The 56,663-nt window shown below is 64.9% G+C and carries 53 protein-coding genes and 7 pseudogenes (1 of these 60 running past the window's edge); 22 read left to right on the top strand and 38 right to left on the bottom strand.

The window, feature by feature from the left end:
• The 5 genes from ALI144C_RS07040 to ALI144C_RS54160 form a co-directional block, all read left to right on the top strand.
• Nucleotides 1-1,666, top strand: the 3' portion of a protein-coding gene (locus tag ALI144C_RS07040; protein WP_083752801.1) for an ABC transporter ATP-binding protein. It extends 140 nt beyond the left edge of the window; 1,666 of the gene's 1,806 nt are visible here — the last part of the coding sequence; its start codon lies off the left edge, out of view; it ends in the stop codon at nt 1,664-1,666.
• Nucleotides 1,663-2,691, top strand: a complete 1,029-nt coding sequence (locus ALI144C_RS07035; protein ID WP_076986194.1) for an ABC transporter substrate-binding protein — start codon at nt 1,663-1,665, stop codon at nt 2,689-2,691. Before ALI144C_RS07040 ends, ALI144C_RS07035 begins: the two co-directional genes overlap by 4 nt.
• A 9-nt stretch (nt 2,692-2,700) precedes the next feature.
• Complete coding sequence (locus ALI144C_RS07030; protein WP_083752799.1) at nt 2,701-3,798, top strand: FecCD family ABC transporter permease; 1,098 nt, start codon at nt 2,701-2,703, stop codon at nt 3,796-3,798.
• Nucleotides 3,798-4,613, top strand: coding sequence for an ABC transporter ATP-binding protein (locus tag ALI144C_RS07025; protein WP_076986193.1), 816 nt, complete (start codon nt 3,798-3,800; stop codon nt 4,611-4,613). Before ALI144C_RS07030 ends, ALI144C_RS07025 begins: the two co-directional genes overlap by 1 nt.
• 188 nt (nt 4,614-4,801) lie before the next feature.
• Nucleotides 4,802-5,107, top strand: a complete 306-nt coding sequence (locus ALI144C_RS54160) for a YgjP-like metallopeptidase domain-containing protein (protein WP_076986192.1) — start codon at nt 4,802-4,804, stop codon at nt 5,105-5,107.
• A gap of 584 nt (nt 5,108-5,691) precedes the next feature.
• On the opposite strand, the gene ALI144C_RS07015 is transcribed toward ALI144C_RS54160, so the two are convergent.
• From ALI144C_RS07015 to ALI144C_RS54155, 3 genes are all read right to left on the bottom strand, one after another.
• Nucleotides 5,692-6,507, bottom strand: coding sequence for a hypothetical protein (locus tag ALI144C_RS07015; protein WP_143230471.1), 816 nt, complete (start codon nt 6,505-6,507; stop codon nt 5,692-5,694).
• A gap of 94 nt (nt 6,508-6,601) precedes the next feature.
• The gene (gene arsM, locus ALI144C_RS07010; RefSeq protein ID WP_076986190.1) at nt 6,602-7,366 is read right to left on the bottom strand and encodes an arsenite methyltransferase; all 765 of its coding nucleotides are present in this window, start codon (nt 7,364-7,366) and stop codon (nt 6,602-6,604) included.
• A 17-nt stretch (nt 7,367-7,383) separates the two neighbouring features.
• Complete coding sequence (locus ALI144C_RS54155) at nt 7,384-7,566, bottom strand: hypothetical protein (protein ID WP_143230470.1); 183 nt, start codon at nt 7,564-7,566, stop codon at nt 7,384-7,386.
• Between the two features lie 76 nt (nt 7,567-7,642).
• Here ALI144C_RS54155 and ALI144C_RS07005 point away from each other — a divergent pair, with 76 nt between their 5' ends.
• On the top strand, nt 7,643-7,996 hold the full coding sequence (locus tag ALI144C_RS07005; protein ID WP_076986189.1) for an ArsR/SmtB family transcription factor: 354 nt from the start codon (nt 7,643-7,645) through the stop codon (nt 7,994-7,996).
• Here ALI144C_RS07005 and ALI144C_RS56615 read toward each other — a convergent pair.
• The 5 genes and pseudogenes from ALI144C_RS56615 to sigJ form a co-directional block, all read right to left on the bottom strand.
• A complete protein-coding gene (locus ALI144C_RS56615) occupies nt 7,983-8,123 on the bottom strand; it encodes an FAD-dependent pyridine nucleotide-disulfide oxidoreductase (RefSeq protein WP_202818875.1) in 141 nt (46 codons plus the stop codon). The genes ALI144C_RS07005 and ALI144C_RS56615 overlap by 14 nt on opposite strands.
• Nucleotides 8,124-8,660: 537 nt before the next feature.
• Nucleotides 8,661-9,062 (bottom strand): annotated as a pseudogene (locus ALI144C_RS57300) (arsenic resistance protein); the annotation flags it as partial.
• Nucleotides 9,060-9,341: pseudogene (locus tag ALI144C_RS57295) on the bottom strand (transposase family protein); the annotation flags it as partial. The pseudogenes ALI144C_RS57300 and ALI144C_RS57295, both read right to left, overlap by 3 nt.
• Nucleotides 9,342-9,654: 313 nt before the next feature.
• On the bottom strand, nt 9,655-9,894 hold the full coding sequence (locus ALI144C_RS06985) for an NAD(P)-dependent oxidoreductase (protein WP_076986187.1): 240 nt from the start codon (nt 9,892-9,894) through the stop codon (nt 9,655-9,657).
• A 47-nt stretch (nt 9,895-9,941) separates the two neighbouring features.
• On the bottom strand, nt 9,942-10,868 hold the full coding sequence (gene sigJ, locus ALI144C_RS06980; protein ID WP_076986186.1) for an RNA polymerase sigma factor SigJ: 927 nt from the start codon (nt 10,866-10,868) through the stop codon (nt 9,942-9,944).
• Between the two features lie 149 nt (nt 10,869-11,017).
• Between sigJ and ALI144C_RS06975 the strand changes: the two genes are divergently transcribed.
• Both ALI144C_RS06975 and ALI144C_RS06970 read left to right on the top strand, forming a co-directional pair.
• Nucleotides 11,018-11,563: a YceI family protein gene (locus ALI144C_RS06975; RefSeq protein WP_076986185.1), complete on the top strand. Its 546-nt coding sequence runs from the start codon at nt 11,018-11,020 to the stop codon at nt 11,561-11,563.
• 18 nt (nt 11,564-11,581) lie between these two features.
• Nucleotides 11,582-12,418 (top strand): endonuclease/exonuclease/phosphatase family protein, encoded by an 837-nt coding sequence (locus ALI144C_RS06970; RefSeq protein WP_076986184.1) that lies wholly within the window; start codon nt 11,582-11,584, stop codon nt 12,416-12,418.
• 120 nt (nt 12,419-12,538) lie between these two features.
• Here the strand turns inward: ALI144C_RS06970 and ALI144C_RS06965 are convergent, their stop codons facing one another.
• From ALI144C_RS06965 to ALI144C_RS57285, 3 genes are all read right to left on the bottom strand, one after another.
• Nucleotides 12,539-12,886, bottom strand: a complete 348-nt coding sequence (locus ALI144C_RS06965; RefSeq protein ID WP_237774030.1) for a YybH family protein — start codon at nt 12,884-12,886, stop codon at nt 12,539-12,541.
• Nucleotides 12,816-13,442, bottom strand: a complete 627-nt coding sequence (locus tag ALI144C_RS57290; protein ID WP_237774032.1) for a hypothetical protein — start codon at nt 13,440-13,442, stop codon at nt 12,816-12,818. Before ALI144C_RS57290 ends, ALI144C_RS06965 begins: the two co-directional genes overlap by 71 nt.
• A gap of 138 nt (nt 13,443-13,580) precedes the next feature.
• Nucleotides 13,581-13,823, bottom strand: a complete 243-nt coding sequence (locus tag ALI144C_RS57285) for a hypothetical protein (protein ID WP_237774031.1) — start codon at nt 13,821-13,823, stop codon at nt 13,581-13,583.
• Between ALI144C_RS57285 and ALI144C_RS57280 the strand changes: the two genes are divergently transcribed.
• Nucleotides 13,722-14,099 (top strand): hypothetical protein, encoded by a 378-nt coding sequence (locus tag ALI144C_RS57280; RefSeq protein ID WP_237774029.1) that lies wholly within the window; start codon nt 13,722-13,724, stop codon nt 14,097-14,099. The genes ALI144C_RS57285 and ALI144C_RS57280 overlap by 102 nt on opposite strands.
• 621 nt (nt 14,100-14,720) lie before the next feature.
• Here ALI144C_RS57280 and ALI144C_RS06950 read toward each other — a convergent pair.
• Together ALI144C_RS06950 and ALI144C_RS06945 are read right to left on the bottom strand one after the other, a co-directional pair.
• Nucleotides 14,721-15,173 carry an SMI1/KNR4 family protein gene (locus ALI144C_RS06950; protein WP_076986182.1) on the bottom strand — a complete coding sequence of 151 codons (453 nt, stop codon included), beginning with the start codon at nt 15,171-15,173 and terminating at the stop codon, nt 14,721-14,723.
• Nucleotides 15,164-17,464 carry a deaminase domain-containing protein gene (locus ALI144C_RS06945; RefSeq protein ID WP_168211194.1) on the bottom strand — a complete coding sequence of 767 codons (2,301 nt, stop codon included), beginning with the start codon at nt 17,462-17,464 and terminating at the stop codon, nt 15,164-15,166. Before ALI144C_RS06945 ends, ALI144C_RS06950 begins: the two co-directional genes overlap by 10 nt.
• A gap of 64 nt (nt 17,465-17,528) precedes the next feature.
• Here ALI144C_RS06945 and ALI144C_RS55325 point away from each other — a divergent pair, with 64 nt between their 5' ends.
• The 3 genes from ALI144C_RS55325 (at nt 17,529) to ALI144C_RS06935 (ending at nt 19,945) form a co-directional block, all read left to right on the top strand.
• The gene (locus ALI144C_RS55325; RefSeq protein WP_168211193.1) at nt 17,529-17,840 is read left to right on the top strand and encodes a hypothetical protein; all 312 of its coding nucleotides are present in this window, start codon (nt 17,529-17,531) and stop codon (nt 17,838-17,840) included.
• Between the two features lie 452 nt (nt 17,841-18,292).
• On the top strand, nt 18,293-19,330 hold the full coding sequence (locus ALI144C_RS06940) for an integrase core domain-containing protein (RefSeq protein ID WP_237774021.1): 1,038 nt from the start codon (nt 18,293-18,295) through the stop codon (nt 19,328-19,330).
• 150 nt (nt 19,331-19,480) lie between these two features.
• Entirely contained in the window at nt 19,481-19,945 is a 465-nt protein-coding gene (locus tag ALI144C_RS06935; RefSeq protein ID WP_143230468.1) for a hypothetical protein, read from the top strand.
• Nucleotides 19,946-20,696: 751 nt separating this feature from the next.
• Here the strand turns inward: ALI144C_RS06935 and ALI144C_RS06930 are convergent.
• Entirely contained in the window at nt 20,697-21,902 is a 1,206-nt protein-coding gene (locus ALI144C_RS06930) for an MFS transporter (protein ID WP_076986178.1), read from the bottom strand.
• Nucleotides 21,903-21,994: 92 nt separating this feature from the next.
• Between ALI144C_RS06930 and ALI144C_RS06925 the strand changes: the two genes are divergently transcribed.
• Entirely contained in the window at nt 21,995-22,366 is a 372-nt protein-coding gene (locus tag ALI144C_RS06925; protein ID WP_076986177.1) for a MerR family transcriptional regulator, read from the top strand.
• A 1,003-nt stretch (nt 22,367-23,369) separates the two neighbouring features.
• On the opposite strand, the gene ALI144C_RS06920 is transcribed toward ALI144C_RS06925, so the two are convergent.
• The 6 genes and pseudogenes from ALI144C_RS06920 to ALI144C_RS06900 form a co-directional block, all read right to left on the bottom strand.
• Nucleotides 23,370-25,358, bottom strand: a complete 1,989-nt coding sequence (locus tag ALI144C_RS06920) for a hypothetical protein (RefSeq protein ID WP_237774020.1) — start codon at nt 25,356-25,358, stop codon at nt 23,370-23,372.
• A 147-nt stretch (nt 25,359-25,505) separates the two neighbouring features.
• Nucleotides 25,506-25,928, bottom strand: a pseudogene (locus ALI144C_RS58930) (TniQ family protein); the annotation flags it as partial.
• Complete coding sequence (locus ALI144C_RS06915; RefSeq protein WP_202818874.1) at nt 25,925-26,515, bottom strand: hypothetical protein; 591 nt, start codon at nt 26,513-26,515, stop codon at nt 25,925-25,927. The gene ALI144C_RS06915 and the pseudogene ALI144C_RS58930, both read right to left, overlap by 4 nt.
• 28 nt (nt 26,516-26,543) lie before the next feature.
• Nucleotides 26,544-27,338, bottom strand: coding sequence for a tyrosine-protein phosphatase (locus ALI144C_RS06910; protein ID WP_168211192.1), 795 nt, complete (start codon nt 27,336-27,338; stop codon nt 26,544-26,546).
• Nucleotides 27,335-28,009, bottom strand: a complete 675-nt coding sequence (locus ALI144C_RS06905; protein ID WP_076986176.1) for a DapH/DapD/GlmU-related protein — start codon at nt 28,007-28,009, stop codon at nt 27,335-27,337. Before ALI144C_RS06905 ends, ALI144C_RS06910 begins: the two co-directional genes overlap by 4 nt.
• Nucleotides 28,006-28,791: an alpha/beta hydrolase gene (locus ALI144C_RS06900; RefSeq protein ID WP_076986175.1), complete on the bottom strand. Its 786-nt coding sequence runs from the start codon at nt 28,789-28,791 to the stop codon at nt 28,006-28,008. Before ALI144C_RS06900 ends, ALI144C_RS06905 begins: the two co-directional genes overlap by 4 nt.
• Before the next feature lie 179 nt (nt 28,792-28,970).
• On the opposite strand from ALI144C_RS06900, the gene ALI144C_RS06895 reads away from it, so the two are divergent.
• The 3 genes from ALI144C_RS06895 to ALI144C_RS54145 all read left to right on the top strand — a co-directional run bounded on the left by ALI144C_RS06895 (nt 28,971) and on the right by ALI144C_RS54145 (nt 31,200).
• Nucleotides 28,971-29,264 carry a DUF397 domain-containing protein gene (locus ALI144C_RS06895; RefSeq protein ID WP_076986174.1) on the top strand — a complete coding sequence of 98 codons (294 nt, stop codon included), beginning with the start codon at nt 28,971-28,973 and terminating at the stop codon, nt 29,262-29,264.
• A 202-nt stretch (nt 29,265-29,466) separates the two neighbouring features.
• Complete coding sequence (locus tag ALI144C_RS06890) at nt 29,467-30,273, top strand: SAM-dependent methyltransferase (RefSeq protein WP_076986173.1); 807 nt, start codon at nt 29,467-29,469, stop codon at nt 30,271-30,273.
• 330 nt (nt 30,274-30,603) lie between these two features.
• Complete coding sequence (locus ALI144C_RS54145) at nt 30,604-31,200, top strand: hypothetical protein (protein WP_143230467.1); 597 nt, start codon at nt 30,604-30,606, stop codon at nt 31,198-31,200.
• Here the strand turns inward: ALI144C_RS54145 and ALI144C_RS06885 are convergent.
• Nucleotides 31,160-31,357: a ferritin-like domain-containing protein gene (locus tag ALI144C_RS06885; RefSeq protein ID WP_076986172.1), complete on the bottom strand. Its 198-nt coding sequence runs from the start codon at nt 31,355-31,357 to the stop codon at nt 31,160-31,162. The genes ALI144C_RS54145 and ALI144C_RS06885 overlap by 41 nt on opposite strands.
• Nucleotides 31,358-31,739: 382 nt before the next feature.
• Between ALI144C_RS06885 and ALI144C_RS06880 the strand changes: the two genes are divergently transcribed.
• The gene (locus ALI144C_RS06880) at nt 31,740-32,714 is read left to right on the top strand and encodes a hypothetical protein (protein ID WP_076986171.1); all 975 of its coding nucleotides are present in this window, start codon (nt 31,740-31,742) and stop codon (nt 32,712-32,714) included.
• A 306-nt stretch (nt 32,715-33,020) separates the two neighbouring features.
• Here ALI144C_RS06880 and ALI144C_RS06875 read toward each other — a convergent pair whose 3' ends face one another.
• The 4 genes from ALI144C_RS06875 to ALI144C_RS57275 form a co-directional block, all read right to left on the bottom strand.
• A complete protein-coding gene (locus ALI144C_RS06875) occupies nt 33,021-33,209 on the bottom strand; it encodes a hypothetical protein (protein WP_076986170.1) in 189 nt (62 codons plus the stop codon).
• Between the two features lie 708 nt (nt 33,210-33,917).
• Nucleotides 33,918-34,115: a hypothetical protein gene (locus ALI144C_RS06870; protein WP_076986169.1), complete on the bottom strand. Its 198-nt coding sequence runs from the start codon at nt 34,113-34,115 to the stop codon at nt 33,918-33,920.
• 100 nt (nt 34,116-34,215) lie between these two features.
• Nucleotides 34,216-37,467 (bottom strand): Ig-like domain-containing protein, encoded by a 3,252-nt coding sequence (locus ALI144C_RS06865; protein WP_083752793.1) that lies wholly within the window; start codon nt 37,465-37,467, stop codon nt 34,216-34,218.
• Nucleotides 37,468-37,575: 108 nt separating this feature from the next.
• Nucleotides 37,576-38,160, bottom strand: coding sequence for a DUF1048 domain-containing protein (locus ALI144C_RS57275; protein ID WP_237774019.1), 585 nt, complete (start codon nt 38,158-38,160; stop codon nt 37,576-37,578).
• Between the two features lie 210 nt (nt 38,161-38,370).
• On the opposite strand from ALI144C_RS57275, the gene ALI144C_RS06855 reads away from it, so the two are divergent.
• Nucleotides 38,371-38,862 carry an NUDIX hydrolase gene (locus ALI144C_RS06855; RefSeq protein WP_076986291.1) on the top strand — a complete coding sequence of 164 codons (492 nt, stop codon included), beginning with the start codon at nt 38,371-38,373 and terminating at the stop codon, nt 38,860-38,862.
• A gap of 295 nt (nt 38,863-39,157) precedes the next feature.
• Here ALI144C_RS06855 and ALI144C_RS56610 read toward each other — a convergent pair whose 3' ends face one another.
• The 3 genes from ALI144C_RS56610 to ALI144C_RS58925 form a co-directional block, all read right to left on the bottom strand.
• On the bottom strand, nt 39,158-39,367 hold the full coding sequence (locus tag ALI144C_RS56610) for a hypothetical protein (protein WP_202818873.1): 210 nt from the start codon (nt 39,365-39,367) through the stop codon (nt 39,158-39,160).
• A 925-nt stretch (nt 39,368-40,292) separates the two neighbouring features.
• The gene (locus ALI144C_RS06845; RefSeq protein WP_143230466.1) at nt 40,293-44,126 is read right to left on the bottom strand and encodes a hypothetical protein; all 3,834 of its coding nucleotides are present in this window, start codon (nt 44,124-44,126) and stop codon (nt 40,293-40,295) included.
• 719 nt (nt 44,127-44,845) lie between these two features.
• Nucleotides 44,846-45,049, bottom strand: a complete 204-nt coding sequence (locus ALI144C_RS58925; RefSeq protein WP_076986166.1) for an Lsr2 dimerization domain-containing protein — start codon at nt 45,047-45,049, stop codon at nt 44,846-44,848.
• Nucleotides 45,050-45,296: 247 nt separating this feature from the next.
• Here ALI144C_RS58925 and ALI144C_RS06835 point away from each other — a divergent pair, with 247 nt between their 5' ends.
• A complete protein-coding gene (locus ALI144C_RS06835) occupies nt 45,297-46,859 on the top strand; it encodes an FAD-dependent oxidoreductase (protein WP_083752791.1) in 1,563 nt (520 codons plus the stop codon).
• 529 nt (nt 46,860-47,388) lie between these two features.
• On the opposite strand, the gene ALI144C_RS06830 is transcribed toward ALI144C_RS06835, so the two are convergent.
• Nucleotides 47,389-47,724 carry a nitroreductase family protein gene (locus ALI144C_RS06830; RefSeq protein ID WP_076986165.1) on the bottom strand — a complete coding sequence of 112 codons (336 nt, stop codon included), beginning with the start codon at nt 47,722-47,724 and terminating at the stop codon, nt 47,389-47,391.
• A 110-nt stretch (nt 47,725-47,834) separates the two neighbouring features.
• On the opposite strand from ALI144C_RS06830, the gene ALI144C_RS06825 reads away from it, so the two are divergent.
• Nucleotides 47,835-48,416 carry a hypothetical protein gene (locus ALI144C_RS06825; RefSeq protein WP_143230465.1) on the top strand — a complete coding sequence of 194 codons (582 nt, stop codon included), beginning with the start codon at nt 47,835-47,837 and terminating at the stop codon, nt 48,414-48,416.
• 102 nt (nt 48,417-48,518) lie between these two features.
• Here ALI144C_RS06825 and ligD read toward each other — a convergent pair.
• The 7 genes and pseudogenes from ligD to ALI144C_RS06795 all read right to left on the bottom strand — a co-directional run bounded on the left by ligD (nt 48,519) and on the right by ALI144C_RS06795 (nt 52,185).
• Nucleotides 48,519-49,411 (bottom strand): annotated as a pseudogene (gene ligD, locus ALI144C_RS06820) (non-homologous end-joining DNA ligase).
• Nucleotides 49,412-49,564: 153 nt separating this feature from the next.
• Nucleotides 49,565-49,669 (bottom strand): annotated as a pseudogene (locus ALI144C_RS57270) (non-homologous end-joining DNA ligase); the annotation flags it as partial.
• A 76-nt stretch (nt 49,670-49,745) separates the two neighbouring features.
• Nucleotides 49,746-49,865, bottom strand: a pseudogene (locus ALI144C_RS56605) (IS5/IS1182 family transposase); the annotation flags it as partial.
• A 115-nt stretch (nt 49,866-49,980) separates the two neighbouring features.
• Nucleotides 49,981-50,085, bottom strand: a pseudogene (locus tag ALI144C_RS58920) (HNH endonuclease); the annotation flags it as partial.
• A gap of 217 nt (nt 50,086-50,302) precedes the next feature.
• Nucleotides 50,303-50,860: a hypothetical protein gene (locus ALI144C_RS06805; RefSeq protein WP_076986163.1), complete on the bottom strand. Its 558-nt coding sequence runs from the start codon at nt 50,858-50,860 to the stop codon at nt 50,303-50,305.
• Between the two features lie 815 nt (nt 50,861-51,675).
• Nucleotides 51,676-51,924 (bottom strand): hypothetical protein, encoded by a 249-nt coding sequence (locus tag ALI144C_RS06800; protein WP_076986162.1) that lies wholly within the window; start codon nt 51,922-51,924, stop codon nt 51,676-51,678.
• Between the two features lie 12 nt (nt 51,925-51,936).
• Nucleotides 51,937-52,185, bottom strand: a complete 249-nt coding sequence (locus tag ALI144C_RS06795; protein ID WP_076986161.1) for a hypothetical protein — start codon at nt 52,183-52,185, stop codon at nt 51,937-51,939.
• Between the two features lie 552 nt (nt 52,186-52,737).
• Between ALI144C_RS06795 and ALI144C_RS06790 the strand changes: the two genes are divergently transcribed.
• Nucleotides 52,738-54,063 (top strand): YcaO-like family protein, encoded by a 1,326-nt coding sequence (locus ALI144C_RS06790; RefSeq protein ID WP_143230464.1) that lies wholly within the window; start codon nt 52,738-52,740, stop codon nt 54,061-54,063.
• A 67-nt stretch (nt 54,064-54,130) separates the two neighbouring features.
• Here ALI144C_RS06790 and ALI144C_RS55315 read toward each other — a convergent pair whose 3' ends face one another.
• Both ALI144C_RS55315 and ALI144C_RS06785 read right to left on the bottom strand, forming a co-directional pair.
• Nucleotides 54,131-54,289: a hypothetical protein gene (locus ALI144C_RS55315; RefSeq protein ID WP_168211191.1), complete on the bottom strand. Its 159-nt coding sequence runs from the start codon at nt 54,287-54,289 to the stop codon at nt 54,131-54,133.
• Between the two features lie 309 nt (nt 54,290-54,598).
• A complete protein-coding gene (locus tag ALI144C_RS06785; RefSeq protein WP_076986159.1) occupies nt 54,599-55,534 on the bottom strand; it encodes a hypothetical protein in 936 nt (311 codons plus the stop codon).
• 562 nt (nt 55,535-56,096) lie between these two features.
• Here ALI144C_RS06785 and ALI144C_RS06780 point away from each other — a divergent pair.
• Nucleotides 56,097-56,663, top strand: a 567-nt coding sequence (locus ALI144C_RS06780) for an ATP-dependent DNA ligase (RefSeq protein WP_441297538.1), incomplete at its 3' end; no start/stop codon positions are given.

Raw genomic sequence — 56,663 nt, 5'->3', positions numbered from 1 at the left:
GGCCGGTGTACTGCACCAACTGTTGCTGCTCGCCTCGTCCGGGATCGGCGTGTACGTGGTGGCACGGGCGGCCACGGGAGCCTCGCTGGACCAGCTCACCGGTTGGCTTGTCGTGCTCGGCTGCCTGATCCTGCCGTTGGTTGTCCTGAGCATCGCCGACAGCACCTACGCCCACGTCGCCGCCTTCCGCGCGCTGGCCGACACCCGGGCGAAGGTGTACGCCGCCTTCGACCGGCTCTCGCCCGGTTACCTGCTCGAACGGCGTTCGGGTGACCTCGGCTCCGCCGCCGTGTCCGATGTGGAGCAGATCGAGCTGTTCTTCGCCCACACACTCAGCCCGCTGGCCGTCGCGTCGACAGTCCCGGTGGCCACCACCGTCGTGCTGGGCTGGTTTCACTGGTCGCTGGCCTGCGTTCTGGTTCCGGTACTGGTGCTGCTCGCCTCCGTCCCGGCGTGGTTGCGGCGTCGGGCCGAGCTGCACGGGCACGAACTGCGTGACTCACTCGGCCGGATGAGCGCCGACAGCACCGACACGTTCCAGGGTCTGCGCGAACTGGTGAACTTCGGCGCCCACGCCCAGCGGCTCAGGTTGCTCCGCACACAGAGCGTCAGGCTGGGCAAAGCGAAGTCCGCGCACGGACGCCGAGCCGGCATCGAGTACGCCGCCACGGACACCATCGCCCTCCTGGGAATACTCGCGGTGCTCGTGCTGGGCGCGCGACTCGTCGTCGCGGGCGACCTCGACCGTTCCCTGTTCCCGGTCGCTGTCGTGCTCGCCTCGATGGCGATGCTGCCAGTGTTGAAGGTGACCGAGGTCGCACGCGAGTTGTCGATCGTCGCGGCATCAGCCGACCGCCTCAACACGCTGCTCGACGCGCCCGCCCCCGTCTCGGACCTGGTCGACCAGGCACCCTCCGGCCCTGTCGAAGCACACGTCCGCTTCGACGCCGTCACCTTCGCCTACCGCGGCAACCCGCGACCCGCCGTGCGGGAAGTCAGCTTCGAGATCCGTCCTGGTGAGACCGTCGCGCTGGTGGGGCGCTCCGGCGCGGGCAAGTCGACCTGCGCCAACCTGCTGTTGAGATTCTGGGACGTCACCGCCGGATCGGTGTCGGTGGGCGGGCACGACGTCCGGGACTTCCCACAGCAAGACCTCCGCAGCCTCATGACATTGGTACCGCAGGACACCTTTCTGTTCAACACCAGCCTGCGTGACAACATCCGCCTCGGCCGCGCCGACGCCACCGACGGCGAGATCGAAGCCGCCGCACGAGCCGCCCAGGCCCATGAGTTCATCACCACACTGCCGGACGGATACGACACCATCGCGGGCGAACTCGGCGCACGCATGTCCGGCGGGCAGCGGCAACGGATCGCGATCGCACGAGCCCTGCTCAAGGACGCCCCCATCCTCGTCATGGACGAAGCCGTGTCCAACCTCGACGCCGCCAGCGAGCAGGCGGTCACGCGGGCAATGGAGGAGGCCCGGCATGGTCGCACCACCCTGGTCATCGCCCACCGCCTCTCCACCGTTCGAACCGCTGACCGGATCGTCGTCATGTCCGACGGACGCGTCGCCGAAACCGGAACGCACGAAGAACTCCTCGCCCGCAACGGCGCCTACGTCGAACTACTCGCCTCGCAACTCGAAGGGTTCCGCTCATGAAGACGAGACCGAGAACCACTGTCGGCATTGCCGCGGCCATGGCGGTGGCCGTCCTCGCGGGTTGCGCGAGCGGGTCACCCGAGCCCGGTGCACCCGGGACGACAACGGGCACGGGCACAACGGCCTATCCGTTCACCATCAACAACTGCGGCACCGACGTGACCTACGGGGCGGCGCCGAAGCGGGTCGTCACGCTGAGCCAGACCGCCGCCGAGATCCTCATCCACCTGGGAGTGGGCGACCGGGTCGTCGGAACGGGATACGAGATCGACAAGGTGCCGGACGACATCGCCGAGCAGTACAAGAAGATGCCTGTCATATCCGCGCACGGACAGCCGGTGAAGCCCGAGAAGCTGCTGGAAGCACAGCCGGACTTCGTCTACAGCACCTTTGGGAGCTTTCTCACCGCGGCGCAGGCCGGCGACCGGGAGCAGCTGCACAAGCTGGGCGTGCCGACCTACGTGTCCGAGTTCGACTGCACCGAGCACCTCAGCGTGGCGGGCGCGAACTTCGAGATGCTGTACACGGAGTACCGCCAACTGGCCAAGATCTTCGATGTGCCCGCCGCTGGGGAGAAACTGGTGACCGAACAGCGGGCCATGGTGGACAAAGCGCTGGGCACCATCAGGAACCGGAACACCCCGCTGAAGGTCATGTGGTTCTACTCCACCTACGCGGGCGTCCCATGGGTAGCGGGTCCCGGCGGTCTGGCACAACACATGTCCGATCTGGTCGGGGTCCAGAACATCTTCGCCGACGCGTCGACCAGGTGGGCCGAGGTGAGCTGGGACGAGGCCGCCGCCCGCAACCCCGACGTCATCATCCTGGTCGACCTGACCAGGGGCGAACCCAACGACACCGCGCGGGAGAAGATCGCCCTGCTCAAGAAGGACCCCCTCACCAGCAAGCTCGACGCGGTCAAGGGCGACAGGTTCATCACCATCCCCGGCCGCTACACCGATCACAGCTGCTGCAGCGCGCACGCGGTTCCCGCGCTTGTCGAAGGCCTGAACAGGTTCCGGTGAAGAACCGCCATGTCCATGAATCCGAAGAGGACTGCCGGGCGCGTCGAGGATCCGATCAACGGTGTTGAGACGGTTCCAGCGCGCCTGCGGTACGCATCGACCGCGGCGCTCTTCGCGGTGGCCGCGGCCGGGCTGCTGGTGTCGGTCGTTGTGGCGTCGCTGTTCGGGAGCGCGAACATCGGCCCCCTTGATGTCCTCTCCACGATCCTGAGGCATGTCGGCCTCGGCGGGATCGCCCCCACCCCACCACTGCCGAAGCTGCTGGACGCGCTTGTCTGGGAGTCGCGCTTCCCGCGGGTGTTGCTGGCCGCCACGGTCGGCGCGGCCTTGGCGGTCTGCGGCGCGGTGCTGCAAGCGGTCACCAGGAATCCGCTGGCCGACCCTTATTTGCTGGGGGTGTCCTCCGGTGCCTCGACCGGCGCGGTGGCCGTTCTCCTGCTGGGCGTCGGCGGAGGTATCTCCCTCTCGACCGGAGCTTTCGCCGGTGGCCTGGTCTCCTTCGCCGTGCTGCTGGCCCTGCTCGGCGGAGGCCGCGTCGCCAGTCCTTCCCGCGTGGTGCTCACCGGCGTGCTCGTGTCCCAGTTCTTCGCCGCGCTGACCTCGGTCATCCTCATGATCAGCGGGACCGCGAACTCCACCCGCGGCTTCACCTACTGGCTCCTCGGCGCCCTCTCAGGCGCCCGATGGGAGGTGGTGACCGTCACCGCGGCGATCGTCCTGATCGGGGTGCTCGCCATCCAGTTCCTCGCGCCCGCTCTCGACGCTTTCACCTTTGGCTGGGACTCCGCCACCGCGTTGGGGATCAACGTCACCGCGGCCCGCATCTGGCTGATCGTGCTGACCTCGATCATCACAGCGGCCGCTGTAGCCAGTTCCGGCGCGATCGGCTTCATCGGTCTGCTCGTCCCCCACGCCGTCCGCATCCTGACCAGCCCGATGCACCGCTCCCTGCTTCCGCTGTCCGCAGTCATCGGCGCGGTCTTCCTCATCTGGGTGGACACGTTCGCGCGCGTAGCGTTCACGCCCCACGAGATACCCGCGGGCGTCATCACCGCGCTGCTCGGAGCGCCCGCCTTCGCGCTGGTTCTGAAGCGTTTGGAGTCCTAATGGGACACATCATCGCCGGCGGCGTCTCCTGGTCGGTCAAAGGCCACCGGTTGCTGGACAGCATCGACATGGTCGCACAGGCCGGGAAAACCGTCGGGCTGCTGGGCCCCAACGGCTCGGGTAAGTCCACCCTGCTGCGCCTGCTCGCCGGACTGCGCCGACCCGACGCCGGAACCGTCCGATACGACGACACCAGCCTGCGCGATCTCAGCCGCCGGATGCTGGCCCGACGGCTCGCCGTCGTCGAACAGGACGTGTCAGCCCACAACCACGTCAACGTCCGTCAGGTCGTGGAACTCGGCCGCACACCTTTCCGAGGTCGCTTCGACGCGCTGACCGGGCACGACCGGCGGGTGGTCGACGCGGCGCTGGAACGCGTCGACATCGCCGACAAGCAAGACCAGAGCTGGAACACCCTGTCCGGTGGGGAAAAGCAGCGGGCCCAGCTCGCCCGCGCACTGGCGCAGGAGCCGCGCGAGATCCTGCTCGACGAACCCACCAACCACCTCGACATCCGCCACCAGCTCGAACTCCTCGACCTGTTGAGGTCACTGGACATCACCTGTGTCATCGCCCTGCACGACCTCAACCTCGCTGTCCGCTACTGCGACCATGTCGTCATACTGGATCACGGAATGGTGGTCGCCGCGGGCATTCCGGAGGCCGTGCTGACCCCAGACCTGATCGAGTCGGTCTACGGCGTCAACGTTCTCGTCGACCGCGAACCCACCACGGACATTCTCCGAGTCACCTACCTGGCTGCCACTCCCCCGAGAAGACCTTCCAGAAAAGCGATACACCTCGATCCTCGGTAGGTGTCGACCGCTGCCCTGATGCTGGCGCTGTGCCTCACTGGCAAGGCATTCCCCAGCCAGGACTTCACCGCCCTCAGCGCACCAGGAGGGCACTGCCCGCCATCACTGGCTATGCGGCACGTTGCCGGTAGGCACGGTCGACCGCCGTCGATCGGGGCCATGCCACCGGGTCGAGCGGCGGAATCGGGGTGCTGATCGTATTGCTGGTGCCGGGTTTCACGTTCACGGCGCCGCTGGGGCATCTACGAGGGACCGCCGAAGCACACGACGACGCTGCACTGGGCGTGTTCGGCTTGCCGCTCCGGTTGATCGAGTATGTGCTCGTCCACGAACAGGCCCACGCCACCCAGCCCAGCGGAGCAGCTCATGGCCGCGCCTGGAAGCGGCAGATGTACCTCTGGATGCCGGACTGGCAACGGCCGGAGCGAACTCGCCGAGGTCGGCCGCCACGCCTGGCTTGGCGACTGGAACCCGAGGTCATCACTACCTCGTAGTCGACATCCACCCCCTTCAGAAATTGCTTAACACCGTCCACAACGCGGGATCCCACTTCGATGCCCAAGTTCCATTCGCGCAGAACCAGATCGGGCTGGGGCTGACCGGGCTTGCCGAACTCGAAGGCGACGTCGGCGTCGGCAAGCGTCTTCGCGAGCAGCAGTTCGCTTCGCTCGGCAAACGTCTCGTTAAACGAGGTTTGGCCGCGGAACTCCCGCCGTTTTCCTACCCACCTTTGTTGGCCGCACTTCCTGAATGCGACGAAGCAGCTCGTCCCACAGGTCACAGGCGGCAATCGCGCTGTCAACTCCGTGTTCAGCTTCGTCCACGAGCTCTCGCAGCGGATGCTTCGGGCCAGCGCCGACCCACGAACGCAACGTGGCCCACGACGGCGAGTCCAATGCTGACACTCGACAAACGCTAGTCCCAGCACGACACTTGGCCACACCACCGTCACCGAAAGGTTGACGTAACCAGATCAATGCGTCAGCTGGAGCGTTCCAGTGAAACAGACGGGGCCATCGAAAGGTCCGCAATCGCCTGCTGGCGACACACCACTCGAACGCGTACGCAACAGTCTGGTTCAGTGCGGCGGACGGTTTCGAAGATCGAACAGACGATGCGCCGCATCGATCAGCGTGAAGGTCTCCTTTGTCAACACCGCCAAGACGTGGATACCTGCGGTGAGCTTCGCTAGGACGACGCCATCTTCCTGCTCGATGATCTCGCGTTCATTCAGGCTGAGGCCCGCCCATGTATCGCCGTGGGCTGCACCGCTGCAGATTCGCCAGAGTCCGTGAACGTGATCGACGCCCGCTGGGCCGCCGACGAACCGGCCGGCCGCCTCCACGACGGCCTTGTTGGTGGGGCGTTTGAGAGCTGCAGCAGGATCGACTCCGGCTCGAAGTGCGATCTCCTTCAGGCGTTGCTCGCGCACGGTTTTCGGTCGTGGCATGGAAGTGCCGAACAACCTACTGGCGGTGTCAGAGTTCGCGATGTTGTCAGCTTGCAACTGCAACCGGCGAGTGACCCGTTCCGGCCGAGTGTTCGACTCCAGCAACCAGATCGCCCGCGCCGCGTTCTCCAAGCCGCCACGCAGCAGGCTGTAGTAGCTGTTCAGCAGGAACGTCATCTCGTCGGGCGCACACGTTTCGCACCCTGCCGTCAATCGCCGCAACGCATGGGCGTGATCAACAGCCACACTGATCGACGAGATGACGGCGTGCGACACCTGAAACGGATCGGTTTTCGCATCGTCACCCGCGAGTGGACTTCCGCCGTTGACCTTGCAGTCATCGGGACCGGAACGACGCAACCACGGGTCGACCATCGCCAATACCTCGCGCAGCGTGCGTAGATCCGCCTGCTCGTGGTCTTGCTCGCGACTGTCCACCCCCACCAGACAACTGTATGTCCCACCCCTGTCGAAAGCGCGGCATTTCCGTAGTGATCGGCCTGCCAACCCCCACCGGCAGGCCGATCCGTGATGAACATCAAGCTGGTTTGACCGCGCGGATGACGGCGGAGTGCATGTCCTGGGCGGCCTCGTTGATGTGGGTGATGTCGATGTTGGTGAATCCGGCGGCGCTCAGCTGTTCCCGGTACTCCGATGTGGACAGGGCGCCTGCGATGCAGCCGACCCATTCGCCGCGTTCGGCGCGTTCGGCAGTGGTGAGGTGGTCGTCGGCGACAACGTCGGAGAGGCCGATACGTCCGCCGGGTTTGAGGACGCGGTGGATGGACGCGAACACGGCGGGTTTGTCGACGGAGAGGTTGATCACGCAGTTGGAGATGACCACGTCGACGGTGTTGTCCGGCAGCGGGATGTTCTCGATGTGCCCGTGCAGGAACTCGACGTTGGTGGCGCCTGATTCGGTGGCGTTGCGGCGGGCGAGCTCGAGCATCTCTGGGGTCATGTCCAGGCCGTAGGCCTTGCCGGTGGGGCCGACGCGGCGGGCGGAGAGCAGGACGTCGATTCCGCCGCCGGAGCCGAGGTCGAGGACGGTTTCGCCGGTGCGGAGTTCGGCGACGGCGGTGGGGTTGCCGCAGCCGAGGCTGGCGGCGAGGGCGTCCGCGGGCAGTTCGCCGCGTTCGGTGTCGGTGTAGCCGAGGGCGCTGACGCGCTGGTCAGTGTTGGGTCCGCAACACGATGATCCGCCACGACAGGACGCGGGCTGGTCCTTCAGGACGGTCAGAGCAGCCTTGGCGTAGCGGTCTTGGACTTGGTCTCGTAGTGCGGTCTGGTCGTCGGTGGTCATGGAAGTGCTCCTTCACGTCAGCGTGTGGCTTCGTGGCGCCATGCCGCGGGCATGACTCGTGCGGCAATGGGATCAGCGAGCAGGCGGGTCTTGGCGATCCGGGCGTTGGTTCGGCAGCCGGAGGTGCAGACCACGCCGCAGGAGTCGCAGAACTCGACGGATACGGGCCTGGCCCGTCGACGGCGGAAGAGTTTCAGCATCGAAGTCCTTGTTTCGACGAGTGTCTATACAGTGGGTTAGCTTGCCCCCGGGTTAGATGGTTGTCAATATAGACACATGTCGAATCAAGGACAGGGCGGCGCAAGCTGCTGCGCGCCGCTGTCGGACGCGCCGCTGGACCAGGCACAGGCAGGCGACCTGGCGAAGCGGTTCAAGGCGTTGGGTGACCCGATTCGGCTGCGGCTGCTGTCGTTGATCACCTCGGCGGGACGGGAGACCTGTGTCTGCGATCTGACCTCCGCGTTCGACCTGGCCCAGCCAACCATCTCGCATCACCTGAAGGTGCTGCGCGAGGCTGGACTCGTGGACTGCGAGCGGCGCGGCACCTGGGTGTACTACTGGCCGCTGCCTGAGGCGTTGCGTGAGTTGGCGGCGGTGCTGACCACGTCGATCGGCGTCACGACGGGATGAGGTGGGTCGCGAGGTCAGTGACCGCAGCGCGGGCGGTCGGGCCGACGCCGATGAGGGTGGCGGACGCGGGGCCGGTCCAGTCGCCGTATCCGAGCAGGTGCATGCCGGGTATAGCGCGGGTTCCCACGGTGTGGATGATTCCGTCTGGGGCGCGGAGACGCAGAGGCGCGAGGTGACTCAGCGCAGGCCGGAAACCGGTGCACCAGATGATGACGTCGACCGACTGGTCACCATCGGTCCATACAGGACCGTTGTGGTCGAGATGGTCGAACATGGGTAGTGCTGTGAGGAGTCCGGCGTCACGGGCGGCGCGTACGGGTGGGACGGCGACGATGTCGCCGAGGCTGGCGACGCCGCCTTCGTTGCGGCGGCGAGTGGCGATGTCGAACAGGGCGCGTCCGTCGATGTGATCGGGCAGGTAGCGCGGCGGTCGGCGGGTGACCCAGGTCAGGTCGGCGACGGTGGTGAGGTCGGCGGCGATCTGGGCGCCGGAGTTTCCTCCCCGACAACGAGTACGCGTTGTCCATGAAACTCGCGGGGATCACGGTAGTGCACTGTGTGCAGTTGCCGGCCCGCGAAGTCCGTGCGGCCACGGATGGCCGGGATGAACGGACGCCACGACGCAGATAGAACCCGGCAGCCAGGCCCGCTTGTCCGGCACCGATCACGATGACCTGGGCCATGTGACCCATCGGCGGCGTAGCCAGAGGCTGACGTAGACGAGGCCGACGAGGACGGGAACCTCGATGAGTGGGCCGACCACTCCGGCCAAAGCTTGTCCTGAAGCGACGCCGAACACGCCGATGGCCACTGCGATGGCGAGCTCGAAGTTGTTGCCCGCCGCAGTGAAAGCGAGCGTGGTGGTCCGCTCATAAGACAGACCGGACGCTTTACCGAGGAGGTAACTTCCGCCCCACATGACCGCGAAATACACCAGCAGCGGCAACGCGATCCGGACGACGTCCAGCGGCCGAGACGTGATGGTTTCCCCTTGCAGTGCGAACAGGATCACGATGGTGAACAGCAGACCGTACAGCGCGACCGGGCCGACCTTCGGCAAGAACTGCTCCCGGAAGGTCTGACGCGAGCACTGGGCGACAGGGCATCGCATCCGACGTATCCGCAACCGCACCAGCACCCGGCGTCCGTCGACCGGCACATCTGCGGGAACCCGCTCGTGGAAGGCGTGAACCCGGCCGGTTGGCGTCCCACAGGAAGGACACTCCACCACATCGCCCCTGGTTGACGCCCTCACCACGATCACATCGCCAGCGTCCTCGACGCCGTCAATCGACAACGCGGAAAGCCCCGAGAACACCACACCCAACCAGCTTCGCCACCTCAGCCACAAACGATCATGGCAAGATCGCCATCCACCCCCGGACAGGAACCCACGCATCACCACCGAAAGTGCGCCAGAGCCGCCGTCCTGTGCGGCGAGGGTTCTGTTGGAGTGGGACCGGCTGGCAGGGCGGACCCGCCCCTGACCACAACAGCTGGTGCTCACACCTGATAGGTGTCTTCGAGCACCAGGCGACCGGTTATAGATGTCGCCCATGTTCTGTGTGCCCCGGCAGGAATCGAACCTGCGACACACGGTTTAGGAATCCCAGATTCCAGCGTCTATGTGACCTCTACCAGCATCAATAGTCTCGTCTTCAGTCCCAATGTTTCGGTTGCATCGCCTGGAACGTCTGGTCTGAGCGCATCATCCACCGAACCGCACGCAGGCCGATCGATGACGTGCTGCCAGTGGTCCACCTTCCTGAGGGGATGCCGGTTGGGTGGCATAACCAGTCCGCCACATAGATAGCCCAGCTGACCTTCTCCCCCGCGTCGAGCAGTTGGCTGACCACGTTGGCGCCGACGTTTCCGGTGCCACCGGTTACCAGAATCATGGGTTTGTTTCCTTTTTGTCCTTGGTCTCCAGGGCGATCTGCGCGCGTCAGCCCGCGGTCCAAAGCCGGAGTTTGTCCGGGTTGCGTACTCCCCAGATGTGCTTGATCCGGCCGGCTGTGACCTCGAACGCCAGTACCGCCGTGGTGACGCCGTCCACCTGGAGCACCAGGCCGGGCTGGCTGTTGACCGTGCGCTCCAGGATCGCCAGTGCGGGTGTGCTGCTGACGAGATCGATCAGGTAACGCGCGATCCGTTCGCCGCCTTCGACTGGATGGAGCGCGGCGCTGATGAGGCCGCCGCCGTCGCCGACCGCGAGGGCATCGGGGTCGAGGAGGCCGATGAGGACGTCGATGTTCTTGGCTTCCCAGGCCAGCCTGAAATCCCGGACGATGCCGCCGAGCTGCGCTGCCGGAGCCGTGTGAGCCTGCGACGCGCGGATGCGGCGCCGGGCCGAGGAGGCGAGCTGGCGGCACGCGGCGGGCGTACGGCCGACGATCTCGGATACTTCGGCGAAGGAGTAGCGAAAGACATCGTGCAGGATGAACGCGACGCGCTCGGCCGGGGTCATCGTATCGAGTACGACGAGGAAGGCCATGTTGATCGACTCGTCGAGGGTGACCCGGTCGGCCGGGTCGCCGTCCGGTCGCGCGGAGGCCCACTCCGCACGGTCGGGCACCGGCTCCGGGATCCATTCGCCCACGTAGCGCTCCCGCCGGGCCCGTGCCGACCCGAGCAGGTCGAGGCAGATTCGGCTGGCGACCGTCGTCAGCCAGCCGCCGGGGGACTCGATGGCCTCCTGCTCATGCCGGGACAGGGCGTACCAGCGAGCGTAGGTCTCTTGCACTACATCCTCGGCGTCGGCCAGTGAGCCGAGCAGGCGATAGGCAAGGTTGATCAGCTGCCGTCGCTCACCCATGATCGTGCTCAGGCTCGGATCGAGCCGGCCGTCGGCCGGCTCAGCTGGGGTGATCATGGTGTCCCGCTTTCCTCTGGTGCGTCTGCTCTCAGTGGTACGACGAGACGCCCCGCCGAAATGTCAGGCGACGTGCCGGCCTCACGTTTGGCGAGGGTGTCTCGTCGTACCACTGAACCAAACACCGTCCCGGCTAGGAGCGACCAAGCATGACCATCATGACCACGCTGAGCGAGCTGACCGGCGACTATGTTCTCGACACCGCCCGTACGCGGATCGGGTTCGTCGCCCGGCACACGATGGGCACCAGGGTGCGCGGCCGGTTCGACGTGTTCGAAGGCCGTGCGCACCTGGACGGCGGCGACCCGTCGAAGTCCGGCGCACGGCTCACGATCCAGGCGAAGAGCATCCAGACCCGCAACGAGCAGCGCGACGAGCAACTGAGCAGCAAGTTCCTGAGCGCCGGCGACCACCCGGCCATCACGTTCACCTCGATCGCGGTGGACCAGGTCGGCGAGACCACCTTCAAGGTCACCGGTGACCTGACCATTCGCGGCGTGACCAAGCCGGTGACCGTGAACTTCGAGCTGACCGGCGCCGAGAACGACCCGCAGGGCGACCTCCGCGTCACCTTCCAGGGCGGCGTCACGATCAGCCGTAGCGACTGGGGCGTGAACTGGAACGTCGCGACCAGCGCCGCGGTCGGCGGCAAGGTGCGGCTGGAGCTCGACATCGCCGTGATCCGGCAGGCCTGACCAGGCTGGAGGGAACGTATGCGGGTACGAATCGTCACGATCAACGTTCAGAACAGCGAGGGCGACCCCCGGCGCGTCGGCCTGCTCAACCAGGAGTTGCGCCGGCTGGCTCCTGACCTGGTCGCCTTACAGGAGGTCGTCGAGGGCGACGGGCGACGGCAGCTCGACGAGCTGCTGGAGGGCACCGGGCTGCACGGCACCCATCAGGCCGGCGAGCTGGCCTACGCGCCGCCGTTCGCCGATCGCTATGGCGGCAACGCGGTGGCCACCCGCTGGCCCCATCAGGTCATGGAGGTCCTCGATCTGCGCCTGGCGGCAGCCGACGATGTTCCTTGGTGCACGCTGGCAGTCAAGGTCGCGCTTCCGGACGTGGGCGAGATGTTGTTCATCTCCGCCACCGCGTCCTGGCGGCTGGACGCCGAAGCCGTTCGCGAGCAGCAGGCCCTCGCGCTTGCCGATCTCGACGCCAGGCACCGCACCGACCTGCCGACGATCATCGCGGGCGACTTCAACGCCGGCCCGGACGCGTCCAGCATCCGCTTTCTCACGGGCCGCCAGTCGATCTGCGGGCGCAGTGTTCACTACCATGACGCCTGGGAGGTCGCGGGCGATGGGCCGGGCCATACCTGGAGCGCCGACAACGGCCACGCCGCCGCCCTGCTCGACCAGGTCGTGCGCCAGCCAGGGCACCGCCGCCGACTCGACTACGTGTTCACCGGTTCCTGGCACGCCCATCCGAAGGCACGCTGCGAGATCCGTACTGCCGCCCTCGCCTTCGACCAGCCCACCGATGGGATCTGGCCGAGTGACCACTACGGCGTCGTCGTCGACGTCGAGATCGACCGGGACACGTGAGCTGGGGCGGTCCTGCGCCGGACTGGCGGCCCGCCCGCGCGACCGCGTTGCCCGGCCGAGACGGGTCAGGGCCGCCTTCGTCAGCGGCCCTGACCCGGTGCTGCTGAAGGGCTGGTCGGCTCACACCTCCGGCGGGAACCAGGCCCGCAGGGTTTCCATGTCGATCGGAAGCGAGATGTGTTCGTGCGTGATCAGCCACGCGCCGTTCGACCGCCGGCAACCAACGGTCGAGCGCACCCAGATCGAGGTTTCCAACCCGTTCGTGCGCTTCCCGGAATCCAGGTGAAGCATGTGCGCGAACGCGACGTCGCCACTCACCGCAACGTCAAGGTCGTGCGTCTGCAGGCTGATGGGTCCGTCATAGCCGTCGAACCACCGCACGAAGTTGCCACGGACCTCATCGGTTCCCGCGAACCGGAGAGGTGGGACGACATCGTAATAGACGATGCCGGGCGAATAGTGGGACATGAGCCGATCGATGTCCTTCGCCTTCGCGGCTTCGACTCGGCTCTCCAAGAATTCCCTGATGCCGGTATCGATCGACGTCATCGCGTTCTCCCTTTCGCCGTTCAAGAACCCTGACTGCGACCAGTTCGGCCGGCGATGGTCCCTGTGGTTTCAGTAGTCCGACGACGCAACCCACCGAATTGTCAGGCGTGAGCGTGTAGTCCTCGAGGCGGGTGGAGCCGATCAGTTCGGCCTCGTCGCCGGTGATCGCGCCGTCGGCGACAGCGCGGGCGAGGACGAAGTGGGCTTGTTGTGTGGTCCACTCCTGGGTGGGGTGGGCGGTGACGCCGGCGATATGTAGTCGTCGTGTGCTGTGTTCGAGGAAGACCAAGGCGTAGAGGCGTGTGCCGAGTGCGGTGTCGATGTGGAAGAAGTCCGCGGCGATGATGCCGTGAGCCTGGTTGGCCAGGAACTGTTTCCAGGTGGGGCCAGTTCGGCGTGGAGCGGGATCGATGCCGGCCGAGTTCAAGATCTCCCACACAGTCGATGCGGCGATCCGATGTCCGAGTCCGGCCACCGCACGCCATTCGAGCGTGATTCTCTGCCGCTGGATTCCGCGCGCACGGCGTTCGAGTGGTTGGTCACCGGGCCGAGCCCGGTCTCGATCGAAGGCTGGCGCTTCCCCCGCAACCTCACCACCGATATCGATGGAAGGCTAGGCAAACTCCGGTTTGTGCTCCGCGACCGCGACACGAAGTACTCGGCCAGCTTCGATGCCGTCTTCCAAGCCGAAGACATGGACATCCTGACCAGCGCACCCCAGGCGCCACGGATGAACGCGCACTGCGAACGGGTCATCAGAACCCTCCGCAGTGAAGTGTGTGACCACGTTCTGATCCTCAACGAGGCACACGCTCGAGAGGTTCTCGCCGAGTACCAGCGGCACTACAACCAGCACCGGGCCCCACCAAGCCCGAGAACAGCGACCACCCGAACGTCACCACCAGCCCAACCGTGCGGACGAAACCAACGCCCGCACGCTGATACGCACCCGCGTCCTCAGTGGACTCATCAACGAATACCGATACACCGCTTGACCTGCAGCGATGACTTTTCGAGCGGTACAGGTAAGGAGATGAATTTGTTGTTGCCTTGCCGCCAACCGAAAGCTCGCCACCTTTGGCTTCTTGCGAGGCGTAGTCGCATGATTTCCATGATAGGCGGGCACCGATGACCGAGGCCTCGACCAGCAGATCTTCCCCAGCCGCACTCGACGAACGCTTTCCCGTCATCCATCGAGCCATGCACTGGAGTGGATATCCCCAGCAGGCCTCCCTCGGTATCGGCGGCGACCTGGATGGTCAGGCCGGAGCGGTGCCGCTTGCCCGAGAAGTTGACCTCGTGACCAGCACGGTTCCAGCCGGGATATCGGTTCCGTCGACCAGGACGAGTTGGCCACGGATAGCTTCCTTGAGGTCCGGAAGCGCACGCACAGGGGCCTATCCGATCAATGGAAGAATACCTCGATAGGCCCGCGATACAGTCGACTGACTGATTCCAAACAGGTCCCCACGGCCGCCTGGTTTAGGTTCCGTCGGACGTACACCAAAGTGATCACGACAGCGCGATACAGACCCACGGTCGGAGGCCACGCTTGTTTCTCAGGATACTGAACGATCTGTCAGATCCGTGCGACGAACTCCTCGATCTGGTCAGCAGCAAGCCCTGTAGTAGACTGATAACGTAGCGACCACGCCTGCAATTTGTCTTCTGTGACAGGAAGACAATCCTACTCAACTGGGGTCGTTGCCCTATTTTGAGATGATCAGGTCGCCAGAATAACGCTTACCGTCGATCAGTTCATAATACGGGTATATTCTTCCCATAAGAACCTCGAAAAAGAATCCCATTTCTTGACCACCCGCCCTCCTCCTTCTTCATACATAAAAACCGGAGGGTCTATTTTCAGCGTGTCAGCCATCCAGTATATCTGATAACCTTGGTGAATCGCAAAGACAAGCGAGCTATCGTTAATCAACCGCTCGACCCTGAACTCATCAAAAAGTTCAAAAGCATCTCGCTTGGCACCCAATATGCCAGGATAAAAGATATCCGTCCCGACGAAGAACTTCCCAGCCCTCCTACCCATGTAGGTAAGGAAATCCACATATTCAGCAGGAAGAGGGGTTTCTTGATCTCGTTCGACATCCCGAATTTCGGACTCCAGGAGGCCAACGACGGTCTCGGTACCAAACTGGGACCGCAAAACACTCGCCAGCGCACCAACTTGGCCGTTCCCTATCCCCATGTCACATTCACCGTCACGTTAGGAAAAGTTTGCTTGAACTGATCAATAAGTTTTGAACAACTATCACACACCTCACGCTCAGAGTAAAGGTTGATAGTTCCTTTTGAATTAGGCGAGAGAGTTGCGGCGTAGGTCTCAAAGATTTTTACTTCCGAGTCGTGAGGGCGGGCTGACGTATTGAACTGACGAGGAGTTGCGGGCATCGAAACCGACCCCGGGTGTGAATATGTCCCACTAACCCCGATAAGTTGACCGGTCTGACCGTCGATATCGTGCTGAGCCACCGCAATGTTCCTCCTTGACGCAACACCTTGCCCATTATTCGCGTTCTCCCGGAAGTCTTCTGCCACCTCCTTGCCAGTCTGGCCGCAGTTGTGGACGAGGAGAGGCGTGGCTGCGGCAAGAACATGATACGAGTGGATGCCATCGACGGTGAGGTCATGGGCGAGAGTGTGGTTGGTGTACTTGCGGACCGCGGTGACCTGAACCCACGTACCCGACGAGGTCCGCAGCCACGAACCAGCCTTGACCTCAGCCGCCACCACCCATGCGTCAAGATCAGCCACCCAGAACGGATGCCAGTCGGTGGCTTCGATCGTCGCCGTGGCCGATCCTGCGGAGCCGTCCGTGTCGATGGTCAGTTCGGTACGGGTGAACTCGTTGTCATGCACCCATGTCGCCGTCACGGCGCGGGCTTCGGTGCGGCCGGTCTGTGGATCGGTCGCCAGCACGATATCACCGAGCGTGACCTGCTCGATCGGCGTCTCGCCGTAGGGCGAATATTGGTGTTCCGAGGCGTAGCGGTCGAGACCGAACGTCTCGTCGGGCTGGTCGAACTCGTTGTAGTTGTGGCGGATGGTCTCGGTGGGCAGGCCGCCTGCCGCGGGCATGTCCTCAGCGAGCACCAGGCCGGCGACGGCCGAGTACTGCGCTCGATACGTGTACGTGCCCGCCAGCTTGCCTTCGCTAGGCGGGATCACCGTCGAGGTGAACGTCGGCCGGTTCAGCTCGTCGTACTCGTCGACCTGCTGGGTGAAGGCGTTGCCGTTGACGTACCGCGTCGCCGAGGTGGGCAGTTCCGCGCGCTTCGTGTCGAAGACCCACTCGGCGAGCTTGGTCCGGGCGCCACCCTGGATTTCCTCGGACATCGCCTTCTTGCGGCCGAGGTCGTCGTATTCGTGGACGATGTTGCGACCGCGTGCGTCCGTCGTGGACACCAGTTGGTCCAGATCGTCGTACTCGAAGGTGGTCGCGCCGGTGTCCGGGTCGGACTTCCACGACGGTCTGCCCAACTTGTCGTACTTGTATTCCCACTTGTTGCCCTGCACGTCGGTGACTGTGCTCAGCTTGCCCTTGACGTCGTACGCGTATTTCGTGGCGTCGAACGCGGCGTTCGCGCCATAGGTGCCGTCGGCACTGCGTTCCTTGTAGTCACGGCGCTCGACGATCACTCCGAGGGCGTTTTTGATCACCGCGGTCGCGGTGTCACCCTGCGGCGGCGTGGTGAACGTGATGTCGCCGCTGTAGCGGGTCTTGGTCCGCCACTGTTCGACGTTCATCTTGCGGAAGATCGACTCCAGCGGCCTGCCCAGGTCGTCGAACTCGATCACGGTCTGGTTGGGTACCGCGTTGTCGAATGCCCCGAACAGCGTGGTGGACGGTGCCTCCGTGTTGTAGTACGCGGAGTTCGTCACGTGTGCGTTGCCGCGGCTGTCGTAGAACGCGTCCGTCAGAATTCGCCCGCCGTCTCGGGTCGGTGTCTGTGACTGACGCGGCCTGAGCATGCCATCCAGCAAGCTGTAGGACGTCGTGTAGGTTTCGTTTTCCTTCAACGACTTCGTAGTGACAATGGATGGCGCGTCTCGCCGGTACTCGTAGGAGTACTCGGTGGTCGCCGTCTGCCTGCCTTCCTTTGATCGGCCAGGCACCCAGACCTTCAGAAGCCTGCCGAGTGCGTCGTACTCCAGGTCCGCCCGTTCACCGTGGATCCCGAACTCGGTGAGCGCGGCACCCCGGGCGGTGTCCAGCACGCTCCTGGTAACCCAGCCTTTCCGGTTGGTCGTGGTCACTGTGTGCGGATTGCCGGTGTCGGGGGTGTATTTGATCGTGGTCGTGCCGCCGTCCACGTCGGTGGATTTCGTGGTCCGGCCGTAGAGGTCGACTTCGGTCGCCGCCACGGCCTGGTACTGGGCAGCACCGATCCACCGGAGCGTTTTGGTGACGACGCCTCGACTCGGCGCGTCACCGCTGTTGCTGTTGCTGTCGTAGATGGCCTGCACGTCGGTGACCATGTCGTTCTCGGTCCCTGGCCATGCGGCACACGGCTTGGCGATCGTGCGGACCGACGCCGCGTAGGTGAGCATCCACTTCGTCTCGTTGCGGGCGTACGTGGTCTGCGTGCACACCTCGTCCCCAGCGACTGCGGTATCGCCCTCGGACTCGACCTTCAGTGGCAGGCCGGTCTCGTTGAACGCGGTGGTCGTCCGGGTCCTGCGCCAGGTACCGTCCGGCTGGCGACTGCGTGTGGCGTTCGCCTTGGCCAGCACGATGGACGCGCGGTCCTTGCCATCGTTCGCGGTCTCGATCAGGTGCGGGTCGTTGATCGACGCCGACACCACCTGGCCACCGCTGTACAGCAAGTTCTCCCGGATGAATCCGGCAAGCTGATCGACATCCTCGACTCTGCCGCCGTCGCCATCAGTGACCCACACGTCCCTCGGCGGTGTGCCCGCGGGCATCGTGTCGCCGTCCATGCCTCGCAGGTACAGCTTCTCGGAAACCGACTGCGGCTGGCCGGGGTCACCTTTGATGGTGCGCACCCTGCCGTAGCCACGCCACTCCGACCACGTCCGGTACTGCGGCTCCGCTAGGTCGTTGTCGTCGTAGTGCCAGGCAGCACCTTCCAGGTACTGGTACTCCGTCTTGATCTGCGAAGGCCCACCGGTGCGTGCGTCTTCGGTCACGTACTTCACGACGTTGTACGTGCCGAGAATACGTCCGTGCAGGTCAACAAGTATCGGCGTGTGACCGGTCGGGGTCAGGCATGATCGCGACTCGTGCTGGTCCGCTTCGCCTACCTCGCCGTCGCCCACGCCTTCGCCGCGCTACGGCTGTTACGCATGACCGACGGCGAGAAGGACGTCGAGATCCTTGCGCTACGCCACCAACTCGCCGTCCTGCAACGACAACTCGGCGACCGACGCGTTCAACTGCGACCCGAGGACAGGGCGTTTCTCGCGACGCTGCTCGTGCCATTGGCTCGCACAGCGTTGCGCCGGTTTCGGCTACTGGTCAGCCCGGACACGGTGCTGCGGTGGCATCGCGACCTGGTAAAACACCGCCACGCCCGCACGAGCATGAACCGCAGGCCAGGGCGCCCACGAACTACCGCTTCGATCCGCCGCCTCGTCCTACGCCTGGCAAGCGAGAACCCCTCGTGGGGCTACCGGCGCATCCACGGCGAACTCGCCCTTCTCGGCATCTCGATCGCTCCCTCCACCGTATGGGAGAGCCTCAAGACGGCCGGCGTCGACCCAGCCCCGCACCTGGTGACCGTCACGTGGGCCGACTTCCTGCGTTCCCAGGCCAAAGCGGTCCTGGCAATGGACTTTATCGAAACCGTCACCCTGACCGGCGCGCGCCAGTACATCCTCGCCGCCATCCATCACGCCAGCCGACGCGTGCACCTACTCGGCACAACCGCGCACCCCACCCACGCCTGGGTGACGCAGGCCGCCCGCAACCTGCTGATGGATCTCGAAGACGCCGGGCACCTCGCACAAGTCAGGTTCCTCATCCGCGACCGCGACGCCAAGTATCCCGGCCTGATCGACGAGATCCTCAGCGGCGCTGGGGTCACCACGGTGCTGACCGGTGTCCGGATGCCCCGCATGAACGCGATCGCCGAACGCTGGGTGAAGACGCTACGCACTGAACTGCTGGACCGCATGCTGATCTGGAACGAGGCTCATCTCCGGCACGCACTGCGCGAGTACGAACGGCACTACAACCTGCACCGGACCCACCGATCGCTTGCCGCCGCTTCACCCCTGGGAGCCGTGCCTCAAGCTCTTGAACCGGACCAGATCGAGCACCTCGCGATACATCGACGGGACCGTCTCAGCGGGATCATTCGTGAGTACCGACATGTCGCATGACCTGCACGGACGTCGTTTTCGGCACGCACAACCTTGTTCACCGCGCTGATTCCGCACTACATGCATCGTGACGATCAGTTCCGATCTGTCGCCGCTGACCTGCTCCACGCATCGTTGTTCCACGTCAACCAGACTGGGGTGGAAAGGCGGATGGTCGTGTACGACCGGCTCGTCGACTTCGCCAAGAGCCCGTACCTCGACCTCAATCACGTGGTGGCCGCTGAGCTTGAGGTGTACCTCCTCCAGTTATTGGTCAACGATGAGCTGATAACGGCGGAGTATGCCGTCGACAAGGTGACCGGCCTGATGGTCGCGAAGGATCCGCGCGGGCCGGAGAACCTCGCGCTCTTCTTGCGGCTCTTGGTAAAGACGGAAGAACCCAGGTGGTTCCTGGGCCTCGCGGAGAGGTTGCTCGCCCGCGAGGTGCTGAGCGCCGAACAGGTGGCCGAGATCTGGTGCGCGTTGACGAACAAAGGGGTTGCGAGTTCGGAGTATCCGGAGACGCTCCTCGACGAGGCCCACCGCCTCCGCTGGCCGGCACGCGAGGAGCTGCTCGCGCACCGGCCGGATCTGCTGATGCGGTTGTCGAAGCTGGAGGACGACGAACTGCTCTAGCCATTCTCATCCACCCGACAAGGCACTATCGACGCGTGTCGCCGAACTGGCCGTGTCGGCCAGCTCTAGCCGCAGAACCGGGCAGCCCGTCGGCACCTTCCCGCGCCACGATCGGCACCTCGGCGCCTGTGCGTGCCGATATTGAGTCGAAAGTGATCATCTTCCGGTAGGTTGATCACGTTCCTCGTCGGTGAGGACTGTGAGGTCTTGGGGTCGTCCCCGCGCAGGCGGGGCTGCTCCAAACGCTGCACAGCCACGCACCCGGCAACAGCCTCCAACAGAAGTGAACCAAGGACATTCGTTTCCGTTGCTACACCGAGTTCTTCACAAAGCTTCAGCACAGCCTCCCGATCATCTGCCGCATCCGGTCCAGCCTCGGCGCAGAGAGTGAGTACCGCCTGCCACGGGTCGTAGGCGATCGCCAAGTCGGCCTCCGGCACGAACTCGTGACGCGGCGTGGCGCGCAGAACCCGTTCGACCTCGCCTCGTCGCGCGTGCCCGGCCTTCCGGATCCTCTCGACCATCTCTGCATGCAATCTGCCAGGCGACGTGGTGGTCTGCATCGCTTTCCTTCGTGTTCAACGGTCTTCGGGTTGGTCAGTCGTTGTCGATGGTCAACGCGCGTGTAGGGTCTCAGCGTCGATGACATGTGGATCTTTAGTGACCTGCGGCTTTGCTCGTTGTCTCACCGCAGGGTCCTGAAGGACAGTCTCAAAGTCGTGGCATTTCTTGGATCGCGGGCAGCGGTGGTTTAGCGGCTGCCGAGTTCTCCCTTGGTGAACCCGTGTTTGCGTGCCGTGAGCACAGTGGCGAGTGCAGGGACGAGCAGCGCGAGCGCGACCCAACTCAGCCAGGATGCGTCCAATCCGCTGAGGACAAGGCCTCCGATGACGCCACCACCGGCGATTCCGACGTTCCATCCGGTGGTGAGGAGTGCTTGGGCGACATCGCCGGCGTCGCCTGCTGCTTCGGCGACTGCGGTCTGCAGCAGGGTGGAGGTGCCGCCGAACGCGAGCCCCCAGAGCGCTGCGCTGGCGTAGACGAGCGTAGGCACGCCGGAGAAGATGCCGAGCAACAGCGTGCACGTCGCGAAGAGCACACACGCGAGGATCATGAGGAGGCGCAGGTGTCGATGGACGAGCGCTCCGGCGATCCAGATGCTCACCAGCGACACCAGGCCGAAGGTGAGCAGCACGGCGTCGACTTGACCTGCCATGCCCAGCGGCATGAGGAACGGGGCGATGTAGGTGTAGAGGATGCTGTGGGCGAGCACGAACGTGAGGGTCACGAGGAGCACGGGCGCTACGCCGGGAATGCGGAAGGTAAGGGTGAGCGGGAGCCGTGAGCCCTTGGGCTGTCCGGGGAAGTTCGGCACCGCCGCGATGACCCACACGATCAACGCCAGCGTGAGGACGATCAGGATCCCGAACGCGTATCGCCACTCGACGAGCTTGGCCAGAAGCGCCGCAGCAGGAACTCCGACGGACAGGGCAACGATTGCGCCCGCCATCGCGATCGCCAGTGCCTTGCCACGCTGACGTGGGGAAACCATCCGTACCGCGTACCCGGCCAACAGCGCCCAGAGCAACCCCCCGACGATGCCGCCGAGGAACCGGGCGGCTAGCGTCAGTGCGAAGCTCTCGGAGAGCGCGGTGACGGTGTTGGCGATCGCGAATCCTGCGATCGCCACCAGCAGCAGGTGTCGGCGCGGCCAGCCGATCGTCGCCTTGGTGAGCGGGATCGCGGCGAGAATCGCCCCGATCGCGAAGACGGTGACGCTCTGCCCGGCAGCACTCTCGCTCACACTCAGGTCCCGGCTCATCTCGGGAAGCACCCCGGCGGGCATCGTCTCGGTCAGGAGCGTAATGAATCCAGTGGTGGCCAAGGCCAGAAGACCTGCCAGCGGGAGCCGGGCGTTCGTTGTCGAGCGAGGTGGCAGAGTATCTGGTCGTGTCATAGCCTTATCATCGATGGGTGACATTAGTGTGAAGGTCAATTCGGTGTCCGCCGAGTCACAGAACGCCAGCCACAGAGGGCGAGGATAGGGATATGCGGATCGGTGAGCTGTCGACGCGCACGCAGACTCCGATGAGGTTGCTGCGCTACTACGAGGAGCAGGAACTGATCGAGTCAAATCGACTGCCCAACGGATACCGGGACTATGAGGAGTACGTCGTTGACCGGGTTCTCCAGGTACGAGGCCTGCTCGACGTAGGGCTGCCCACACGGATCATCAAGCAGATCCTGCCCTGCCTGAACACCCCCCGCACGATCCACATGCCCTACGTCACGCCAGACATGGTCGCAACGCTCGAACGCGAACGCGATCGTATGGCCGAAAAAATCGAATGCCTCACCAAGAACCACCAAGCCATCACCGACTACCTCGACGCCGTACGCCGCAATATCCGAGCCTCCTAACCGATGTCGGGTCTGCTGAGCCTCGGAGCTGTTCGTGGAGGAGAACTTCGGTCCTCAGGAAGACTGAGGTGGTCGGCGAGTCAGTCGTCGAGGACGGCACCGGTGGCCGAGGTCGGACTTCGGTGCATCATCAGCGGCTCCACGAGCCCGGTTGCACCGCGCTGCCTTCAATTGCCTGCGGGTCCCGGCCGCAGGTCTGTCACGGCCCCGTTCACCACGCCACACGGCCACGCCCCGCCACAATCGGCGCATACGTTGGGTTCCCCCTCAGTAGGGCTGTGCTTGGTCAGCAAACGGTGCACCGTCGTCCAGTGCACGCGCTCATCGACACTGGCAAGCCGGTCGGTGCGGCCCTCAGCCGCCTTCGCCAAGGCCGACCGGTACATGTTCAGGTCGTTTCGCTCGTCTCTCACCCGGACATTGTCGCGTCGCAGTGTCACCGGCACGCCGATGTCCTATCTCATCGATCGAGTCGGGGGCGGCCACGCCTGACGTGCGGGATGACATTCCGTAAAGACACAACGGATGGGTGTCCGAGCCGACAATGATCATGCGCGGATGAGGAGCCCGCAATAGTCTCGATGATCAGTGCGCGGTGCGCCGCCCCTGACCAGGGAGACGACAAAGTGTGTTGAGACAGGCATGCCTTCGTACGGCGCGTATCGGCGGTGCTCGCCGGGCGGTTGAGAATCCGCCGCTGTGGTGAGACGACATGTCACACCGGTGAGACTCTGCAACTTCCGCTGAGAACGGCCAGCGGGAACCACCACATCTCATTCATATGGCGGATCCGCCAGTGGCCCGCCACCGCTGCTGAGAATCCGCCATCAAATTTGAGACCCTACACTTCTTGTAGGGTCTCATCGCTCGCGACATGTTGATCTTGGATGACCAGGGTGTTCGTCGTTGTCTCAACGCCGTCACCGGATCCAGTCTCACCGAGACGGCATTTCCTCGTGGTCACATTCCCGCAGCGCTGTGATGATCTCTCGTCCGAGGGGCGTCAGCCGCATGGGCTGGTTTCGTTCGGCGCGTGCGAGGAGTTGTCCGCCGAGGTCGTGTTCGAGGCGGTTGATCTGTCGGAGCAATGTGGACAGTCGAAGCCATGTGCGGCGGCCGCGATGGTGAGCGTCGGATGGCCGACCGTGGCAGCGAACTTGTTTAGCCGGGTCCAGGCTCCTGTCCCGGTGAGTGCTGGTCGAAGAGCTTTCGGTGCTGTGGCCGCCTGGTCGAGCGTGCGGCGGACTTCGTTGTGGCTTCCTCCGCCGCGTGGGCGGAGCGGAATGTCGTGTTTTCCTGCCCAGCGCCGCATGTTCGCTGGGCTCATTCCTTTTTCCCGGGCGAGGTCGGCGAGGGTGCGGCGCTGGGTGACGTATTGGTCGTAGAGCCAGTCGCGATCGATGACGGCTCCTGAACCTGGCAGTGGGACTTCACGGCGTTTGATGTCGTAGTCGTCGAGCAGGCGTCCGATGGTATTTTTGGTGACGCCGAATCGGCTGCCGATCTCTCGCAGTGTCAGCTGCTGATCGTGGTAGAGGTCGTTGAGGCGTTGCGGGGGGAGCTTCTCGCGAAGGTCGACGCGGATCAGGCCCTTGGCTCGTGCTTGGGACTTCGTGACCGGTCGCGGCGGTGCGGGATGTTGTTCGAGCAGGTGACGAACAATGTCGAGGGAGGTGCCGAGCTGGTGCGCTGCGGTGGTGAGCGCGCTGTCATCCTCGCGGATGAGTCGGTGCAGCGTGGGGATGTCGACGTGTTCGGGATCGTCTCCGGGAAGGCGGAGACCGTCGAGCAGCCCGAGGGGCGGCTGCCATTCGACTGGTTCGTCGTGGATGCCCTGCTGTGCCAGGAATTTCTGGGCCGCGTCGTTCAGGCGCAGGGCGAGGTTGGGCGTGATCGGCGAGGCGAATTCGAGCAGGCAGTCGCGTTTGTAGGGCGTGTCAATGGCAAACGAGGCGGGCGCCAGGTCGGCGGGCATCATGCTGATCTTCTCGAAGAGCAGGCATCGTGCGAGGTCCAGGCGGCGGCGTTGTCCCGGCGGAAAGCGGCTCTGGAGGCAGATGTGGTGCCACTGGCCCTCGGGAAGCAGGGCGGCGTAGTCGAGGTTGCGGCGCCGGTCGTAATCGATGGGGATGGTGTGATCGTCGAGGTAGTCGGCGAGCCGTGTCAGTGCCGCGAGGACGTCGGACCAGTGCGGATCCGTATGCAGGGCGCCGAAAACACGGGAGGGATCGTGAGTATCGGCGATGCGCAGGATCGTGGCCGTGTCGGGCAGGTTGTGCCGCGTGCCTGGCAGCAGAAGCGCCGCGGACAAGGCGAGCCGCAAAGTGTGGAGATAGAAGCGCTTCTCCGGACGTAACCGCAGCGCCCATGAGGTCCAGAGCATGGTCGGGACGTGACGCCGTCGCGCGGACGCGGTGTTCGCGGGGACCTGGTGATGGGGTTTCGTGGCGCCGGATCGATAGCGAAGCTGGTCGCTGGGGCTGAGGAACGGACCGAGCGCGGAGACTTGGATGGCTTTCAGCGTGACGCTGGTTCCTTGGCCCCATTTGTCCACGTTCGAGACCCGGACGCTGTGACCGCGTCGCCGCGCTGTTCCGATCGCCCGGCGCATGCCGTGTCCCGCGTCGCGGATGGTGCCCGTGTTGAGGATCGAGATCGCGGCCGTGGCACCGACCGCGGCGACAACGGCGTGGCGCGGAGCCATGAATCCGTGCCGTGTGCCGACTCGCGAGGAAGGATGACCGCTGCTGGGCTGCGCCAGGGCGCGGGTGCAGGCGGCCAGCAGATCGTCCGGCATGGTGGTCACGTCGTCCAGATGGGCATACCGGAGAAAACGGCTCGCGAGAGCACGCAGGTCGGCGAGCGCGGTGATCGCCGGTGTGGGTTCGTCGGCATAGACGCCGAACCTCGCTGTCCCCGTCTCGATGGCCTCGTCGACAAGACGTTGAGCGGTGAGCACAGGATCGTCGCGTTGGAACCGGAGCGGGCGCATGGTGGTCAGGTCGTGTCCGCAGCGGTCCGGGGACCGGCCGTGCTTGTCGTCACCGACGGGGTGGACGCATCGGCCCGGTGTCAGAACCTCGGTGAGGCGCCGGGGAAGACGCCCGCATGCGGGACAGACGTCCGCGAGCAGTCGCTGATGGGTCGTGCAGGCGAACGACCAGCCCAGTCGCCACCTCAGCAGCCAGCGGCCGCCGGTGTCGGCCAGGCAGTCGGGGCAGTAGCGCGACCCGGAGTTGCGCCCCCAGAGCTGGGTTCGCCGGACCCGCCGGGCGGCCGGGTCGATCAGCAGAGCGGCGCCGTCGAACCTGGTCAGCGTCATCGTCTCGATGAGCAGCTGATCGACGCCGGTCGCGGTGGAGATCGTGGCGATTTCCGCCGGCCGGAGCAGGACCGTCCAGTCAGCCGGTGCGTCGTCGTTGTCCCGGTGGCGCAGGCCAAGGTCGGGCAGGAGCGATCCCAGCGGGGTATGCAGCCGGTAAACGAGGGCGGCGAACCAGGAGTCCAGGGCCTCGCCCGGGATCGGGTGGAGGCGGATCGGCAAGGTGTCCGGCCGGTTCATCCGCTGCGGCGCCGGGTCTTCGGCGCGGTGCGGGTGGTGATCCGGCGGGCGCCGAAGGCGTTCTCCAGCTCGCTGCGGGCGGTCTCCGCGGCGGCGTCGTTCTTCACCCCGTCGAGCAGGTCCTGGTTGAGGTGCTCGGTTCCGGTCCGGACGGCTCGCTGGCAGCCGCGGTTGATCAGTGTCATCAGCGAGCCGATGTGGCCGGTGCTGCGGGCGAACAGATAGTCCGACAAGTCGTCGGCGAGCATGCCGGGATATTTCCCGGCCAGCACCAGGCGCTGCTCGATCGCCAGCAGCATCTGCCGCCACTCGCGCCGCCCAGTGCCGGTGTCGACGGTGAACGGGCGCATGTCCAGGCGGGTGGTGCGGCGCCCGGTCTGGGCCAGGACCGCGTTGGTGTAGGTGTCGCCCTCACGGAACAGGCCGCGCTCGGACAGACCGACCCCGACGAACACCAAGGTCACCGGGAACTCGTTCGCGATGTACTTGAAGTGGTTGCTGATCTCCACTCCGGACTTGGCCCGCCACCGGAGAAAGTGCAGGTCGTCCACGATCAGAATCCTGACCGCGCAGGACAGCAGTGACACGGAGGACTCCGACTTCGTCGAGCCGTAGCTAGACGTGAGCCTGCACGCTCGAATTCTGTGACCACACGACAAGCCGCTCTCGAAGGGCTTCCAGCTGTCGTTCGACGAGGCCCCCACGGCGCAGATAAGGCTCGACGCCGCCGCACTCGTCGCGCAGGTAGGTCAGTGTTGAAGCCATCGTGTCTGCACGGGCACTGTGGAGTTCACGAACGAGCTCCAGCAGCTCCGCATCCTCGATATCGGCTCGCTTTGCTGTGTAGTAGGCGCCGAGTCGTGCGGCACTAACGGCGTAGTCGACCGCTATGGCATCGTCGGGAACGCCAACGGCTTTAAGGATCAACGCAATCACAAGTCCGGTGCGGTCCTTGCCGGCCTGGCAGTGCACTACCACCGAGCCCGGCGGTGCATCTGCCGCAGCTGCCACAGCTTGCGCGAACCGGTTGGGGTACAGGTCCAACTTGGACCTGTAGCGGTCGACCAAGCGGGCCTGTCGATTGGGAGGGTCACTCGGGAACGACAGCGGCACGTGGCAGTACATGTCGGCGGCAGCGAATGGGCTTGGCTCACGTTCGCATTGGGTGCTGGTACGCAAGTCGATGATCCGGCTGGGACGCAGCCGCCGAACAGCTTCGACGCCGTCGTCGGTGAGACGCGAGAGCCGGTCGGAACGGATCAGTGCTCGCCCGCGGACGCGGCCAGTCTCCGCGGTAGGCAAACCGCCCAGATCGCGAGCGTTCATACAGGCCGGCCAGTCTAGATCACGCAGCTCGGCTACTGCCTCGGATTTAGTGTCCTGCGTGAGGTTGGTAATGCCGTTCGTCACGGCAGGCGGGCCTTCGACAACGACTGCCAGTGCCCAATCAGGTTCTGCAGTCGGCGTCCCTTCCATTGCTCAGCCGGGGTCTGGACGTTGACGCCGGTCACTACGCATTCAGGTGGCACGTCCTTGGTTACTACTGCGCCCGCTGCGACATAGCTGCGCGGACCGATGTGGACTCCGCCCACAACCCGTGCTCCATAGCCGACCACCGAGTCGGCCTCGATCACCGGTGGTTCCTCATCAACGTCCCACCACCCTTCGTGAGGGCGGGTGTACTCGTGCACCAGCTCGCCCATCACAGTGGATCGATCGCCAATAGTCGTGCCGTCACAAATGAATCCCGCCACAGTCGCGTCAACGCCGATCGTGACTCGATCACATACGTATGCTCCATAGACGATGCGGGTTCGATCGCCGATCACGCTGTTGTACCCGATTCGCACGCGGTCCTCAATCACGCAATCCGCGCCGATCTGAGCCCCTTCGTAGATCACGACGTGGTTGGCCAGCAAGCACTTCGGTCCGACCGTGACCTGATCACCTATCAGGGAGGAACCAGGGTTCTGCTGCTCGGCTCGAAGGCGCGCCTCCTTGGGATAGCCCAAGACGCAGTGCTCACCCACAATGCTGCTGCTGTCGAGGTTCACGGATGCGTAGAGGGAGGTTATGTTCACGCCGACCTCCGGTCGTTGATCAGCCACCCCACCGTGACCGCGACGGCCTCGTCCTCTCGTTCCCGCGTGTCGAATCCGTGGTCTGAACCGCGGATCGTGTGGAACTCGGTATTCGGCTTGCCAGCAGCCGCGTGCTGTGCGATCTCGTACGAGATCGCGGTGTCCTGGTCACCGTGCACGACAAGTGCGGGGACCGTGCTCGCTGTCAGGTACTTCAGCGGCTCGTAGTGATGGAACTCCTCGAACAGGACTCTGCCAACCTCAAACTCGCCATCCAGCATCAGGAATCCCTGCGTGGCCAGCAGCTTCTGCTGTTCCACGTTGAAGTTTTCCTTACCCCACGGCAGTTCTGGGTTGACGAAGGTGCGCTGTAGGTCCAGCGCGGGGTTCCAGAGAGCGAGCCGATCGAGGCGGTCGCCGAGCCACGGAAGGGACAGCGAGGTGGATACCGCGCCGAAGCTCGATGCCACGATCGCCAACGGACCTGGGAACCGGTCAACCATGTACTCGACGGCGGCCTGCAGGTCGAGCATCTCGCCCGCGATCGTCATACCCCGTTGTGTTCCGTGGCTGTCGCCGTGTCCCCGGAACGAGAACCGCAACACGTTGAAGTCGGCTTCGGCCAACTGGTCAGCGAGACGAACGAACATCCCGCCTTCGGTCATGTTGGCGTTGATCCCGTGGGCCTGGACAACCACACCTCGGTGCCCATGCGCACGGGCAGGATGCCACACGGCGTCGAGCCGCATACCGTCGATAGACGTCAACTCCACCTGTTGCATTCCAGCTGCTCCTTGCCCCCAGACGTGACTGTCTGCGCTTGACCAGTGTGCCCGAGGTGATCGAGCGGCCCGAACAGACCAGGTGATTACTCTTCGCCATCGACTGCTACGTTCTGTGATCAATTTGGTGCGGTCATGGGCTCGTTCAGGTAGCCCGATCGGAGGAGCACGATGGACTCGTGGGAGACAGCGCGCCGATCTACGACGACAAGTCCGAGGTCCGGACAGAACTTGACCTGACGTCCGCCGAATGGCAGCGATACGGCGCCGGCCGTCGGCGCGATCGGCACGTCGAGGTTGCGTTCGTAGAGCACACCGACGGCGTCGTGTACACCGTGATGCGCAGCTCGGCGGATACAGCGGGTCCAGTGCTGGTCTTCACGCCGGCCGAATGGGACGCGTTCACTCGTGGAATCCTCGCCGGTGAGTTCGACCAGGAGAAGCGCTCAGCCCCCGATCCGAGCGCCGACTGAAGACGGCCTGCGTAAACGCCAGAAGGCCACCAGTGCCTGTTTATGTCTGCGAACGTGTCCAGGCCATGTCCACAAACTCGGCCTGCGGATGGGCTAGCTGATCTTGCTACGTCACAGCATGCTCGACCCGTGGAGCAATCCTCGATGAGCGGTTCGACGGCTTCAGGTCGTCCAAATGATGGAGCAGCGCGGAGCGGGCGCCATGAGCGATGATGGAACCTGGATTCCGGCTGGAGTGGACACCGAGCAGCCGAGCGCGGCCCGGATGTATGACTACTTCCTCGGTGGTGGACACAACTTCGCGGCAGATCGACAGCTGGCCGACAAAGTGCTGGAAGTCATCCCCGCCAAGGACATCGCCCGGATCAATCGATCATTTCTCCGCCGGGCCGTGCGCTCCCTCGTCAACGAGGCCGGCATCCGGCAGTTCCTCGACCTCGGCTCGGGAATCCCCACAGTGGGCAACGTGCACGAGGTCGCTCAGCACGAGAACCCTGACTGCACCGTCGTGTACGTCGACAACGACCCGGTGGCCGTGGCTCACGGCGAACTGATGCTTCAACAGAACGGGAACGCGGCGACCATCATGGCCGACCTATGTCAGCCAAGGACGATGCTCGGGCACGACGAGACCTTGCGACTGATCGACTTCCGCGAACCGACCGCGGTCCTCATGTGCGCCGCCCTGCACTTCGTGCGAGATGAGGAAGGCCCTGCGGACATCGTCGCCGCCTACCGCGATGCACTCTGTCCGGACAGCGCCTTGGTCATGTCTCACGCGACGGACGACGACTATCCGGAGGATCTCGCGCGGGCGGCTGAGCTGTACAAGGACACGAAGGACCCGGTCACAGCTCGCGCACGAGAGCAGATCATCGAGTTCTTCGCCGGCTTCGACCTCATGCCGCCTGGCGTCGTCCTCCTTCCACTGTGGCGCCCTGACTTCGGGGAAGGCGCCGATCCTCGCCGCTCGCTGTGTTACGGAGGCGTCGGCATCAAGACGATCTAGCCTGATCAGGCGACCGGTGTCCAGATTTTGTCCAGCTCATGGTCGACTTGTCCAGCAACACGGCAGGCTCCTGGGATAGCTGATCTTGCACTTGTGGCGCAGGCTGCACGTACCACGACAACTACAGCCCGGAAAGCCTCATGCCCCTCCTCCCTGCGCCAACCGCCACGTCGACTCCGCCCACGTTCGGCATTGAGATCCTCCGGCACACGACGGCGTCAACCCCGACAGCACCGCCGGACGTAGTCGGAGGCTGGCGGAGACGGGAAGTTAGCCCCCCGGCTTCCCGCCTCCGCCGGTCATCTATCCCGGACTGGGCTGGCTAGGCGCATGGGCAAGAAACTGCTGGAATCCGCGGACACGGAGGAACTGCTCTGGGAGTTCGCCAGGGACGGCTTCAGTCTGTACTTCTGCGGAGGTCGCAGCCAGCCGACCATGATCGTCGGAGCATACGAGTGGGACGACTACATCGACATCGTCAACATTCGTGGCGATAATCGTGTTACCGCGGCTCGTGTGCCCAGGCGTGGCGAGGTCGATATCTTCTCTCCTGAAACGATTGTTTGGTTCTATCAGGGAAATGTCGACCTAACGCTCAAGGCCATGCTGAGGCTCGTCCATCCGGAACATCCCGATGCGCCGAGCACTGAGCATCCACCTCCTAGTGATCTTCATGTACCTCGCGCCGAGCAACGCCCTATGACGATCCGTCGCGCGGACGCAACCAGGATCGCTGCCCGCGCGGCCAAACTCGCGGCCCAGATTCCCGAGCTTTCCGCCGAACCGGAGCCGCGGCGGACTCGCTGGTGGACATGGCTCGCCGGCCTCTTCCGAAGGATCGGCCGGCGCGGGCGCACAGCCAGAACGGAGCATGTTTCCGGCTCCGTCAGGTGTGGTAGGTGTTCTGGTCGCGCTTCGGGTCGATGATCGACCAGAGGCCGCAGGAGTAGGGCGGGATGGTGGCCAGCTCCAGAACCAGGGCGTGCTGGAGGGCTTGGCGCAACCACTCGACGTCGAGCTTGCTGTCCGGTGTGGCCATCAACCCGATGATCGCGGTGTCCTCGTTCGCAGCCACCGTTGTCATGATCGCTCCCGTTGGGTCCTCGCGGTTTCGACATGCCCGTCCGACCATGACAGCGCGCCCCGACCTCCGGAACAGCCGCCCCGGGACTTACCACCGATCGAGCGCGACGTGGACCTGACCGAGTGAAGTGCTGGACATCGGGGACCTGCCCGTGGTGCTCGCACCGCGCAGCGTCCACCACGATGCCTGCTTGTGCACTTGGTGTGGAGTCGGTGCCGCACCGGCACGCCGAGCAAGCACCGGCTGCCCCGGCGGTGGGAGCATCTCTGCGGTGTGGGGTTCTGTTCGCTGGGTCGGGTGATGCGGCGTCGTTTCCGCGGCGGTGGTGGTGCGGTCGGCCCATGCTGGATGGGGTGTACCCGCGCGGGGTGAAGGGGTCGACGTGAACAAGGCCGGTGTCGTGGTCATGGCCGTGCTGGCGGTGGCTGCTGTGGCGATTCCCCCGTCCGCGGTGGTGCGGATCGGGTTTGCCGTTCCACCGGGCTCGGCGGTTGCTGCGGCGGAGGTGGATCTGTCGTTTCGCATCGATTCGGCGACCGCGTCCAGTCAGGACTCGGTGGTGCAGCGGTTGCACGTCCGCAACGGTGACACCGCCTATGACGGTCGGCTGGCGGTGACCTACGTGACGGCGATGTACGTCAACATCGATCGCGCTCAGCCGCTGCCGGACGGCTGCGGCATGCGCCTGGCTGACACGGACCCCACGGTGCCGGAAGTGGTGACCTGCCGCCGTCAGGTGCGGCTGGAGCCGGAGCAGGAGGTGACGCTGGACATGCCGTTGACCGTCACCTCCGACGCCCGTTTCGCCGGCCGGACGCTCGGCCTGGCGATGGCCGCGCCGCCGGCTGATTCCGGCGTCGTGGACGCCAACCTCAGCGACAACTGGGAATACGGCCAGTTGCGGCTGCTGCCGCCCACACCACCAACACCCAGCGGCTCCCCGATGGACCTGTATCTGACCCACGACGTGCCTGCCCTGGCGAAGAACAAGCCCACGACGGCCGACTTCCACTACAGCCGCAAAGCGCCCGGCCGCGCCGCGGGCGGGGTGCGTTTCACGTTCGTCACGCCGTTCTACGTCAACCATCACGGGATCCTCCCGCCGGGCTGCGGGATGCGGCTGACCGACAGCGACCCGCTCGTGCCGGAGATCGTGACGTGCTCCCTGCCCCCGCTACCACCTGGAGCGACCCGGTCGTTGTCCATCCCGCTGACCCTGGTGCAGGACGCACCGCACGGTCAGGTCGGCGGCCTCGCGCTGGTCGCCCCGGCGGCCGACGGCCGGTTCGCCGGCGTGGAGACCTGGCAGATCGACAACTTCCTGCCCGTCACCACGGTCAACATCTCCGCCCCGTGACGACCCTGTCGACGTCCGGGGCAGCGTCGTCGCCGCGGGTGGATGTCGTGGTGGGCAACGGTGCGCTGGGTCTGTCGATCGCGGTGGAGGTGACCCGCCGTGCCCCTCAAGGGGCGGATCGCCGTGGTGGGTCCTCGCACTCGGCCCGCCGCGGCCTGCACCGCGGCCGGTGCGATGCTCAACTGCTTCGGTGAGGTCACCGCCGGCACGGCGCGGCATCCGGCGGCGCGAGCCAAGTTCTCGATCGCGCGTGACGCCCTGGACCGGTGGCCCCCGTGGCTGGAGGTACTCGCCGACATCACTGGCTCACCCGGCGAGGTCCTCCGCGCCACTGCGGGCACGACGGTGGTGCTCAGTGGCCGATCGGGCCGGGTCGCGGCGCAGAACTTCGAGGCGATGCGGGCCGCGTTGGTCGAGCACGGCGAGCCGCACGATGTACTCGACCCCTTCGACGTGGAGGGCTTGGCGCCCGAACTCGGCGCACGCCCCTTCCACGCGGTGCAACTGTGCCGCGAGGGCACACTCGACGCCCGAGCCCAGGTCGAGACGCTGGAGCCCCCCGCCGACTCCGGGTCACCCTCGTCGATGGCTGTGCCGGGGCACTGGCCGCTAGCGACCCTGACCCTGGATCGGCTACTCCGGCGGGCAGCAGCTGCTCGACCGCCAGCGCCAGGCGCTGCAGGACCGCGGCGCGGTACCGCCCGGTCGCCTCGGCCAGCCAGGAGATCAGCAGGCTCTCCACCAACGACCTGGAGGTACTTGTCGGGGCCAGCAAGGCGGCGCTCGCGCCGCCCGAGAGGATTCCGCCGTGCCGGCGGTTGATTATCTCCCCGGCGGGGCGCCGACGGCGCTGGCCGAGCGGTTCGAGCTCCCCGGATGGATGACACCGCGCGCTCCGACCTCGCTCCACCCATGGGATGCCACCGCAGCCCGCGGGCACACCGCTGAACTGCGATTTCCCTCAGGCGTGTGGCGGGACGGTCCCCCGATCGTGATCCGCGGCCTAAGGGCACGGGCACCCCGCCGAACTCGCGGCAGGCGCGACCCACCCCACTCCGCATAGCCGAAGCTGTCCGCACAGCGGTGTGGGTGGTTGACATTCCGCGCAGGGGCGTCTGTCGAACACCGTGTCCGGCTGGTCGGGATCGGCGTTGAACTGGTCGGCCGGTGTGCTGTACGTGCCGCTGCCCCGCGCCCACGCGGTCAGAACAGGGTGTCACGCACTCGCAGGGCCGGTACCCGGTCGGGCCGGGCACCGCGTTCCAGGTCGCTGACGTAGTGGAGGTCCAGCTCGGTGCGGACGAGCAGATCACAGCGAGGCGGCCAGAACGCCGAACAGCCCGCCAGCGCGAACGCCAGCGGGCTGTGCGCGTCGTCCCCCTTCCGCGACCGCGTCAACACCCCCGCAGCGCGAGCAGCACACCGACCGCACCTACTGGGTGCGCTGGACGTGCGCGGGCATTGGCGCAACCTGGTAGTTCGACGTTCCCGGTTCCGGCGTTCAGCGGGGGAAGGTCCAGAAAACCGCTTCGCCGGGCTCCAGGGTCAGTGATTCCGCCGCGTTGGCGGGGATCGTCTCGCTGATGACCTTGGAGTCGCCGACCAATCGGGTCCGGGTGATGGGTTTGCCGGTCTGGTACTGGGTCAGGCTGGGGTTGACCTGTTGGGGGACTTCGGAGATGTTCACCGCGATCAGCGCGTTGCCGGTGGGGCCGCGTTTGGCGCCTGTGCGGACGGAGTCGCCCAGGTCGATCGCGTTGGCCTGCGGTTGCAACAGATACGGCTCCAGTCCGGCGACCACGTTGAACGCGTCGGACATCGCTCGCCAGCGCGCCGCTCCGACTCCGTTCGGCGCGGCACCGGTTTCCAGGTCGGGTGTGCCGACGGCCGCGGTGGCGCGGTGGTCTTTCCAAAATGTGGAGTCGAATTCATAGGCTCGTACGCCAGACATGCCGCGGATCGCGGCGTACGCGATTCCCGCAGCCACTGACGCCGGGCGCACGCCTGAGCGCTGCAACAAGTCCTGACCGGCGGTGTAGTGGTTGCCCGGGCCGCGTTTGGTGTAGAACGCGCCGCCTGTGCCGACAAGCAGGATGCTGGGGGTGTTGCGCAGGAAGGCGTCGCGTCGGCCGATGGTCCCGACGTCGATACCTTGGATGTACTCATAGGTCGATATGCCCGACGGGTAGGTCGTACGCGTTGTCGGTATGTCGTGATAGATCCCGTTGTAGTCGGAGAAGGCCGGGTTGCCGGTCCAGTTCCGCACGGCGTCCACCTTGGCGATTCCCGTTACTGACCACGTGATCCGCGGGCGGGTCTTGGCGGGTCCCATGATCTTCATCAGGTCCGCGAACGCGCCGTCCGCAACCGGGGGCTTGGACGTCTCCCATCGTTTGTCAGTCGGTGTTGGTGTATCGCCCCACCAGCCGGTGACCTCGTCGACCATGTCGATGCCGATCGTCCGCCCGGTCGTCGCAGCCCAGTTCACGGCGTATTGGATCTTCGCCTGGGAGGTCGGTTGCGCGCACTTCGGGCCCGAGCACACGCTGTCGGCCATCGCCGCCTTGGTCTGCGCGATATCGTCCCCGGTCAGATACAGGCTCATGTTGTTGTCGGACGCTACTTCGCTGATTTTGTCGTGGAACTTTCGCATGCTCTGCGCCCACAGGTCGAAATCCCGCACCCCGCCGTTGTGGAGCGGGTTTTGGTAGAAGCCGGTGGTCATCGTGTTGACACCGGCCTGCTGCGCCAGCTTGCCGAGGCCAGGGTTGCGCGGACTGGTGATCTCCGCGGCGTCGAGTCGGAACATGGTCCGCATGAACGTCGAGCCCGGCTGATACTCGGTGACGATCTTCCCGTTCTTGGTGAAATGTGGGGCATCGTGGCGATCGCGCACGGTCACCTGGGTGACCGTGCTGAGGCCGTTGTGGGTCGCGGTGACGTCAGCGAAACCTGGCTTGTGCGCGGTGATGAGACCAGACGGTGACACCGAGGCGACTGCCGGGTCGGAACTGCTGAACGACGCGCTGACGTCGGTGGACGCGCCGTCGGTGTAGACCTGGGACGCTTGCAGCTGCTGTGTTTCCTGCGGGATGAGGAAAACGTCCTTGTACTGCGACCGCAGATCCATCAGGGTGTGGCCGTTGTCGACGTTGACCGTGACTTGGGCGGCGCCGAGCGCTCGGAAAGGTTTGAGTTCGGAGTCTTCGAGTTCCAGCACGAAGAACAACTCGTGCTTGCCGTTGCGCAGCTTGGTTGTGTCGAGCAGGTAGGTGAACTCGTTCCCGCCCGCGAACACCTGCGTCAGGTACTTGCCGTCCACATAGAAGTGCCAGATGTGGTTCTGCCCTTGCCCGATGGTGTGATCGGTGCGCACCGTCCACGGGACCTTGTCCCCGCTCAGTGTCGTGGCCGGATCCGGCGACACCAGCGTGACGTCGGACATGCCGATCCCCGGTGTCTCGTTCGCGATCTTGAACGGGACAGCCGCGGTACGGCCGGTGACCTGGCCGGACGAGTCCCGCATGACCGCCTCGACGGTGACGGTTCCGTTGTACCAGTTGGCGGTTTGCCAGCGCAGATCGTGCACCGGGCCGGGCCGGGGCGGGATCAGCTCACCGTCGGCGTACATCGGCTTGCCGTTGAGCAGATACTCGACAGTGCCCGTCGCGCCGGACACCCGCAACACGGTGGGCCCACCGATGGTCGCGCCGGGTGCGGGCGACGTGATCCGGAACGCACCACCGGGCTGCACGATCGAGTCCACCGCGATGTCGTCGAGGAACACCTCCGGCGCGTCCCCCTGCCAGCCCCGCATCAGCCCGAAACCAGGGCTGAACAACACCGGACCGGTGTTGCGCGGATCGCGCATGGTGCCTGGCCGGAAGTCCACGTCGACCGCGGAGCCGACCTGGTCGCCGTTCAGGAAGTACCTGAACCTCGCCCGCCCGGTGTCGTCAGACGGGTCGGGCAGCGTCCCACCGTTCGTGGTGATGTCGGCGCGCACCTGCAGCAACGCCCACTGGTCGAGCACGCCGGACAGGTTGACTTGGTGCGCGCCCAGGCCGCCGACGTCCGTGAGGCCCCACTGGCTACCGCCACCCTCGCGGGCCAGATAAGGCTGCGGTCTGATCCCGTACAGGGACGTCCCGGCGTGCGAGGGGGTGTAGACCTGTGCGGAGACAAGCAGGTTCCTGGTCGTCACCTGGTTGGTCTGCACCGGGATGGCCAGCAGCCGCGAATCCTCAGCCCGCACATCGGTGCCGGTCTCCGCGGGCCCGGCCGTGCCGCTGGCCGGCGTCCCGGTCACGGGTGGGCTGTCCGAGCCGACCGGTGGTGCTCCACCGTTGCGAAACCTGCTGTGCCCCAACCATAACGCGCTGCCGTCGAACGAGTCACCCATCGCGGGCGCCTTGCTGGCGACAACGTGGGTGATCTGTTCCGGGCGCTGGGCGTCCTGGTTCTTCACTGCGATGTCATACGCGCCTGCCCGCTGGGAATTCGCGCCGTCGAAGAAGCGGAGGCTGCGGCCTGGCGGAGACGCGAACGCTCCGTGCGGGACCATCCCGCTGCCTGCCAGCGCGTCCGTTCCGTTACCGGGAAAACCGAAGCCCAGCGTGAAGTGGTTGACGCCCAACTGTTCCCCTGCGGACAGTGGGCCCGTGGGAGCCGCGTCGGCGCCCGTTCCATGTACACCGGACAGTGTCGTAGCCACAACCGTTGCCAGGCACAGCGTCCGTAATCCACGGCGCATTTTCCGCCTCCCTGCTCGGATCGACCCCCAGCACTACGGGCCAGGCTATCGACGACAGCGGGGAATGTGCCTCCACGTAGACTGTTCGTGCACAAAAGGGCAGGCCACCTACTTCCCGGCCGCACCCGGTCGCCCGCTGATCGACTCCTGGCAGACGTCCACGTGGGCGCGCGAGTCCTTGATCAGGTCATCGCAGAAGGCAGCGACGTCGTCATCGAGGAGTTCCAGGACTCCCCTTGCCGGGCCGCGACCCCTTTCCTCGAAGAAGTCGACGAGCCCGGGGAGCAACTGCCCGTCAAGGAGGTCGACCGGTCCGACCTTGAACAGGTACTTCTGCATCTCCTGGTAGACGATCTGGTCGTCCGGCGGGAGCGCCTTCACTCGCGCCATGTGCGCCCGCCACTGCCTCGTGCCCGCGATGATGCCCTGAATGCCCATGTCAGCCTGCCAGTGGCTGTTGACCTCGAGTGAGCGGCGCGAGTGAGCAGCGTGACCGGTCGGATCCCGCAGCGGCCTAGGGTGCAGAGAGGGCCCCTCGACGGGGAAAACAGTGGACTGCGACAGGCGCGGCACGAGCGGCTTCTTCTCCAGCTGGCAACTGGCGTGACCCATCAGCCGCTGAATCTCATCCAGCGCGGCCCCGGCGTCGGCGAGATTGCTCGCGAACGAGTGGCTTGTGTCCGCAGAGGACATGTGCGGATGAGTCCGTGTGGTTATTGAGCGGACCGTATGTATGTGCGGCGTTCGTGCCGTGGCCAGCGCGGAGTGTTGTATTCCACGTGCTTAAAGGTGATGTAGCTCACTGGGCTTCGTGGTTGCGATGCTTGTCGCCGGCCATGGGTGAGATGGCCAATCTGGCGAGGACGTCACCCCTTCGTGCTCGGCTCTGGGATCGTATGCGGCGTGGGCGAACTGGTGGAACGGGTCGACGAGCAGGATCGTGTTCTGGGGGTGGTGGAGCGAGATGAGGCTATCCGCCATGGTTGGCTGCACCGCATCGCGACGACGGTCTGCCGTGATCAGCATCGGCGGGTCTTGGTGTATCGGCGGGTTGAGGGGTTGTCTCGATTCCCCGGCAAGTACGACGTGATGTTCGGTGGGGCTGTCGGCGTCGAGGAGTCCTATGGGGTGGCTGCGGCGCGGGAACTGCGTGAGGAGCTGGGTGTTGATGCGCCGGTGCGGCTGGTGTGCAAGTTCCTGTGCCGTGGTGTGATCAGCCCGTATTGGCTTGGTGTGCACGAGGCTGTCGTTAGCGGCGAGATTGCGCCTGATCCTCAGGAGATCGCCTGGCACGGGTGGCTGACCGAACCTGAGTTGCGGGACGCCGTGCAAAAGTGGCACTTCGTCCCGGACGGGCAGGAGGCGTTCAGGCACTATCTCTCCTCGTGCGCGTAAACCGGGGTGGCGCGTGTCGCTCGTGACTGACCATCGGTGTTCCCTTGTGGCTGATAGCCCCGTGCCACCGGAACCGGTCACCAGCCGGTGGACGTGGGCCGTGTCATCGACATGTCGGCGGAGGCGGGTGATCTCGTCGTGTTGGGCGGCGAGTTGGGCGAGTGCGTGGGTTCGGAAGTCGGTAAGTTCGTCGATCGTGCTGACTGACTGGGCGAGACGCTGCTTGAGCGCGGTGGCCTCGTTCTTGAGGCGGTCGATCTGGGCGTCGCGCGGGTCTGGGCGGTCGCCGGGCGTGTTAGAGGGTTTGCAGGCGTCGTTCGAACTCGACGCGAAGGTGGGCGTAGGGGCGGGTGCCGTAGAAGGCGGTGCGGTCGACGTCGGCTTCGGCGGCGAGGGTCTTGATGTCGCAGCGGCCGCCGGGCGGGATGTCGCCGCGCAGGAGCCGATCCATGGCGGCGCGGACGCGGTTCTCGTTGTGGATGCGTTGAGCGGCGGTGATTCTCATGACTGTCCTCGGTTGCGGTGGATCCGGTGGCGGTGTCGATGCTGGTGATGCCCCGGACTGCGCGGTCGTGGTCGGCTTGTAGGCGGGCGCGTTCGGTGGCGCGGGTTTTGCCGAGTTGGCCGAGGAAGGTCTCGCGTGAACTCGCCTAGCCGCAACCCTGTCGCCAGCGCGAGGTCGCCGATCGCGGCGTTGCGGGTCATCTCCCGCCCCGAGAACCCGGTATCCGCGGTGCCGTCCGGCGCCAGGCCCCGCAACCCGTTGCGAAACAGGTCGACGAAGTCCGGCTCCAGGTACTTGACCGTAGTTCTCCCACGAACTCGGCGCGGGTGCCCCGCTCGCGGGAAGCTCCCTCAACCGCCGGTTCACCACCGACGACGGCCGCGGCGCGGACGGACTGTCCTCGAACAACAGATCATCATCGACCAGGAACGGCATTCCCTCCGGGATCACCGGCCGGTACTCGACGTCCCAGGTCCGCCAGCCTTGCGACGAGAAGAAACTCAAGATCACGAGCGGTCACGATAGAAACACCACACGACGCAGCGCAAGGCCCAAACTCCCAGGCCGCCAGCCCCTTCCGTGCCAATCACAACACGAGAACTAAGCGGAGACAACGTGCCGAACGTGGGCGCCCTCGATATCACAGCCCAGGGCGCTGTTGTCGGCAGCAAGTGCAGATCGCTGCGTCGAACACCCACCGTCTCCCCGCGCGGCGCAACCCGACACGGGACAGCAGCACGATCAGCCGGTTCCGAGCCGAACGGCAGGCCGCGAACAGGCGACGATCTCGACGTCGCTGGCCCGGTCCATCTGGAATAGGGAACAGGCACTGATGAAGGGCTCGACATGTTCAGGGCTCCGGCTCGTGCTCGGGTCCTGACGCCAGGAGATCGAGCCCGAGCCGGAGCGAGGTCGCACTTCGGGATCAGTCCTCAGCCCCCGGCGTGTTGAGCGCGTCCTCCAATACTCCCATTATGGCGCCGATGAGCACCGTCAGATCCGCCTGCATCTTCAGCGCGATACCGATCGGCTTCACCATCGCGGTCTCTGGATTTTCTCCTATGACATGGAACACGGTTCCCCCGGTCCCCCTCACCCACACCGCCCACGTGGCAATGTACTTCCCTTGCATCTTCGGACTTTTTATCTCATCCCAGTCTTCGATCATATCGACTGAATTGACAATAAGCTGGACGAGTGCCGGAACACCTTCCGTGACTACGCGCAAACGAGCCTTCTTCAGAGGAGACTTATTTTCCTGCCCCAGGGAGAAATAGGACCTGATGGCGTACATCACAGCTCGCAAGCCGAGCATCCCCGCAGACAGCACGTTGCTGGCCGTGTCCCTGTTCTTCCATTCGAAGATCAGCGGTGGGACTGATACGATCAGCCTCGACCCGGCGATGAAGTACGGAATCCGTTTAACTCCCTTGCCGACTCCCTTAGACCCCTTGACTACGTTCGGGCTATTCGCACTGATATACGTCGAAAACATCCCTCCTATGATCCCCAGGACGCCGCTGGCCATCGGCCATATCGACTTCCCAAGCAGCTCCGCTGCCGTCCACTGAGCCCCTGCGGTGTCACCCTCCGGCGAACCGGGCCGGGCGATCGTGGTTGTGCCCCGTTCGTCATCGGCCAGGAAGTTGAACGCGTCCCGGAAGACGTTCTTCTCGATCTCCCTGGCCTCGTCGTCACTGAGGGGGAAGCAATCGTTGCCGAGGGCCCGGTTGAGTTCCACATAGGGAATGGCGAGTAGCAGGCTGAGGCAATTCAGGATTGTGGGGCTATCCTGGTCGTCTTCCTTCTCGTTGAACAGGTACGTGCTCAGCCGGTAGATCTCGGCCAGCCCTGGAATGAGCGCATCCGCGGATTCGTTCCGCATGTCACACAGGTCCTTCACGAAACTGAGGACACCATCGAGCAGCGCGTTGATCAACTTCTCGTCGTCTTTGATCAGTGTGTCCGCACTATCGAGAAGGAGGCCCTGTAGTTTTTTCGACGTTTCCGCCGGATCCGAGTTGATACTCTCGATCGTCACACCGACTAGTTTTTGCATTGCATCCGCCAGATCCTTGCCGGTGTCAATCAGAGCATCCAGAAGCTCCTCCTTGTAAGGTGGCGGCGACTTTTTCTCGTTATCGACTTCTTCGTTCGCTCCCTCCGCGAGATCACCATGACCGATGTGATATTTCACCATTCCGAAAGCGGGGGTCGACAATGCGAGGGAATGACGGGGATCCATCGATGGCATGCCCCGGTGAGCTTGCGGTTTACGGTCCTTCAATTGGCCGCGCAAGGTGCGGAGAAATTTGCCAGTCTCCTTTTTGGCCTTTTCGATGAGCTTCTCAGAGAAGTCATAGGATTGAGACAAGCCTTCGTCCAGCAGTTTTGCCATGAACTTCTGGACCTTGCGGATGTCTTTCCAGCCGAGCGCGTGTCCCAGCCACCGGGTGAGCTTCCTGATGTCGAGCCCGATGGCGCTGAGCACCGAGTTGACGGCTTTCAACACATCGAGAGCGGTTTCCAGAGCGAAGGTGATCACCTTGCCCGCGATGGAGACAGCGAAGTTGATCGCCTCTCCGACTTTCTCGAAGACGAATCCGACGGCCTGCTCTGCTTTGTGGTAAAGATCGGCTATCTCGGCGCCCACCGCTTGTAGCCCGTCTCCGACGGGAGACAGAAAATCCCAACTGATACCGAAACCGTAGAAATCATCATGGCCAGGTCGAGCCTGTGGAATCAGGTACGCCGTGCCATTCTCACCGACCCCAACTTCGAATCCGCAGCGATCGGAGGGGAAGCCCTCCAAGTGCAAGGCAGCGTACGCGGGGTTGTCCCCGGAGGCACAGAGTTCCCGTGACTCGACCGACGCGAAAACGTACCCACCGTCGTTGTCCGGAATCTTCTTCTTCGCGGCCGTCAACAGCGTCGGCAGGATCCGATCGCCGATGTCCTTGGTTTGCGGCGTTTGGTCGATCTCGGCGTCGCGCAGCGCTCCTGGCTGGTAGAGCTTGCGGTGTGCGTTGCCGTCGGGCCGTACCCGTAGTGTTTCCCCCGGGAAATCACCAGAGCATAGCCACAGCTCAGGACTGTTGATCCCGACGGCCTCGGCCATGACGGTGAGCGTCCCCATGTCGTCGGTACGGATCTCAACGGAATTGTCTGGGCCGAAGGAGTGTGCTTCACCGTTGGCGACGCCATAGACCCACTCGGAGGAGCGGATTGCCAACCGGGCATTGGCCAGCGGGGCACCATCCTTCCTATGGAGCTGGATGTGCGAGGTGTAGGTATGAACGTATTCCCTGCGCCGGTCCCTCTGTTCACCGCTCGTCCACCGGTTTTCCGGGTCATTTTCCGGAGGAGTCGAGATGGCCTGTCCGCCGCGGCGGCTCCAGTGTCCGGAAATCGGATCCTGCCAGTAGTGGACAGTGGTGCCGGGGTCGGTCTCGCTGGTCTTCTCCACTACGAACACTTCGTCCGAGGACCACCGCGTATTGTGGCACGACTGCACATGCTCTACTCGGCTGGAGAAAAGGAGTGGCTGCCCCCATTCCGGGCTCTGATACTGATTCGGGTCTGATTCACCTCGGATGCAGAACAATCGATTTCCCGCGCACAGAGCCCACAGGGAAACATGGGCGGCCTCGTCTCCGTGTCGTTCGAGAACCGCGAGTTCGCGCACTTCCGGCATCGTGCCGTCTGCCGCGGTCGAACTGTGCGTTTCGGCGAACCTGTGCCCTTCCGCCACCATGTTCAGCCTGATCATGAGCCCACGTCCACTCGGGAACATGGCGATGCCCCTGTCGGTCACGACGTAGATGTTGGGTCCGAGATCGACTCTGCCCGGCGCAGGCGGCCGATCCCCCGGGCCAGCGAGTACAGGTGCGGGAACCGCCCCGACCGCCAACTGGTGGAACTTTGTCGCCCGACCAGGAGAGTTTTCATCCCACTCCACCTGGACTTCCCTCATCTCGACCTGGTCATCGGGGCGGTCCATCTGGCCGTAGTATATTTTCCCGTGTCCTGGCGCCGCCATCCAGACGGTACGCCTGTCCCTACCCACATAGCCGACATCGAATGTCGGCATGAGGTCGGATTCAGCGAGCTCCTCCGGCAAATTCACGTAATGGTTAGTCCCGAGAGAACGCCCGATGGTGGCATACGCCCCCCATTTATTGGCGGACTTCCCGAGGGCGACGATGAAAGGCAGGTCCGGCCCTTCCAGCGGAGCTCCTCTTTCTCCTCTTCCCGCAGCAGCACCGAGAATGTTCATTTTCACCCGCTGCCCCAACCAGCCGTCTACGAACGACTTTTGCCACATCTCGTTTTTCAGTTTGCCAAAATCTACGGAGCTCGGGTCGAACCAGTCCGCCACCTGAATCGTGCGGCCCCCCGACATAAGACCAACCTCAGAGGTCCCCGTCAAAAAGACCGCCGAGACCCGCCCATCCTGAGATTGTTCAATGTCAAAGTCGATGACGTCTTGCAGTATTTCCGAAACTTGCCATCCGGGAGAACCGGGAATGAACCGACGTATCCGCAGGCGCTTCTCAGGATCCAAGGAGAACACCACCGGCTCACCGCTGGAATCCTGAATCACCATGACCCGCTCACTGGATTTCACCGGGAAAACCGGCATGATGTTATCCATGAGCTCACAGGACACCGTGGCTTCAACTTCCCCGATATCCAGCACGTCCACCGGAGTCGTACGTGGCGCACCAGTCTCAATTTCAGCAACAGCGACGGTCGACATGATCAATTATCCTTCCCATTCGTGGGCATCCCGGCGCGCACCCGCTCTGCGCCGGTCACGTCAGGAAGGGGTTGCCCGTCGAATCCCGCGAAAACCCGCCGGACCGTTGAGCACTCGAAAGAGAATGCATCTCACGCTGCCACTTCACGGTGACACTTTCGGTTCGACCAGCGGTCCGTCCATGATCGGCTTTACCGCGTCATACTCGATCATTCATCCAGACGTGATATGAACCGAAATCCCGCTTCCCGCTGTCACACCAGGGCTTTGATCATGGGATAGCGAACGTTGAAGTGGAAATATTTGTCCACTTTCAAGCCGGTCTCGGCAAAACATGTCATGTCGCTACGACGTCCTGGGGCAAGCCGAGTCCGTGGCCGTCAGTCACCTGGCGTCAACTCCGGACGGGATGTACTGCTGTGCGCGGCAGCAGCGACTGACCCAAGCCCGCCCGTGCACTCGCAACATCACCGCGCAGGCAACCGGAAACGGCCTATGACCACGAGGCGCCAGTGTGGAAACACCAGTCAGCCGGGCCCTGGCCTCGGATGCAGCCTCCATGAATTTGGGCGACGCGGACGAGGCATGTGACAGCTCACCAGAGCTGGCGGTGCGAAGTCCTAGGTGGACTCAGAAAGTGAAGCACTCGGCGCAGGCGCGATCACTCTGCAGGCCAAGGCCCCAAGTGCGGGCTGGACTCGCAGGCGAGCCGCAGCGGCCTAGGTTCTTGATCGGCGCTGACACGCAGGACGGTGGCATGGCCGCGCGGTCACTGCTTCCTCCGCCTGCCGTTGCTGGCATGTGCCGCTTCGAACGCGTCGATGACATTGCTGGGGATCCTCGTAGGTCGCGCCGTCGAGTCCGAAGGTGACGGTCGTGATGTCCTCGGACGCGGTGCCGTCCAGGTCATCAACGAGCTGCACTAAGACATTTCTGGGCCATGGCGAATCTCCATCACGATCGACGCGGCGGTGCTGGCGTCTGCGTGGTGAGGTGCCGTAGCAGCATACGGCGGGAGGGCCAAGAAGATCGTTTGGCTCTCGCCATGTTTTCCGCTGTGCGGGTCGAACGCAGCGTGGAACGGATCGGCACACGGACGAGGACAGGATTCCCCCGTTGTCGACATGGGTTCACCCTCGGGTGCGGGTCTGCGCCCAGTTGGATGGAACCATGGCGGTCGAATCGATCACGAGCAACGATGTGCGCTACCCAGACCTGGTGCAGGGCAACAACCTGCGGTTCGTCGGCACCCCGGACGCGGTGTACCTGCCCAGGAACGCCACCGAGGTCGCCGACTGCGTCAAGCGGCTCGTCGGCGCCAAGACGCGGTTCACGGTCCGCAGCGGAGGCCACTGCTACGAGGACCACGTCTTCAACCGCGGTGTCCGAGCGGTCATCGACCTGGGCCTGCTGCGCCAGGTCGCCCACGACCCGACCACCGGGTGCATCGCGGTGGACTCGGGGCAGAGCCTGTGGGATGTCTACCTCAAGCTGCACCGCGGTTGGGGCGTCACCATCCCGGGCGGGTCCTGCGCGACGGTGGGAGCGGGCGGCCACATCGTCGGAGGCGGCTACGGGCTGCTCTCGCGACGCAACGGGCTGACGGTCGACCACCTGCACGGTGTCGAGGTAGTGACCGCGGACGGCGAGATCCGGGTGGTCACCCGGGACAACACCGGGGCTGACCGCGACCTATGGTGGGCCCACACCGGGGGTGGCGGCGGGAACTTCGGGGTCGTGACCCGCTACCTGCTGCGCACGCCCGCGGCGCCGGCTGGAACCTTGCTCCCCCGGGCCCCGCGGCAGGTGCTGTTGCACGACATCGTCCTCACGTGGGACAAGCTGGGCACCGACGGGGCGCAACTGCGCACGATGCTGCGACGCTTCAGCGAATGGTGCGAGCACAACTCCGCCCACGACGCCGGGACACGCAACGACCTGTTCGCCCTGTTCCGCGTCTTTCCCCGGCTCGACACCCACGCCAGGGCCATCCACCTGACCACCCAGGTCGCCATCGACGACCACACCCCCGAACGGCTACGAGCGGCCCGGGATGTGCTCAAGGAGTTCCTCGCCTCCGTCCTCACCGTCGGCGCCCCCACGCCCCAGACGATCGACGCCATGTCACCCCTGCCGTGGCTCAACGCCACCCACCAGTTGGGCCAGGGCACCTGGGACCGGCGGGCCGACTACAAGTCCGCCTACCACCGCCGACTCAACAGTGACCAGATCAGCGCGCTGGTCACCGTTTTCGCCGCAGCGGGCAAGGGCGCCGACGGAGCCCGCGTCTCCCTGGACACCTACGGCGGCAAGGTCAACGCCACCGCCAAGGGCGCCACCGCCACGCCGCACCGCGATTCGGTGATCAAAGCGCAGTACTTCACCCTCTGGGCCGACCCGGCCGAGGACGAAGCCCACATCCAGTGGCTGCGCAAGGCATACAGTCAGGTCTACGCTGGCACCGGCGGCATTCCGGCCGCCTGCAACGACAAACCGGGCACCGTGGACACCGACGGCTGCTTCGTCAACTACCTCGACGCCGACCTGCCCGCCCCCCTCGGCACAGTGCCCGCTTGGTGGCAGCTCTACTACGGCGACACGAACTTCGCCAAGCTGGTGAAGGTCAAAGCCACCTTCCACAGCGGCAACGTCTTCCAGCACGCCCAATCCATCCCCACAAGCATGCCCAAGACCACTGGCAGCCGACCCCCAACGCGCCCTGCGACCGGGTGAAACACCCGGCACTTGCAGAGGTGGATGCGGCGGGACGAGGAGTGCCCCGGGCCCGGGGTCGCCCCCGATCCTCGTCGCATCCGGGCCCGCTCACCTCGCAGACGACTATCGCTGGGGCACAGGGTGGACAGGAGCTCCGGTTGTAGCCAGGGTTCAGGACTAACCGATTGACCGACCAGGGCGTGGACTGCTGCTCATCTAGGTCTGCATCATCAGCTGTTTGGCTGTTCGTGTGCCCGCAAGCGGATCTGGTTGTCGTCCCAAGGTTTCCCAATACAACCTCGCCAATTTTCTGCGCGCCGCATCGTGATCAGCATGGTTAGCTGGACCTACACGAGCGTGTCTTAGCTTCCACTATCCCGGCGTTCATGCCCTTTCTGCGCCTCTAGGCCGAGATCTGAGTACTCTGTGGCCGCCTGCGCTGGTGCTCCGGGCGCAGCCGACGCGGGAGGTTCCCGTGCCTGCCAAGGCGGACTTGGCCCTGAAACCGCGACGGTCGTGGGCGTGTTGTCGTCTGGGGTTGGCTTGGTCAGATTGTGGTCCGGCGGAAGGCGTCGAGGCCTGCTGCCTGTGCGTAAGGGTTGGGGTTGTCGGTGGGTGTTCCTGCGCCGAGCAGGTGTAGTGGAGCGTGGGTGATGCCGTCGAGGCCGAGGCGGTCGGTGAGGTCCGTGTCGTGGTAGGCGGCGAGCTGGAAGGGGCCCAGGCCCAGGGCGGTGGCGGCGAGGGTGAAGGTCTGGCCGAGATGGCCGGCGTTGAGCAGGCAGACGCGGTAGGAACGGGCGGTGTGGTGGTGGCTGGTCTGGCGAGCGATGACCGCGACCAGCACGGTAAGAAACGCCGCTTGGCCGGCATGGTCCTGGCCCATGCACAGGGTGGTGAGGTCGTTGCTGGTGCAGCCTTTGACGAGTCCGCATGCCCTTTCGTGCTCGCCAGTTCGTTGCTTGGTGCTCTGCCCGCGGGTTCACCACTCGGCTGGTGATCCCTACCCCGCCCGGGTCGTCGCGGCGGGCGGTGTTCACCGACGACGGCACGCGCTGGGGCTTGGCCCGCCGGCTGCTGCACGATGACACCCTCGCGACCGCCGACCGGGTCGCCGGGCTGCTGGTCGTGCTGTACGGCCAGCCGATCTCGCGGATCGTGCGTCTTACCACCGATCAGGTCAGCCAGGTCGATGGTCAGGTGCGGTTGATGCTTGGCCGTGCACCGTTGACCGTGCCCAGTCCTCTCGATACGTTGCTGCTCGAGTTGGTCCGTACTCGGCGTGGCAGGGCCTCGCTCGGCCATACCGTCAACCATCGGTGGCTGTTTCCCGGCGGTCTGCCCGGCCAGGCACTACATCCTCTCGCCTTGGGCAAGCGGCTCAGCGCCGTGGGCCTGCCTGGCCGGGTCGGCCGCAACACCGCGTTGCTCGACAACGCCGCCGTGTTGCCCGCCAAGGTGCTGGCCGACCTGCTCGGTCTGTCGATCACCAGTGCGGTCCGGTGGACCGCACTGGCCGATCCCAGCGGCAACGCCTACGCAGCGGAGCTCGCTCGCCGAGCGCACGATCCCAGGTGAGCAGGTTGTCGCGAGAGTCAGGCGATCACCGCCAGCGCGCCGTACCTGCTCGTCGGCACCCGGTGCGGCCTTGCTCGGTATTCGGCCGTAGGTGGCGGAACGTCAGGTAAGCAGGGGTGTGCGGGTCGTGGTGAGCGTGGCGAACAGGTCACCGAATTCGGTGACACGGTCGATGACGTGGTCGGAGGTGAAGGTCAGGTCGGCCGGTTGGGTGCAGGCCCGGACCTCGTCCCAGGTGACTGGGGTGGACACGGTGGGGTGGTCGCGGCCACGCAGCGAGTACGGTGCCACGGTTGTCTTCGACGGGTTGTTCTGGCTCCAGTCGATGAACACCTTTCCCGGCCGCAGGGACTTGGTCATCTTCGCGGTGATCAGTCCTGGTGTCTCGGCGGCGAACCGGAGCGCGACCGCCTTCGCGTAGGCCGATGTTCGTTCGGCGGTGCGGGTCCGGACAGCGGCATAGATCTGCATCCCCTTGGAACCACTCGTTTCGCCACAGGCGTGAGCCCGTCGTCAACGAGGACGTCGTAGAGCCGCTCGGCGACCCTGGCGCACTCGACCACCGTGGTTCCCGGGCCCGGATCGAGGTCGAACACCAGCCGATCCGGCAACTCTCGCTGCCCACGAGCGCCCACCGTCCATTGGGGCACATGCAGTTCCAGCGCGGCGAGGTTGGCCGCCCACACCAGCGCGGCCAGCTCGTCGAACAACGGGTACGTGACCGTGTCGCCGCTACCGCGGGACCCACTGCTCGGGAGCCGCGCGGTGGGCAACCAGGATGGTGCCCCACGGGGGACGTTCTTCTCGAAGAACCGCTCACCCTCAACACCGTCGGGAAATCTGATCGTCGTGATAGGACGGCCCGCCACGTGCGGAAGCAGGACCGGCGCGACCTGCGTGTAGTAGCTGATCACGTGCGCCTTGGTGAACCCGACGGCCGGGTACAGCACTTTCTCCAGGTTCGACACGGCAAGACGCCGGTCGCCGACCTGCACGGTGACCCGTTTCGGTGGCCGTACCGGCTGGGCGGTCGGACGTGGCGCCGCAGACGCAGGTATGGCTCGGGGTGTGACGACCTCCGTGACATCGCGGTCGTCGCGCAGCCCGCGCCAGCTGGCGTGCCGCAATCGCCCGTCGCCACGGGTGAATTGGCGGTACTCGACTTCCCCGACCAGGACCGGCTCGACCCACCGTGCGCGGGCGACGTCCTCACGGGGCGGAGTGGTGGCGAACGGATGCGTCACCCGCTCCAGCTGTTGCAGCCGCTCCTGCAGCGCCGCACGTTCGGCGCGGGAGAACCCGGTTCCTTTACCGGACTAAGAGCTTGTCTCATGTGGCTGCTTTTCGGAGTTTCTTGTAGCAGGTGGGTGTGGCGGCGAGGGTGAGGAAGGCGCAGAAGTGGTTGGCGTAGCGGTCGTAGCGGATGTTGAGTCGGTGGTAGCCGAACAGTCAGGCGGATGGGTCGGCCGCGCAGCGAGGTGCCAGCCTGTGGGCTGGTCCTTTTCCGCGCGGCCTCCCGCCGAACCGGACTTGATGGTTTCCCGATCATCCGGCTCTCCAGTGACTACTGCGTGAGTGGTGCGGCTGGTTGTCCCGTGTGGACCTGGTCGTGACAAGGGGCGCAGACCACGAGGGTCTTGTGTCGCCTGTTTGCCATCGCTTTGGCCCACGAGACTCACGTCTGCGATCGTGCACCAGGCAAACGCCCTTCTCCGACCGACAGAACCCCGCCGCCGCTGAATGTCCTCGTCGACAACCGCAACGCCGAGGTTGACCAAGCCGCTCGCTGCCGGTCCCGGACGCCAACGCGGCTAACCAGTTCGTCTGGTGCCTTCGGCAGGTGGTCCGTTGAGGACCGTCTAGGTCAAGGATAGGTCCTGCGTGGGTCACGGATACACCCTGTGGATGGCGTCCAGCAAGGGGTCTCCTCCCACCTGTCGCTGGTGGTCGACCGCGTCCTTGACGCACTGCTGGTGCTGGGGGCTGGCCAGGACGGGGATGTCCTGGACACCGACGTTGACCAACGCGAGGATTGACTGCACGTTGACCTTCTCCGGCAGCCCTATGCAGGGCTTGTTGCTCCGGCCCGCCAGCGACACCATTTCCGGGGATGGGCCCTGGGCGGCGGTGCGCGCGGGAGTGACGGGTGGTAGCGCGTTCAGTCCATCGACCAGCGCTTTGATCGGGTTGCCAGGGGCCTGCGCGGCCTCGGCCAAGCAGGTTCCGCTGTTCTTGGTGGTGAGCCGGTCCAGGTCGCGGGGGATCTTGATGGCAGCCAGGTCGCCCGGCAGCGGCGGCAGCGCGATGGGAATCCCCAAGCACCTGGCGGTGGCGGTGGACACCAGCGCCCACGGCACGTCCTCGGCCGGGGCGGTGGTGGTTTCGCCGGCGGCAGTACCGCCCGTGGTGGCGGCCAGCGCGGTCGCGCAGGCCAGAATGGTCACAACGTGACGGCAGCGCATGACACTCAACTCCCGGGTGTAGGAAAACCGTCGTAACCCGCGAGTACCCGCCCCCCCACGCCACCACCCCGTCGTATTCGGACACCCACCGTCCGGTCACGAAACACCACCCGACAGTGCCAGTTCCACACGCACCGTGAACCAACCAGCACGATCCAGCTCCGAGCTGCGGAGCCACAAGACTGCAGAACCCTTTCGCTGTTCGCACCCCAGTCAATCAGTCCACTAGGGACATATTGCGAATCCGGCACCAAAGGACAAAACCTACCCACCCTCGTTGATCAGCCGAGCCGTGCTGAGGCCGAGTTGACCGGTGATGCCGGCGCCGAGCAGGCCGGACGGCACCGCGCTCAGCTTTGCCGATGGCGGTGAACCGCTCCCGCAGAAACGACCATCCCGTCCTCGAACACCCCTCACACGCGTAACCAGCACAAACCCCGTCAATGCGTCCTGGTAGGTACCGGTGCCGAGCGGGAATGGACACTCAGACGAGTGCTGTGCTTGAGATTCCGCTCGCGTCCATTTGACGTGGCTGGCATGTGACAACGCCTCACGGCCAGCCCGTCACGGTGCGCTAGAACGGGCTGTCAGCGCGCCTTGTCCAATCTGGACAAGATGGTGTATCGCGGCGTCGACGTGGCCACGATTCCCGACCTGGACCAGCTGATCGAACAAATCCGAACCGCGTCCGCAAACCCGACGCTGTGAGCAAGCACCTTGCGCTGCACTGAGCCCGGTGGCCACGGTTGGCGTCGACCTGCACCTCCGCGAGCTGAACCCCCACCAGACGTAGCCGGTCACCGCCGCCTGTGGGGCACTAGTACGTCCAGCAGCCGCTGACTGGCAGCCGCCGCAAACCCAGCCGCCAGCCCGGTCACCACCCACTCCGCCAGCCGGTGTTCCACCTTCTCCGTCCGGCACGTGACTGCGGTAATCGTGGACACCGGCTCACGCGGATCCAGCCCGGTGGAATCGTCGACCGATGCACCGGCGGGCCGCAGCACACGGTGCACCGCGTGCACCACGTCGACAAGCTTGGCCGACACCGGCTGCCCCTCCTAGACCAGCAACTCGAGCCGGCCCAACGCGACGAGTTCCGCGAAACGGCCATCCGCGCTGCCAACCACGAAAATCCGACCACCATGGGCATGGGCGTGACGAGCATGAGCCAACAACGCGAGCTCCGCAGCATCCGGGCCCGGCAACACACGCAGCACCGACGCGATCGGATCTGACTCGCCCTCGGCCACCGCGTACGCCGCGACCGCGTGGTGACGCGCACCGGCCGCGCCCAACAACGCCTCCACCACAAACCACGATCAAACCCACCCACACAACCCACACCGCCAACAACACCACGACAAACAACCACCATTCACCAACAACCGGAGCAATCAGTGAAAGCCCCCGACCAGCCGGGCTGAGTCTTCCAAAAGGATCTCCACCGGGACCCTCGACGCTGCCCCCAAACCGCCGGGGTCCGCGCTCTCCGTGAGGGTTGGGGGACTTGTCGCTCAATGGGGTGAGGTGTGGCGGTGTCGGCGTGGTGGACAGGGCGGTGGGTAGACCGGTGTGAGGCTTCCCGACCCCCGGGGCGCCGGCGCCCACAGAATCCGTGGGCCGGATCGCGAAGAGAAAGGACTGTCGTTATGGGTTTTCCCATGGTCCTCGACGAAGACGAGTACTCGCAGGTCATGTTGAGCGAGGAGGAACAGCAGCAGTTGAAGGAGCTCGATGAGCAGGAGCTCGTTTCCGTTCAGTAGTCCTGAGCGGTCGGAGGCGGTCGGAGGCCCCCGGACAGCCCGTCCAAGGCTGCAGCGGGGCTCTCCGACCGCCGCTTCCGTTGAGAGAGCTGGTTGGTGATCGTTGTGCAGAAGCATCCTGTGGTGGCTGTATCCGCGCCGGAAACGGCTTCCCTCGCCCCGCCGCGCTCCCTCACTGCGTCAGCCACAAGACCGCAGGCGTCAATGGGCGGGACACAGTGCGGTGAGCGAGAGGCAGACATCGAACAAGCCCAGCGACACGCGCGCGCCGCGGTCGCAGAGCTGGAGTTGACCGCGCAGGTGCGGCCGGTCCCCGCCGACGAGCCCGGCGCCTACACTTGCGAGCTGCTGCGGGATGGCCGCCCAGTCGAGCAAGGCCTGGGATGCGGCAAAGGCAACCCAGCCACAGCCAAGGTCGGGGCAATGTTCGAGGCACTCGAACATCACCTCAGCCATCTTCCGCCCCCAACCGCGGTCCAAGTGCGGCCAGCCCACGGACTTGGCCATGGCCTGCCGCCCGACACCGTACTGAGTTTGCTGGAACGCGGCCCCAACCAGCCATTGGGATGCCTGCCCTACCGCAACCTCATCAGCGGAGTGGAACGTGACCTTCCGATCTTCGCCTGCACACCCCACTACCTCAAAGACCACCTCACCCAAACGCGCGCCGAACTCGGGGATCGCTACGACTACCGGGTAGTGCGCCGGTACTCGTTCAACAACGGATGGGCCGCAGGCACTACACCGGTCGAAGCGGCAGTGCACGCGATCAACGAGATCATCGAGCGCGACGCGATATCGCTGCTACTCATCGACCGCTTCCTCACCCCCGCCCCCGCACCCACCCGTGTGGTCCGACCAGCCACCCTGCCCGACACACTCGCCGGGCTACACCACCGAGCGCAGGACCTACTACACGCACCCGTGCACCTCATCGACATGACCAGCGACCTCGGCGTGCCCGCATTCTGGGCCCACACCCCCGCCCCACCCGGCCAACCGGCCCGCATGCGCGGCTACGGAGCATCGGTATCGGCCCACTACGCCGCCGAACGCGCCCTGACCGAACTCATCCAATGCCACAGCTTGCTCACCGAACACAGCGACCAGGACCTACTGCGCAACCGCGAAGTAGAGACCACCCACCCCGCCCTACACCGCTGCTACCTCGCCGACATCACCAGCGGACCCACCACCCCAACAACCTTCACCGAGACTCCCGCACCCACCACCCCCACCGAACACCTCGACATACTGCTGGACCAGCTGAACCAGGCCGGACTGACCGCATGGGTCTGGCACCGCCACACCACCGACCACCTCGCAGTACTCAACATCACCATCCCCGGCACCCAACGCTTCATGCTCATCACCGAAGGCCACCTCGTCCTCCCCGGCCCCCGCCGCCGACCTCTTACCTGAAACCGCGGGCCGTGGAGGTCCTGGCACGAACCGTGTCGCGCTTCCTGGGGAAGCGGTTCGAGCTCTGCTAAAAGTCGAACTCGATGCCGTCCTGGTAGTCGATGATCCCGAGCGTCTCCTCAAGGCCTGGCCCGTAGCCGTGCATGATCGCGTCGGACAGCAGCTTTTCCGCCAGCTGCAGGTTCTCGGCTTCCAGCGCGGCGGCGGCCTGGTGCAGCAGTGTCACGACGTCGCCGCGTACGGAGTGGCCACCTGACAGCGTCGGCGGGGCGAACTCGAGGGCTCCGACGCCGTCGCCTTCTCGACGCCTGAGGTGCAGCCGGTGGGTTCGCGGCGGTTGCTGATCCGGTGACGACTTGCCCAGGTGCGCGGTGGAGGGGGTCCAGCTGTCCTTTACGGCCGGCGCCGGACCCTATGGGGTGATTCGGCACTGCTGAGCCACCGCCGGCGGGCCCCGCCCCCCGCGAAGCCGCCAACGCGACGCCCTGGTCAACGGCGACTAGGCTCCAGAGCTGCGCACCGAAGGCGACAACGTCTACGTGAGCGTCATGGCCTGAGGCAGTGGCGCACGCCTCTCACCTCCGTTGAACAAGTCGTATAGGACGAAGGAGCCTGGATCCTCGTTCTCGTACTGCTTACAGCAACTGAGGAGCGCACGGCCCATCCCGTTGGTGTCCATCCCGGGCGGCTGCATCACCTTTTCCCAAAAGCAGTAGGTGACTTTCTCGGACGGGCCGATAGCCAGATTCCCGTACCCCCCGACGTACGGGCGGGCCCCTGCCTTCGCGACCGCGTCGAGCATCGGCTGCTTGCACACTTGGCACGAGTTGAAGAACACTACCTTCTTGAGCGCCCCGGACGGCAGGCCGTTGAACCATTTGTGACTCAAGGGAGCGTCGCCGTGAAGAAAGATGCCATACGGGTTACCGTGCCCGACGTTGACGAATCCCTTGAGGCCGCTGGTCAGGTAATATTTGTAGTTGGCGACCGTCGCCTCCGGTCCGACAAGTTGCTTGCACGTGTAGTTTTTCCCGGTGAACAGCTTGTGTAGGTCGTCGACCAGTTTCTTCGCGGTTTTGATTTGAGGGACAGGTGTGGCCACGACGAAGTCGTACTTCTCGTTCCCGCCCTGGTACGGGATGCCTCCCCCATCGCCGTCCTGGTCCTCGTCTTCGTCCTCCTGGCTTTCGTCGTAACTCCACGTGATCTGGTTGACCTCGTAGCCGTCTCCCACGTCCACCCTGACCGTCTCGGTCAGATAGATGTCCTTGCGCAACAGATGCACGACCAGATGGTCAGGAGACCCGCCGGTGCTCCGCCGGATCCTGACGTTCGCCTGGTAGTACTCATCATCGGAGTCAGGGAGTACACGCGACCGGATAACCTCGGCCACTCGTTGCTCGTCCTGGCTTTCCGCCGCGTAACCGGCGCCCGAGTCGAAGACGTTGATCTCCACGTTCTCGTTGCTCATGTTCGGTCCTCGTTCCTTACCTGTCGTCGACCACTTCATTCAGACGTTCGGACGCCGGCACGGCGTCCACGCTGGCGTCCGGACGGCGAGTCTGGAGTGCCCGCAGCTGGGCTCCCTGCACCGGCACGCCAACCAGTCCGCCCGGTCGTGGAACAACGTCACCCTGACGTGGGCGGGCCGTGCGGTCACTGGCACGCCCAGGCGCATCACGCGGCCTGCCGACCGGTCGCGGTCGTTCCCGGCAGCCGCCGCGGGGTCGCCAACGGGGCGGGTCGGCCGGTGTACGACATGACAGAACGTCGGTCACGCTGAACATCCGTGATTCGTGGTGTTGAACAGCCAGCATCGACACTTCCGGCCGCCGACCCCATTCGCCTCGCCATCGGGGTGTGTCATTCAGGTCACGGTCATCGACGCCTTGGACAGATAGGTTGGCCGCCTCCGAAGGGCACTGTCGTCACCACTGTCTTTTGATGCATCTACCTGCGCAGACTCTGCATCGTTGGGCCGAACGGGTTACGGTCAGGGGCACGTGGTGAGCCATGGTGGGGAGGTGATCGGGATGGCCGTCGACCGTACGGATGCCCGATCGCTCGTGCCGGAGTGGATCTCGCCGATGCTGGCCAAACCGGACGGGGGCAGGTTGCGTTCCGGTCCGGAGTGGACTTATGAGTACAAGCTGGACGGCTATCGGGCGTGTATGCAGGTCGCGCCAGATGGGACCACTGTGCTCACCAGCCGCAACGGCATCATCTTCACCAACGAGTTCCCCTCGCTGTCCGGCGTGCTTGCCCCAGCCCTGGATGGCCGCTCCGCCGTACTGGACGGCGAGATCGTGGTCTACAACGACGCGGGGCAGATCGATTTCGGCGCGTTGCAGGAGCGACGTGGCCGCTACCGCAGACACGCCAAGCTCACCCGCGGCGGCACGCCGTTCGAGGACGTCGACGTCCGCTTCCTCGCGTTCGACCTGCTGCGACTGGGCGACGAAAGCCTGCTGGGCGCACCCTACGACGAGCGTCGGGCACAGTTGGAACGGTTGCCCATGCCCGATCCGTACCGCGTCGCGGTAGTGCCCGCGTTCACCTTCGACGCGCTGGCGGCTGACCGGATCACTCCCGAGAAGCTG

The organism is Actinosynnema sp. ALI-1.44, assembly GCF_001984155.1.
Classification (GTDB): Bacteria; Actinomycetota; Actinomycetes; order Mycobacteriales; family Pseudonocardiaceae; genus Kibdelosporangium.
The sequence above is the reverse complement of the archived record's forward strand: the minus strand, read 5'-3'. Positions and strand labels throughout refer to the sequence as shown.

Excerpts from the sequence above, each read along its gene's own strand:
- ALI144C_RS06940 (WP_237774021.1), top strand. The coding sequence starts at position 18,293 with ATGACCGACGGCGAGAAGGACGTCGAGATCCTTGCGCTACGCCACCAA.
- ALI144C_RS06950 (WP_076986182.1), bottom strand. The coding sequence starts at position 15,173 with ATGGGGATAGGGAACGGCCAAGTTGGTGCGCTGGCGAGTGTTTTGCGG.
- ALI144C_RS06935 (WP_143230468.1), top strand. The coding sequence starts at position 19,481 with ATGGTCGTGTACGACCGGCTCGTCGACTTCGCCAAGAGCCCGTACCTC.
- ALI144C_RS06925 (WP_076986177.1), top strand. The coding sequence starts at position 21,995 with ATGCGGATCGGTGAGCTGTCGACGCGCACGCAGACTCCGATGAGGTTG.
- ALI144C_RS06830 (WP_076986165.1), bottom strand. The coding sequence starts at position 47,724 with ATGGGCCAGGACCATGCCGGCCAAGCGGCGTTTCTTACCGTGCTGGTC.
- ALI144C_RS06930 (WP_076986178.1), bottom strand. The coding sequence starts at position 21,902 with ATGACACGACCAGATACTCTGCCACCTCGCTCGACAACGAACGCCCGG.
- ALI144C_RS06985 (WP_076986187.1), bottom strand. The coding sequence starts at position 9,894 with ATGATTCTGGTAACCGGTGGCACCGGAAACGTCGGCGCCAACGTGGTC.
- ALI144C_RS06900 (WP_076986175.1), bottom strand. The coding sequence starts at position 28,791 with ATGCAACAGGTGGAGTTGACGTCTATCGACGGTATGCGGCTCGACGCC.
- ALI144C_RS06965 (WP_237774030.1), bottom strand. The coding sequence starts at position 12,886 with ATGTCCCACTATTCGCCCGGCATCGTCTATTACGATGTCGTCCCACCT.
- ALI144C_RS06970 (WP_076986184.1), top strand. The coding sequence starts at position 11,582 with ATGCGGGTACGAATCGTCACGATCAACGTTCAGAACAGCGAGGGCGAC.
- ALI144C_RS07030 (WP_083752799.1), top strand. The coding sequence starts at position 2,701 with ATGTCCATGAATCCGAAGAGGACTGCCGGGCGCGTCGAGGATCCGATC.
- ALI144C_RS54155 (WP_143230470.1), bottom strand. The coding sequence starts at position 7,566 with ATGCTGAAACTCTTCCGCCGTCGACGGGCCAGGCCCGTATCCGTCGAG.
- ALI144C_RS07025 (WP_076986193.1), top strand. The coding sequence starts at position 3,798 with ATGGGACACATCATCGCCGGCGGCGTCTCCTGGTCGGTCAAAGGCCAC.
- ALI144C_RS06865 (WP_083752793.1), bottom strand. The coding sequence starts at position 37,467 with ATGCGCCGTGGATTACGGACGCTGTGCCTGGCAACGGTTGTGGCTACG.
- ALI144C_RS06845 (WP_143230466.1), bottom strand. The coding sequence starts at position 44,126 with ATGTCGACCGTCGCTGTTGCTGAAATTGAGACTGGTGCGCCACGTACG.
- ALI144C_RS07005 (WP_076986189.1), top strand. The coding sequence starts at position 7,643 with ATGTCGAATCAAGGACAGGGCGGCGCAAGCTGCTGCGCGCCGCTGTCG.
- ALI144C_RS56610 (WP_202818873.1), bottom strand. The coding sequence starts at position 39,367 with ATGAGAATCACCGCCGCTCAACGCATCCACAACGAGAACCGCGTCCGC.
- ALI144C_RS54145 (WP_143230467.1), top strand. The coding sequence starts at position 30,604 with ATGGGCAAGAAACTGCTGGAATCCGCGGACACGGAGGAACTGCTCTGG.
- ALI144C_RS07035 (WP_076986194.1), top strand. The coding sequence starts at position 1,663 with ATGAAGACGAGACCGAGAACCACTGTCGGCATTGCCGCGGCCATGGCG.
- ALI144C_RS06885 (WP_076986172.1), bottom strand. The coding sequence starts at position 31,357 with ATGACAACGGTGGCTGCGAACGAGGACACCGCGATCATCGGGTTGATG.
- ALI144C_RS06920 (WP_237774020.1), bottom strand. The coding sequence starts at position 25,358 with ATGCGCCCGCTCCGGTTCCAACGCGACGATCCTGTGCTCACCGCTCAA.
- sigJ (WP_076986186.1), bottom strand. The coding sequence starts at position 10,868 with ATGATCACCCCAGCTGAGCCGGCCGACGGCCGGCTCGATCCGAGCCTG.
- arsM (WP_076986190.1), bottom strand. The coding sequence starts at position 7,366 with ATGACCACCGACGACCAGACCGCACTACGAGACCAAGTCCAAGACCGC.
- ALI144C_RS06785 (WP_076986159.1), bottom strand. The coding sequence starts at position 55,534 with ATGAGCAACGAGAACGTGGAGATCAACGTCTTCGACTCGGGCGCCGGT.
- ALI144C_RS06975 (WP_076986185.1), top strand. The coding sequence starts at position 11,018 with ATGACCATCATGACCACGCTGAGCGAGCTGACCGGCGACTATGTTCTC.
- ALI144C_RS06945 (WP_168211194.1), bottom strand. The coding sequence starts at position 17,464 with ATGGTCACCGACGTGCAGGCCATCTACGACAGCAACAGCAACAGCGGT.
- ALI144C_RS57275 (WP_237774019.1), bottom strand. The coding sequence starts at position 38,160 with ATGTCCTCTGCGGACACAAGCCACTCGTTCGCGAGCAATCTCGCCGAC.
- ALI144C_RS06835 (WP_083752791.1), top strand. The coding sequence starts at position 45,297 with ATGGCGGTCGAATCGATCACGAGCAACGATGTGCGCTACCCAGACCTG.
- ALI144C_RS06890 (WP_076986173.1), top strand. The coding sequence starts at position 29,467 with ATGAGCGATGATGGAACCTGGATTCCGGCTGGAGTGGACACCGAGCAG.